The sequence below is a fragment of the Sphingomonas psychrolutea genome (genome assembly GCF_014636175.1).
In the GTDB taxonomy this organism is placed as follows: Bacteria; Pseudomonadota; Alphaproteobacteria; order Sphingomonadales; family Sphingomonadaceae; genus Sphingomonas; species Sphingomonas psychrolutea.
The window spans coordinates 1-57,671 of sequence record NZ_BMDW01000019.1; the positions used below are offsets into that span (position 1 = coordinate 1).

The following is a 57,671-nucleotide window of genomic DNA, read 5'->3' on the forward strand; positions in this document are numbered from 1 at the left end:
ACCTGGAAACGCATCGGCACCTTGCTCGACGCTTTCCCGCCTCAGGAATGCGCCAACTATCTCAGAAACTCCGGCTACGCTTCAACATAAATGGATCAGACTCTAACGCCCAACCACCACCCCGCCCTTCATCACCCAGCCAACCCGCCGCACCGCCGCGATATCGCGCGTCGGGTCGCCCGGCACCGCGATCAGGTCCGCCAGCAACCCCACCTTCACTCCCCCGCGATCGGCGAGGTGGAAGTAGCGCGCATTGCCCGAGGTCGCCGCGATCAGCACGTGCGCTACCGGCATCCCCGCCGCCGCCATCAATTCCATTTCGCGGGCATTTTCGCCATGCGCGAAGACGCCGACATCGCCGCCCATACAGATTGGCACGCCGAGCGACCGGGCGAGCACAAACGACGCGCGGTTTTCGGCGACGGCGGGCGGCACCGGATCGCCGCCGCTCCAGCCGCGATAGCGCGAGACAGCGTCGGACGCGGCCAGCGTCGGGCACAAGGCGATCCCCTTCGCCGCCATGCTGCGAAAGATCTCGGGCGTGCCGCCATAGCCATGCTCGATCGTATCGGCTCCGGCGGCGATCGCGCGGCGCATCCCTTCGGGCGTGGAAGTATGGACCGCGACGGTCCGTCCGGCATCGTGCGCGGCCTCGACCGCGGCCTTCATTTCGGCGGCGGAAAAGGTCGGGCGGCTCGGCTCGCCCGGGCCCCAGCGATAATCGCCATAGAGTTTGACGACATCCGCGCCCGCCGCGATCTGGCTGCGCACGACGCGGACGAGACCATCGACGCCGCTCGCCTCTTCGGCGCCTTGCGGGATGTCCACGCCGGGTTCGAAGCCCTTGGGGCCATACGCCCCCTTGGCCACGATCGCGCGCGTTGCGACGATCAGGCGCGGGCCGGGTACGATCCCTTGTGCGATCGCCTGGCGCAGCCCGACATCGGCATAGCCCGCGCCTTCGGTGCCGAGATCGCGCTCGGTGGTAAAACCAGCGAGTAGCGTGACGCGCGCATGCGCCACCGCGCGCGCGGTGCGCAGCGCAAGTGGTTCGTGCAGCACCTGATCGTCCCAGCTCGTCTCGTTATAGGGGTGGAGGAAGAGATGCCCGTGTCCCTCGATCATCCCCGGCATCAGCGTCTGGCCAGGGAGATCGATTGTCTCGGCATCGGCGGGTGCGGTGAGCGCCGGGCCGACGGCGACGATCTTGTCGCCCGTCACCAAGACTTGCCAGCCGGGATGCGGCGCGGGATCGACGCCGTCGAACACCGCCGCCGGGCGCAGCAGGATGGAATGCGGCGCGGGTGCGGCCCCGATGACCAACCAGGCAAATCCGAGCAACCATTTCATCGTTTCGTCTCCGCAAGCGATTGTGGCGCGCAGCATTGCCCGATAGCTTCGCTGCCATGGATAGACTCCCCCGCACCGCGCGCAACCTGCTTGCCGCCACCGCCCTGTTCGCGATCGCGGCAGCCCCCGCCCCGCCAGAGGCGACGCACGTCACGATCACGCGCGATACCTGGGGCATCGCGCATGTCGTCGGGAAGACCGATGCCGATGCGGTGTTCGGCGCGATCTATGCGCAGGCCGAGGACGACTTTAATCGGATCGAGGCGAATTACCTGACATCGCTTGGGCGGACTGCAGAGGCAGAGGGGGAAAGCGCGATCTGGGCCGATCTGCGCCAGCGGATTTATGTTGATCCGGTCGATCTTCAGGCGAAGTATCGCCAAAGCGCGCCGTGGCTGCAAAAGCTGATGACGGCGTGGGCGGACGGGCTGAACTATTATCTCGCGACGCACCCTGACGTGCGCCCCAAAGTGCTGACGCATTTCGAGCCGTGGATGGCGCTGTCCTTCACCGAAGGCAGCATCGGTGGCGATATTGAGCGGATTTCGCTGAACGACCTCGCCGCCTTCTACGGCAAGACCAGCGTTGCGGTCGCCGCGGAGGATGCTGGTCCGGTACCGCGCGAGCCGCGTGGCTCCAACGGCATCGCAATTGCGCCCAAGAACACGGTGAACGGCCACGCGTTGCTGCTGATCAACCCGCACACCAGTTTCTATTTCCGTTCCGAATTGCAGATGACCAGCGGCGAAGGGTTGAACGCTTATGGTGCCTCCACCTGGGGGCAATTCTTCATCTATCAGGGCTTCAACGAGAAAGCCGGGTGGATGCACACTTCCTCCGGTGTCGATAATGTCGATGAATTTGCCGAGGATGTCGTGCGCGGCGGGGCGGGCGTTTCGTACCGCTATGGCAAGGCGATCCGGCGGATGCGGTCGGCGACGGTCGCGCTCGCCTATCGCAAGCCTGATAGCACAATTGGCACGCGCAGCTTCACAACTTACGCCTCGCACCACGGCCCGATCATCGCCGAGCGCGGCGGCAAGTGGATCGCGCAAGGCCTGATGTGGAAGCCGATCCCCGCGCTCGAACAAAGCTGGCTGCGCACCAAGGCGACCGATCTGGCGAGCTACATGAAGGTCGCCGAGCGCAAGGCGAATTCCTCCAACGACACGCTGTTCGCCGATGCCAAGGGTGAGATCGCCTATCTCCACCCGCAATTCGTGCCGGTCCGCGACGTGCGCTTCGATTATGCGAAGCCGGTCGATGGCGCCGATCCGGCGACCGACTGGAAGGGGCTGCACAGCGTGGCGAGCCTGCCTAATGCGATCAACCCGCGCGTCGGCTATGCGTTCAACACCAACAATTGGCCGTGGACGGCGGCGGGGCCGGACAGCCCCAAGGCGACGGACTATCCGCGCTACATGGATACGTTCGGCGAAAATCCGCGCGGCGTGCATGCCAAGCTATTGCTGACCGGGCGACACGATTTCACGCCCGAGCGGCTGATCGCGGCGGCCTATGACAGCTATCTCCCTGCTTTTGCCGAGCTGATCCCGCCGCTGATCACCGCCTATGACGCGCTCCCCGCCGACGACCCGCGCCGTGCGAAGCTCGCCGGGCCAATCGCGACCCTACGCGGCTGGAACTATCGCTGGGGCGCGGATTCGGTCGCGACGACGCTCGCCGTGCTATGGGGCGGCAAGATGTGGCGCGAGGTCGGCAGCTTCATTCAGGCCGAGCAGATCAACGTGCCGCACTATATCGCGACGCGCGTGCCCGACAGCCGCAAGCTCGATGCGCTGGGCGAAGCGGCGGACCAATTGACGCGCGATTTGGGCGACTGGAAGATCGGCTGGGGGCAAATCAACCGCTTCCAGCGCTTGAACGATTCGATCGAGGCCAAGTTCGACGATGCCCGCCCGAGCATTCCGGTCCCATTCACCTCGGCGCAATGGGGCAGCCTCGCCTCGTTCGGTACGCGGCCCTATGCCAATACGAAGAAGCTCTACGGATCGAGCGGCAACAGCTTCGTCGCGGTGGTCGAGTTCGGCCCGAAACTGCATGCGTGGGCGGTGACTGCGGGCGGTGAGAGCGGGGATCCGGCCTCGCCGCATTTCGCCGATCAAGCGACGCGCTATGCGGCCGGCGCGCTGCGGCCGGTCTATTTCTATCCCGCCGATCTGGCAGCGCATGTCGAACGGCGCTATCGCCCCGGTGACACGATGACGGAGGCGAAACGATGAGTCTGGCGGGTTTGGTGCGGGAAGATTTTGCCGTGCACCTCGGCAGTGTTTTTACGTTGCTCGGCGAGGAGGGCACGACGATGCCGCTGACGCTGGTCGAAGCCGAGCCGGCGCGCGGCGGCGGTTTCGCGGGGCGGGCGCCGTTCGCCTTGCTGTTCCGCAGCGACGTCCAGCACGTCGTGCCGCAGGGGCTGTACCGGCTCGAGCATCCGGTGATGGGTCTGCTCGAAATCGGCTTCGGCCCGGTCGCACAAACGGAAGCCGGGATCGAGTATGAGGCAGTGTTCAACTGAACCGCCAACCGGCACCACCGCCCTCCGAAGGAGGCGGTGGTGCGCGGGTCCGCGCTTACGATGCCGACCTGCTCAGTTGCGGGCCGGGAAAATACCTTCGAGTGCGATGCAATACAGCATGGCAAGGCGCGGCTGCGCATTGGAATGCGGCTGGTTGCCGCCGGTCGCGGTGATCGCAACCGGTGAGAACGCGACCGGCGGGGTTGCGTCCGGCGCATAAGCGAGCTGCGGATTGCTGTTCGACAAGAGCGCGGTCGGCGATGGCGCGGCGACAGCCTGCGCACCGGGGGCAGCATTTGGCGTGCCACCCTGCAAGATATGCGTGTGCGTCGGCAATTGCGGCGAGGTCAGCGTAACCGTATCGGTCCCCTGAATCTGGCCGATCACGGTCGGGGTCAGGCCGGGGGTGGTTCCCCAATGCATTGCGGCATTGCCCTGAAGATTGGGCAAGCCGAAGGTGGTGGTGCCATTCCCGCCATAGGTCGTGCCCAGGATCGAGAAAAGCGCGGAATTTTGCTGGATCGCGATGAGACCGCCATCGCACACCGCCCAGCCACGCGGTGGGTAACTGAAACCGACGATGCGAATTTCGCCAAGGAATGGATCTGCCATGATGTTGCTTCCCGAATTAGTTGCGGCTGGGGAAAATGCCCCCCAGCGCGATGATGAAGGAGACGCAAAGCGACGGCATGTGATTGTCGTGCGGCTGGTTTCCCCCGGCGGTTCCGACCGATGACGGCGACAATGCCACCGTCGTGATCGGCACCGCACCCGGCACGAGGTAGAGCGCCGCTCCGGTGCCGCCCGGTGCCGCAACCAATGCGGTGCCCCCCGGCCCCGTTAGGTTTCCCGCCGCCGTGGTCGCGACCACCATATGATTGTGCGCCGGCATTTGCGCCTGGGTTAACGTGACCGTTTCCGTTCCGCCGACCTGACCGATCTGACGCGGGGTGAGGCCGGGGCCGGCCCCTTCCCCCACGGCAATGCGCGACTGCAGATTGGGCAAGGCGAAGGTCGTGGTGCCATTGCCGCCATAGGTCGTCCCGATCAGTGTGAAGAGCGCTTGATATTGCGCGATGCTCAACAACTGGCCGTTGCAAAACGCCCAGTCGCGCGGCGCAAAATTGCCGCCGAACATTCGGATTTCTCCAATGAAATTTTGTGACATTGTGGATTGCTCCTGAAAATGCGGTCCGCAGGCGGCTCAGTTGCGCGAGGGAAAGAGGCCGCTGTTAGCGATGCAATAGTTGAGCACCAAAAAGGGCTGCATATTGTCATGCGGCTGGTTGCCACCGCCGACGCCGATCGAATTTGGCGACAGCGTGGTAAGCGGGTTGCCGGTTGCGGCCGCGTAGAAATCAGCGGCGGGGGACGTATCGTTGGCGAGCGCATGCCCGGTCGGTGTCTTCACCGTAGCGACGGTCGATGTCCCGGTCAGCGCGTGGGTATGCGCGGGCATGGTGGCGATGGTCAGCGTGACCGTTTCGGTTCCATCGCGCGCGCCTTGTGGTTCCTGGCTGGAGCGATCGATTGGCACGCGACCACGCAGATCGGGCAGCGCGAACGTTGTCGTCCCGTTGCCGCCATACGTCGTGCCGAGCAACGCAAACAACGCACTATTTTGTTGGATCGACAAAAGCTGCCCTGCGCAGAGCAGCCACCCGCGCGGTGGCCATTCCCACGGGAACAGCCTGATTTCACCCAAGAATGGATCCACGTCCTATCCTCCCCGAAGTGCGCCAGTATGGCGCGTGATGCGGCGACTCAACTCAATCACCGTCAAGTACAAAATATCGAATTTCAGGTTTTACACAATGCAAGAATGTACCGCTTTCGCAATGAACCCCGGTTATCGCGACGAACCAATTTCGCATCACTGTGGCCGAGCGCGTGATTGTGGCGGCGGAAAAGTGTGCGGTGCTGACACTAAGATCTGGGAATGCGATGACGACCGAAGCTACCGCACGGTCAAAATACATTACGGACGCGTTGTGAAGCTGGTCGCGTCGCGGCGTGACGTATCCTCAGCGCAATTATGATTGCATTTGCCATTTCGAGAACAAAGCCGGGCTGAGAACAAACAATCGGGTAAAGCCGTTCGACGGTGGGGATGAAATCCCTGTAACGATGAAAAGCTGCTAATCGACTTTCGGAAGCGGCGCGAATTGACCTGGACGACGTAAAATGGGCGCTTGCTGCCCGACCGCTTTTCCTGCCGGTAGCAGCCGTTGCGCTTTTGGGCACGCGCGCGGTGTGGCAGGTACCCCAACGGCGATAGATGTTGGAAAGCGGTCTTGCGGCTTTTGGGTACAGCGGTAAAAGAAGCAGACGTTCAAGTTTGAGAGCGAAGCAGTCGAACGCTATACGCTAAGCGCATTGTTGCTGCATTACTTCGGGACGGGGGATTTGGGGGTGGCATGACCGAGACAGCGCCCCTGCCCGCGCAGAATAAAATGGCACCCGATGCGTCCGACCTCTGTACACAATGCGGCCTATGCTGTGACGGAACTATCTACCCCAAGGCCCGCGCCTTTCCCGACGACCTTACCGGGCTCGCGGAGCACGGTTTGACCGTCTTGGGCCAAGGTGAAGACGAGAAACTGGCCTTTGCGCTGCCGTGTCCGCGTCTCAAAGGCACATGCTGCACAATTTACCAGGAACGTTTCACCGTATGTCGCAGATTCCGATGCGCATTGCTGCAGAGACTCGATGGCGGCGAGATCGATGTCACGGCAGCTCTCGCGACGGTCGCCAAAGCGCGCGCACTGGTCGCGGCGGCCGAACCGGAAGCGCGCACCGTGGCTAGGCGGTTCGAGCAGCGCCGATCGACCAGCGACTGGCGCGATATTGCCGACCCGGAACTGCGAGAGGCCGCCGGGCGACGGAACCTGCTGATCACCGCGCTCGAACACCATCTCAACAAACACTTTCGTCACCAACGTCACGACACCCCAAAGAAATAGCGTCTCGCGGCGGTCCGCAGATGCCCGCGATTGCTGTGTGGCCGCAATTGTCGGTTGCGTGGTCGGTCCCGAACGGCGGGAAGAGAGCGGGAACGGTCAGGTCGCTTGCCCGCCTGGTACCTACCGGTCCGCTTTTAGGCGGACGGGTTCGGCTGTGACGATCCGACCGGCAAGAATTGATGGACTGCGGTCTGGCGGACTTTGGGTACGCCGGCAATAGAAGCAGACCTTCATGGTCGATCGTCGTGATCTCAGCGCTTGGTTGTGGCCGTGGGAAAATGTGTTATGGAACAACAGCAACAGTTGGGGGGTGTGATGGAGACCGAATCGAACGAACAGCAACTGGATGCGCAGCAGCACCGGGCAACCAAGCGCGCATGGTCGGCTCCGCGCGTGATCGAGGCCGAGCTGTTCGATACAAGCCGGCCAAATCCTACCTATACCTCACCAGTCGACAAAGTTACCTTTATTGGCTTCAATGCTAATGTGGGTCCGGGCAGTTAAGCCTAACTGCAAACGCTGTTTGACAAGCGCGCTAGCGATTTCGCGAATCGAGCCAGTCTGTGTAGCGCGCCGCGACAAGCGACAGGATAGAGAAACGACGCGCCTGCTCGCGTGCAGCTTTGGTTCCGGCATCGGGATCGATCGCCCGGTCAAGCAGAGATCGGATCCGGGCAAAATCGAAAAACTCCGCGATCCGGGTCGTTTCCAGTAGGGCGACGGCCTCACGGAGTGACCCGTCGTCCAAACTGAGCGGATCGGCGATCGGGCCATCATTGGCGCGCGGCCGATCCTGAAATTCGCCGGGCAGAACGTCCTGCAGCGCAGCGCACGCCAGATAACGGTTGCGCCCGTCGCGCACGTCGAGATGTCGCGGCACCGCCAGCGCAAATTCGACGACGCGCCGGTCGAAAAAGGGGCGTGTCAACGCAAGGCCGTACGATGCTGCCATTGCTTCGAGTGCAGTTGCGTAGGCCGACTGGCGAAAGAGCGAATCGGTGATCACACGGTGCCGAAGGCGCTCCGATGCTCCGGCGGGAAAACGGTCGGCCCCACGAATGGCACCTGCAGCGATCAGTCGCGCCGTGAAGGATGTCTTCAAAGCCACAAGCGGGCCATTGCCCCGGAACCCACGCCGTGCCGCAATCAAAAAGCCACGGAGCGACCGCGGCAACAGCGGAAACAGCGTTTGTCGCAGCACAATGCTGCGCCAGCGCTCCCCCGTGACGCGCCGGTGTGCGCGCATCTCGTGCAGTAAGTTCGGTATGCGTCCCTGGGCCGCAAGATTCGCAAGCGCCATTTGACCGCGATCGTTGAGGGTATAGTCCCCGCCTTCCCCGTCCATTATCAGGCGTGCGCCCACCGCCTTCAGCACACCGAACGCTTCGGCATCGGCATATGCCGAGGGCGTCACCGGCAAGCCGCCGCTCGCTGCGAAAAACTCCTCAAGCCCGTCGAGCGGGTCTTGATCGCGAAAGTCGATATAATGGACGTCAAGATGCGGCATGTCGCGCTTGCACAGTTCGACCCAGGGTCGCGGATCGTACGGCCATCCCTCCGCGCGCTCGGGCATGGCCGACGTCACAGAGACCAGCTTGCCGCCCTCGGGCAGCGCAGGCCCCGCAAGCGCCGCGATCGATCCGCTATCGAAGCCGCCGCTGAGCGACAGACCCGGTCGATCGACCAGCCGCCGGACGCGGCAGGCGACCGCTTCCTCCAGAATTTTCCGGTAATTCGCAACGTAATAAGCGTCGTCATGGCCGAGATGCGCCGGGTCCGCGTGCGGTTCCCAATAGCGCCTCCCGTCCACAGTGCCGCCCGTACCGATCGCCAGCGTCGTGCCGCCGCCCGCGCTGCGAATGCCGGCGGGCAGCATCCGCCCCTCCATTGCATTGCCCCAGAAATTGACGACTGCGCCGAGCGACACTTCGTCGAGCGCGCGCGGTACGCCGGGGGCTGCCCATAATGCCGTAATGTCGGTGGCAAAGGCAAAGAAACCCTCGCCCAGATGATAGTGCAGCGCGCGCTGCCCCATGTGATCGCGCGCGAGCAGCAGCCGCTTGCGCGCGACATCCCAGACCGCGAACGCGAAATCGCCGATCAGCTTTGCCGCGCAGGAATCGCCCCAGCGGCGATAGGCGTGGAGCACGATTGCACTGTCCGGCATCGTCGCAAGCGTCGCGGGGTCGAGATCGAGCGCCACCGCGATCTCCTCGCGATTGTCGATCCGGCAATCGGCCACCAAGACCAGTCCAGCATCGCGATCGTAAAGCGGTTGCTGATCGAACGCATCCTCGCGCGTTACGCGCATCAGCCCGTGGCCAAGCCCGACCGAACCGTCGAGAAAGGTCGCGGACCCGTCGCCGCAGCGCACCGCCATCGCCGCGCCCATCCGATCGATGTCACGGTCGGCCACGCCTGCACCGTCGAAGCGCAAAATCCCCCAGATTGCGCTCAACGCTTGGGCCTAATTGAGCGTGATGGCGCGAAACTCGGCCAATTTGGTAAGGAAGCTGTCGAGCTCGGCGCGGCACGCGTCGGGCGTGACGTCGAATTCTTCGAGCAACCGCGCCTCCAGCGCGTCGCGCGTCTTCGACTCGTCGAGCAATTCCCAGATGCGCGCGCCGACGTCATTCAGGCCGATATATTTGCCTTCCTCGGCGCTCATCATCACGATTTCGTCGCCCACCTTGGCGGAAATCCAGTCACCCTGCTTGCTGATCGACATGCTCGAAATCCTCCTTGATCGCGGGCGCATAGCCCAGCCGTTCCATCATTGCCGCATGATCCTGCTCGATTCGCTTCACTTGCGCGCGCGTCAATTCATCCCGCCAGCCGCCAGCGACACCGCGCCGGAAGAAGCGGGTCTTGCCGTGTTCCGTTTGAGGTGCTTCGCCGAAGCCGGTGTCGGCTTCCTGGCGCTGCAGTTCGTCGATCGCGGCAAAGGCAAAGGCGCGCTCGATCGTAGCATCGTCGATCGACCATCCGGCGAAACACAGCGCCGCGCGCAGCGTCGGCAGCGGCGCGGCGTGCATCTCTTCATAGCGCACCAGATGGACCGGCACGTCGCGTTGATCGAGCCAACTGGCGGCATAGCCACCCCATCCGAGCAGCCGCTGACGCAATTGGTTGGTGAGCACACGCGGATGCGCACAGAAACAAAAGCTCGGATCGGCCATCATCGCGATCGCCTCGTCGATCGTGAAGTTTTGATAGTTGGCGAGCGACGCCGCGACATCGCGCGGATCGCGCACGAACAGTAGCGCCCCCGCTGCTGCTGCTGCCCCGCCCATGATCGGCTCGCCGTGGCGCGTATGGGTATAGCCGTCATGCGTCTTGACGAAGCGCACGGGATACAGCGTTTCGGGGTCGAACGGACCCTCATAGCTGTCGGCTGCGAGATACCGGTAGAGCGCGGGTCGCAGATCATCGATCTCGTCGAAGGTCAGCAGCCCCGATTCGATCAGCATGTGATTGTCGAAGCGCCCGCGCGAACTCGCGATCGAATCGGTGCTGTCGAGCGCGTTGATCGCGGCGGGCTCGGCGCGCGCCGGATCGAGATTGGAAAGCAACGCGCGAAACCAAGTATTGCCCGATTTGGGGTAGGACGTCAGCCAGACGGTGGGCCTCACCCGCGCGATTCCGCCAGTTCGGCCGCGGGTGTGAGGCCGACTTCGGCCCAATGCGCCTCAAGCTGGGCAATGGTTTCGTCCATCGCACTGAAGCGCAGCGGGCGCGTCAACATGAAGATTCCGGCGACATGTGCGATCGCCGCGCCGACCTGAAAATAGGCTTGCCGCTGCCCCATGCGCCGCACCAGTGTGGGCCGATAGGCATTGGCGACCAGCAGCCGTGACCCATCGACCAGATTGGGGCGACTGATCCCCGCCACACGCGGAGCACGATCCTCGGTCAGCATATAAACCGCGCCGACCGGCATTGGCGCGGTGCTGGCCACGCCCGGCTCGACATAAAATTTCTCCAGACGGTCGCGCATCGCCTCACCCTTGCGGTCCCCAAGCGCTAACGCTTCGATCGACCGCGTCCAGAGTTTAAGGAAGCGGCCGTCGGGGTGGACGATCGGCATCCCGGTGGCATCGAGCGTGATCGCAGCCTGATCATCGGTCACCAGCGTATAGCCACGCGCGCCAAGGGCGGCCGCCATGGTCGATTTGCCCGCGCCCGACGCGCCACAAAACAACACCGCTTTGCCCTTCACCGCAATCGCGCTGGCGTGGAGCACGATATGATTGCGCTGATGCAGCAAGATGCCGAAAACATTGCCCGCCAGAAAAATCGCAATGTCCTGATCGCCAATATCGGCGCTGCGCGAATAGCCAATGCTGTGCCCGGCCTCGAGCAGGAAACGCCCGATCGACGGAATCTCCAGCAGGAACCGGTCGGCACTGCGCTGCCAGTTTGGGCCGGTTACGCTGACATCGTCGAGCGCTTCGGGAACCACGATCGCGCGGATCGTCACGTCGGGGATTGCCACAACGTCGAGCGGAATGAGCCCTGGCAAGCGCAGATCGCTGCGCACCGTGAGGCCGGACACTCTATAGCAATACACCCGGGTAGAGCCCCTTCTCGCCTTGATCGCGTCTCTGCAGATCGACGCGTCGCCTCAAGCGATCACGCGCGCAACGTCCTGTCAAGGCGTGCGATATCGAGCTTGCCCTCCCAGCGCGCGACGACGATCGCTGCGACCGCATTGCCGATGAAATTGGTCAGACTGCGGCACTCGCTCATGAAACGATCGACGCCGAGGATCAGCGCCATCCCGGCAACCGGTACCGAGGGCACGATCGACAGCGTCGCCGCCAGCGTGATGAACCCCGCCCCCGTTACCCCCGCAGCGCCCTTCGAACTCAGCATCGCGACGCTGACCAGCAACAATTGATCCCCGATCGAGAGATGCACGCCGCACGCCTGCGCGATGAACAAGGAGGCCAGCGTCATATAGATGTTGGTGCCGTCGAGATTGAACGAATAGCCCGTCGGCACGACCAGCCCGACGATTCCACGGTCGCACCCCGCCGCCTCCAGCTTGGTCATGAGGTTGGGCAGCGCCGCCTCGGACGAAGATGTGCCGAGCACCAACAACAGTTCGGCCTTGAGATAGACGAGCAGCCGCAGGATCGAGAAACCGTGCAGCCACGCCACCGCTCCGAGGATGACCACCACAAACGCGATCGAGGTGAGATAGAAGGTCAGCACCAGTCCGCCGAGGCTGACCAAGCTCCCCGCGCCATATTTGCCCACGGTGAAGGCAATCGCGCCGAACGCGCCGATCGGGGCCGCGCGCATCAGCAGGCCGACGATGCGGAAGACGATCAGCCCGAGCCGTTCGATCAGATCGCGCACCGGATCCGCCGGTTTGCCGACCAGAGCGAGCGCAATGCCGAACAGGATCGCGACGAACAAGGTTTGCAGGATGGACCCGTCGGTGAGCGCGGACACCATTGTCGTCGGAATGATCGCCATCAGGAAACCGACCACGGTCGTCTCGTGCGCCTGCTGCGCATAATCCGCCACCGCACCGGCATCGAGCGTGGCGGGATCGACATGCATCGCCGCACCGGGCTGCACGACATTGCCGACGATCAAGCCGAGAATCAAAGCGAGCGTCGAGAAGAACAGGAAATAGCCGAACGCCTTTGCCGCGACGCGCCCGACGGTGCGCAATTCGCGCATCCCTGCGATCCCGCTGACCAAGGTCAGGAAGATGACGGGCGCAATCACCATCTTGACCAGCTTGATGAAGCCGTCGCCGAGCGGCTTCAGCGCCGCCCCCGTCTCAGGCCAAAAATGCCCGACCAGCGCGCCGAGCACGATCGCCGTCAGCACCTGCACGTAAAGGTGCGCGTAGAAGGGCGTGGGCTTGCCCGGGATGGGGGTCGCGGCCGTCGGCGCGGGTGGGATCGTCATGGGCCCATCCTAAGCAAGGATCACGGTGACACCACCCCCCGACTTGATCGAGACGTTATGGCGGTTGCAGGAAGCAGATCGCCCGCATATCAAAGGTGTAACAGGATCACCAACGATCCGGGGGCAGGAGTTTCGATGCGCAACGATGTGACGGCGGTAATCGCCGGGCTGATGATGGCCACCCCACTTTCGGCGCAAACCGTCGCTGCCCCCACCAACACACCCGCCAAACCACCCAAATGGAACGTCAACGCGCCCCCCGGCCTGACGACGCGGCAAGTGCCGATCGCGGTGAGCGAAGGCAGCTGGATGAATGTCGATGTGTCGCGCGACGGCACGATGCTGACGTTCGATTTGCTCGGCGACATCTACACCATGCCGATTGCAGGCGGCACGCCGACGCGCATCGCTGAGGGCCTTGCTTACGAACAGCAACCGCGCTTCTCACCCGACGGCAAGCGCATCGCCTTCGTGTCGGATCGCGGCGGCGGCGACAATATCTGGCTGATGAACTTGGACGGCAGCGATAAGCGGCAATTGACCAAGGAGGATTTCCGCTTGCTCAATCAGCCGAGCTGGAGCCCCGACGGCCGCTTCATCGTCGCCAAGAAGCATTTCACCACCGCGCGCTCGCTCGGCACCGGCGAGGTGTGGATGTATCACGTCTCGGGCGGCGGTGGCGTGCAATTGGTCAAGCGCGCGAGCGAGGAATTGCAGAAGGAGTTGGGCGAACCGATCTATGCCGCCGACGGCAAATCCGTGTTCTTCACGCGCAATGTCACGCCCGGCCCGATCTTCGAATATGCGCAGAATTCGTACACCGACCTGTTCGACATCGAACGCTATGACATGGTGACCGGCGAGACGAGTACCGCGGTGTCAGGCGCGGGCGGATCGGTCCGTCCGACGCCCTCGCCCGATGGCAAGCGCATCGCCTTCGTCCGGCGCGAGGCGGGCAAGTCGAAGCTCTACGTCAAGGACCTCGACAGCGGGGTCGAACGCAAGATTTACGATACGCTCGATCAGGACGTGCAAGAGACCTGGGCGGTGACCGGCGTCTATCCCAATATGGCGTGGACGCCCGACGGCGCATCGGTCGTGTTCTGGGCGGGCGGGCATATTCAGCGCGCGAAAGCCGACGGATCGGGGGCGAGCGTCATCCCGTTCGCGATCAACGATACGCGCGTGGTGATCGACGCGATCCACCCGCAGATCGTGGTGGCGCCCGATCGCTTCACAACCAAGATGCCGCGTTGGGCGAGCATGTCGCCGGGTGGGCAAAGCGTGCTGTTCGAGACGCTGGGCAAATTGTGGATCAAGCCCGCTGCCGGCGGTGCGGCGCGGCGGCTGGTCAGCGGTGACGAGGCCGAGATGCAGCTGTGGCCGAGCTGGTCGCGCGACGGGCGTTCGGTGGTGTTCGTCGGCTGGACCGATGCCGGGCTGGCCAAGGTCCGCACCGTTGCGGCGAGCGGCGGCGCGGCTAAGGACGTGACCGCGAAGCCCGGCCATTACAGCAACCCGCGCTTTGCCCCCGATGGCCGCAGCATCGTCTTTGAAAGCGGCCGCGGCGGCGGCTTGACCGCGGCGCGGGGCAGCGAAAATCCCGGCATCTATCGGATCGCCACAACCGGCGGCGGCACCGCCACGCGGATCACCAAGGGCGGCAGCGAACCGCAATTCGGCGCGGATGGCGAGCGGGTGTTTTTCCTCGCTTCTGAAAAGGGCAAGCGGCAGCTCGTCAGCACCGATCTCAACGGGCAGGCGCGGCGCGTCCATGCCTCGGGTGAATTGGTCAATGATTATCAGATCTCTCCCGATGGCCGCTACGTGGCGCTGCGGCAGAATTACGAAGCGTTCGTGATGCCGCTGCTGCCGGGCACGCAGGATGTCGCGGTCGATATCAAAAAGGGCGCGCTGCCCGTCACCCGCGCGAGCGGCGACGGCGCGGCGTTCATCGGCTGGTCGCATGATGGTGCGCAATTGCATTGGTCACTCGGGCCAACGTTCTTCACGGTCCAGACCGAGGCCCTGTTCCGCGCTGCCCCTGCGGATGACGATGCGCCCAAGTTCGTCGCGCCGAAAACGGGCATCTCGCTGTCGATGGACGTCGCCGCCGACAAGCCGACCGGCACCATCGCGCTCACTGGCGCACGCATCGTCACCATGGCGAATGCCGAGGGCGGGATCATCGACGACGGCGTCATCGTCATCCGCGGCGACCGCATCGTCGCGATCGGGCCGAAGGCGTCCACCCCGATCCCCGCTGGCGCCAAAACGGTCGATGTTGCGGGCAAGACGATCATTCCGGGGCTGGTCGATGCGCATGCGCACGGACCGCAAGGCGATGACGATCTGATTCCACAACAGAATTGGTCGGCGATGCTCAACCTCGCCATGGGTACGACGACGATCCACGATCCATCGGCCAGCGCGTCCGAGATCTTCGTCGCGGCGGAAATGCAGCGCGCGGGCAAGATCATCGCGCCACGCACCTTCTCGACCGGGGAGATCATCTACGGTGCCAAATCGCCCGATGTCTATGCCGAGATCGATACGCTCGAGGATGCGTTGTCGGACGTGCGGCGGTTGAAGGCGGAGGGTGCGAACAGCGTCAAGAACTACAACCAGCCGCGCCGCGAACAGCGCCAGATGGTCGTCGCCGCCGCCCAGCGCGAGAATATGGAGGTCGTGCCCGAAGGCGGCTCGCTCTTCGCGATGGACATCAGCCTGATCCAGGATGGCAATGCTACGGTCGAGCATAACATTCCGCTCACCACCTTCTATAAGGATGTGGTCGATCTGTGGGCGCAGACCAAGACCAATTACACGCCGACGTTGGTGGTTACCTATGGCGGGCTGGCGGGTGATCCGTATTGGCGGCAGCATACCGATGTGTGGAAACATCCGATTGTCTCGCGCTATGAGCCCCCCGCGCAATTGCTCGCGCAGAATGGCCGCCGCACGATGGCACCCGAGGATGCGTTCGTCGATGACGAGAGCGCGCGCGAGGCGGGCAAGCTCGCTGCGCGCGGCGTGCAAGTGTCGATCGGTGCGCATGGCCAGCAACCCGGATTGGGCGCGCATTGGGAGATGTGGTCGTTCGTCCGCGGCGGCTGGAGCCCGCTCCAGGCTCTGCGCGCCGGCACGATCATGCCCGCAACGTCGCTTGGCTATGCCAAGGATATCGGGTCGCTCGAAGTGGGCAAGCTCGCCGATCTCGTGGTGCTCGATGCCGATCCCACGGTCGACATCCGCAACAGCGACAAGATCCACCGCGTGATGCTGGGCGGGCGACTGTACGATCCGCTGACGATGGACGAAATCGTAACCGGCACGCGCAAAAGTGCGCCGCTCTGGTGGAACGGCAGCGGCATCGGCGCTGGCGCGATGCCAAGCGTCGAAAGCGCGACCGGGGGAGATTAAGCGACACGACCGTGACATTGAAAGGGTCGTTTCGATCAGTCTCAGGAATTTAAGTGATTGGACAGATCAATCACTCCGCTCCATCGTGTGGTATAGAGAATTAAACCAACGATGGAGAGCAGCATGAACGTCGAAGCCAAATGCCCGGTGGGCGCAGGTCGCGTGGATGGTAACGCCGTCTTGTTCGAAATGACCAACCGTTTGTGGTGGCCGAACCAGCTCGATCTGTCTGTCTTGCATCAGAATTCGCCGCAAGCCGACCCGATGGACGCGGACTTCGATTATGCCGCTGAATTCCAGAGCCTCGATCTGGCCGCAGTTAAGGCCGACATTGTCGCGCTGATGACCGAATCGCAGGATTGGTGGCCAGCCGATTATGGCCATTACGGTCCGCTGTTCATCCGCATGGCGTGGCACAGTGCGGGAACGTATCGCATTGGTGACGGTCGCGGCGGTGCGGGCGCCGGTCAACAGCGGTTCGCGCCGCTCAACAGCTGGCCGGACAATGCCAATCTCGACAAGGCGCGGCTGCTGCTGTGGCCAATCAAGCAGAAGTACGGGCGCAAGCTGTCCTGGGCCGATATGATGGTGCTGGCGGGCAATTGCGCAATCGAATCGATGGGCGGCGAAACCGCCGGCTTCGCTGGCGGTCGCGTCGATGTGTGGGAACCTGCGACCGACGTGAATTGGGGTCCGGAGCGCGAATGGCTTGGCGGTGACAAGCGCTACACCGGAGAGCGCGATCTCGCCAACCCGCTCGCCGCGGTCCAGATGGGACTAATCTATGTCAATCCTGAAGGCCCGAACGGCAATCCCGACCCGCTGCTCTCGGCGCGCGATATTCGCGAGACCTTCGCCCGCATGGCGATGAATGACGAGGAGACCGTCGCGCTGATCGCAGGCGGCCATACCTTCGGCAAGACCCACGGCGCGGGTGTGCCCGACGATTATGTCGGCCCCGAACCCGAAGGCGCACCGATCGAGCAGCTCGGCCTCGGTTGGAAGAACAGCCTTGGCAGCGGTAACGGCGTCAATACGATCAGCAGCGGGCTTGAGGGTGCGTGGACGCAAGAGCCGACCAAGTGGACCAATTTGTACTTCAAGAATCTGTTCGAATTCGACTGGGAGCTGACGCACAGCCCGGGCGGGGCGCAGCAATGGACCCCGACCAATCCCGAAGCGCAAGGCACCGTGCCCGACGCGCATGATCCGTCCAAGCGCCACGCGCCGATGATGCTCACCACCGATCTCGCACTGCGGTTCGACCCGGCCTATGAGAAGATTTCGCGCCACTTCTACGAAAATCCGCAGGCGCTGGCCAAGGCCTTTGCCGAGGCGTGGTACAAATTGACGCACCGCGACATGGGGCCGCACACGCGGCTGCTGGGGCCAGAAGTCCCGGCAGAGCCACGCTTGTGGCAGGATCCGGTTCCGGCGGTCGATCATCCGTTGATCGACGCGGCCGACATTGCCGCGCTAAAGACAAAGATCCTCGACTCCGGTCTGTCGATCGGTCGGCTGGTGGCGACGGCCTGGGCCTCGGCCTCGACCTATCGCGGCACCGACATGCGCGGCGGTGCCAATGGCGCGCGGATCCGGCTCGCCCCGCAAAAGGATTGGGCAGTCAACGAACCCGCCGAACTGGCGACGACGCTCGCCAAGCTCGACGAGATCCGTGGCGGTTTCGGCAAGCCGGTGTCGGTCGCCGACATGATCGTGCTTGGCGGTTGTGCGGCGGTCGAGGCCGCAGCGAAGGCAGCCGGGCATGACGTCACCGTGCCGTTCACGCCGGGCCGCACCGATGCCACGCAAGAGCAGACCGACGCAAACTCGTTCGCGCCGCTCGAACCCAAGGTCGATGGCTTTCGCAACTTTGCGGGCGGCGATCAAGCATGGTCGGCGGAAGAACTGCTGGTCGATCGGGCGCATCTGATGACGCTCACCGCGCCGGAAATGACGGTCCTGGTCGGGGGCTTGCGCGTACTTGGTGCCAACGTCGGTGGATCAACCCACGGCGTCTTCACCGATCGTCCGGGCACGCTGACCAACGACTTCTTCGCAAACCTGCTCAAGAGCAGCATCACGATGAAGTGGGAGCCATCGGACGCAGAAGACCTCTTCACAGCACACGACCGCAAGACCGGTGCGCAGGCGTGGACGGCGACGCGCGTCGACCTGATTTTCGGTTCGAACTCGCAACTCCGCGCGCTGGCCGAAGCCTATGCAACCGACGATGCGCAGGGCGCGTTCGTCAGCGCCTTCATCGCGGCCTGGACCAAGGTGATGAACGCCGACCGGTTCGATCTCGTCTGATCGCGTAGTCGATCGACACAAAAAATGGGCGCTTGCCACTGGCAAGCGCCCATTTTCTTTTGTGCCCGGTCGATCAGAATTTCGCGGTGATCGTCCCGAAAATCTGCCGCGGATTGCCGTAAAAGGCAGTGGCAATGCCTTCCTTGCCCAGCGTCGCGACATAGGGACCGTTGGGCACCGGCACGTTGGTCAGGCTGATCGGGTTCCCCGCCACATCGGTGCGGATATATTGGTAGCCTGCGGTCTTGTAGATCTTGTTGGTGATGTTCTTGGCGTGGACGCCGATCGAATAGCGGCCGCCGCGCCCGAAGCTGTAGGTCAGATTCGCGTCCCACAGCGCATAGCCCGGCTGGTCGAGGAAGGGGCTAGCCGTCTCGAACTGGTGCGTCAGAGTGCGATACGAGAGGGTGGTGTTGGCGTTGACCTTACCCGCCCCGACCGGAATGGTGCCAGCGAGCGTCGAGGACAACGTCCAATCGGGCGTGTTCTGGAACACGCGGACGTTGGCCACGTCGACACCGGTCGGCCCGATGAAGGTCTTATATTTCGCGCTGATATAGCCGAGCGTTCCCGACAGCGAGACATTCGACCCCGGCCCGGCAAAACCGCGCGCGAGCACGCCGGTCGTCTCGAGTTCGACGCCCTTGATCGTCGCCTTGGCGGCGTTGGTTGTGATGCCGCAGAACGACTGTACCCCGCCGATGACGCAGCCGACCGAACCCGGCACCTGCACATCGCTATAATCGGAATAGAAGCCGTCGAGCGCGATGTTCAACCGCTTGTCGAACAACGAGCCCTTATAACCGATTTCATAGCTCTTCACGACTTCGGGCTTGAACAGCAGATAGTTGTAAATGTCCTGATAGGTCCGCCCCGCCGCCGGATTGGCGATCGGCGACGACGTTCCCGAACCGCGCGGATCGAAGCCACCGCCCTTAAAGCCTTCCGCATAGGACGCGTACAGCAAATGGTCGGGCGTCGGCTTGAAGCTCAACGAGGCGCGCGGCGTAAAGCGCTTGAAATTGGCGGTCCCGGTGAAATCGGTCGACGGCGCGCCGAACGGAACCGGCGTCCCGCCGAATTCAGACGTCAGCCCGAGATAGCTCGCCTTGAAGATCGTCGAGCGACGCTCATCCCACGTATAGCGCCCGCCGAGCGACAGGCTGAGCTGCGGAATGAAATCATAGGTGAAGTCGGCGAAGATCGAGCTCGTCTCGGTGCGGACGTCGCCCTTGGTATAGGCGTTGAAATTGGCGAACGTCGTCGACAACAGCACGTCGAAACCGGTCGAGGCCTTGGCCCCCAGATAATAGAAACCGACGAGCCCGTTCAGTTTGTCGCTCTTATAGGCGAACTGGAATTCCTGGCTGGTCTGTTCATTGCGATAGACCGCCGGCACATCGACATCGGTCGCCGGCAGCGCGTCGAAATCGATCGGGGTGAACGAACGATCCTTGCGGAACGCGCTGATGCTCTTGAAGGTGATCGCATCGGACAATTGTGCGGTGGCGACCAGCGACAGGCCACCGGCCTGAATGTTCTGCTTCGGGTTGTTGAGGCCGGCGCGCGTGTCGAACGCATTGGCCTGCACCGGCGCACCGCTCAACAAGCTGGTGATGAGCCGCGATCCGTTGCGCGCGTTCGATTTGTCCTCGGTATAATCGCCGGTCAGGCGCAGCGTCATGCGATCATCGGGCGAGGCGAATTCGATCGTGCCGCGCCCGGCCCAGACATCCTTGTTATAATTGTCGATGTTGAGGTTGGTGTTGCGCCCGAAGCCGCCGCGCGTCAGCCTCGCGCCCGAAACGCCGACCTTGAACAGGCTGCCAAGCGGCGTCGACAGGCTGACAATGCCATCGGCCTGGTTGAACGAACCATAGCTTCCCTTGAAGCTTGCCTCGGGCCCGTCGGCGAGCCGCTTGGTGACATATTTCACCGCGCCGCCGATGGTGTTGCGGCCATAGAGCGTACCTTGCGGCCCGCGCAGCACTTCGATTCGTTCGACTTCGTACACGTCGAGCACCGCCGCCTGTGGGCGGTTGAGATAGACGTCATCGAGATAGATGCCGATGCCGGCCTCGAACCCGGGAACGGGATCCTGCTGCCCGACGCCACGGATGAAGGCGGCGAGCGTTGAATTGGTGCCGCGCGCATTTTTCAGCGTGGTGTTGGGGGTTACATTCTGCAAATCGGTCAGATCGACGACGCCAGTCTGTTCAAGCCGCGCAGCGGAGAAAGCGGTCGCAGCGATCGGCACGTCGAGCAGGGTTTCTTCACGACGGCGCGCGGTGACGACGATATCGCCGTCCGCGACATCCTGCTGCTGCGCAGCGGGAGCCTCGCTCGGCGTGGTTTGGGCAAACACTGGAACAGCGGTAAAGGCAGCGAAAGCGGCGCTTGCATGGAGCAGCGCGCGCGCAGAAATCAGGCGTGTCATCGGTTTTCCCCTCCTGTGGCGCCTCCACAGCGGCCCCGGTATCATCCGGGTTGTGCGCCAGTCGCAGTCGCTATACTGAAACCTGAACCAGGTTTCAACTTGGGAAATAGGAGGGCGTCGTAAATGGCGGTAGAAAGTGTCCCGAATGCCACAGCGCCCGCGCTGGAGGAGGGCATATCGGCAGCCAGCGCGGGCAAGGCCCCGCGTACCGAGCGCGGGCGCCGCACGCTGCGCACGATCCTTGATGCTGCGGCGATCGAATTCGGCGAGCGCGGCTTTCACGAGGCGTCGGTCAGCGGCATCACGCGCCGCGCCGGCGTCGCGCTGGGCAGTTTCTATACCTATTTCGATTCGAAGGATGCGGTGTTCCGCGCCTTGGTGCGCGACATGTCGGATCAGGTACGCGACCGCGTCGCCCCCGCAATCCGCGCCGCGCCCGATCAGATCGCGGCGGAGCGCGCAGGACTAAGCGAGTTCATCGCCTTCGTGCGCGGGCATAAGGAGATCTACCGGATCATCGACGAAGCCGAATTCGTCGATCCCGAATCGTTCAAGCTCCATTACGCGACCACCGCCGACCGCATCGCCACCCGGCTGAAGGCGGCCGCGACGCGCGGCGAAGTGCGCACCGACGTGTCGGAAGTCCATGCCTGGGCGATCATGGGGATGAACGTGTTCCTTGGCTTGCGCTTCGGGGTCTGGGGCCAGGATATGGCACCGGATGCGGTCGCGGATGTTGTCGCTGACTTTCTCGCGCGGGGATTGTCGGCGGACGCAACCCCGAGATCAGGCTGACCTCGCACCAACCGGCCCCAGGCACAACTCGGCCACCGCATCGACGATCGCCTCAGCATCAAGCCGATAGCTGCGAAACAGATCGGGCACGTCGCCGGTCTGGCCGAAGCGATCAACCCCGAGCGGACTGACGCGCATCCCGCGCACGCCGCCGAGCCAGGACAGCGTCGACGGCGCGCCGTCGATGATCGTGACGAGCTTCGCACCGGCGGCAAGTTGCGCCAGCAAATCCTCGGCATGGCTCGGCGCGCTCGCGCCGGTCCAGCGCCCGGCATGCCGCGCCGACCAGCCGCGATGCAGCAGATCGGGCGAGGTCACCATCAGCAGCCCGAGCCCCGGCACGTCATCGGCCAGCAGCGTTGCCGCTTCCAGAACTTCGGGCGTGATCGCACCGGTGAAGACGATCGCGAGGTCGGCGGCACCGCTTGGTGGCTTCAGCCAATAGCCGCCGCGCAAGGCATCGTCCTGCCAGCCATCGTCGGCGCGCACGATTTGCGTCAGCGTCCGCGTCGTCAGCCGCAGATACACCGATCCGCCATCGTCCGCCTGCATATGACGAAACGCCCAGCCCATGATCAGCGCAAGTTCGTCGGCAAAGGCCGGTTCGAAATAGGTGAGGCCGGGCTGGCCGATCCCGATCAGCGGCGAGTTCATCGACTGGTGCGCCCCGCCCTCCGGCCCCAATGTCAGACCCGAGGGGGTCGCGACGAGCAAGAAGCGCGCATCCTGGTAGCAAGCGTAATTCAGCGCATCGAGCCCGCGCGCGATGAACGGATCATAGACCGTGCCGATCGGCATCAGCCGGGTGCCGAACAGCGGCGCGGCAAGGCCCAAAGCCGCGAGCATCAGGAACAAATTGTTCTCGGCAATGCCCAATTCGATATGCTGGCCGGCATGGTGCGCCGCCCATTTCTGCGCAGTCGGGATGCGCGCGGCGGAGAAGACGTCCTTCAATTCCTGCCGCCGGAACAGCCCGCGTTGATTGACGAACGCGCCGAGATTGGTCGACACCGTCACATCGGGCGAGGTCGTGACGATCCGGTCGGCGAGCGCCCGACCCTTCGCATCCCCCGATTTGGCGAGATCGAGCAGGATCCGCCCGAACGCGGCCTGCGTCGACAGCTCGACACCATCGGGCACGGGGATTTGATCGGGCACAGGAACTGCCGCGGCGGGTGCAAGCGCATGCGCCTGGGCGAGCGCGCTGGCCTCGACCACCGCGCGTGCAGAGGCCGCCGCATTGGCGCCAAGGCCGCCATAGGGTGCCCACTCGTCGCCCTCGGCGATGCCGAGATCGCCGCGCAATTGCTCGATCTGGCCGGGGTTCATCAGCCCCGAATGATTGTCCTTATGCCCGGCAAACGGCAGGCCATAGCCCTTGACGGTATAGGCGATGAACAGCGTCGGCTTATCGTCATCGCAGCGCGCGAACGCCTCCAGCACGGTCGCGATGCAATGCCCGCCGAGATTGGTCATCAGCGCGGCGAGCGCGGTGTCGTCATGCTCGGCGATCAGCGCGAGCGTCTCGGGAAAAGCGACCAGATCGGCGGTCAGCCGCGCGCGCCACGCCGCGCCACCCTGATAGGTGAGCGCGGCGAATTCGGCATTGGGGCATTCGTCGATCCAGTCGGCAATCGCTTGCCCGCCGGGCCGCGCGAATGTCTCGCGCTGCTTGCGCCCATGTTTCAGCGTCTCGACGCGCCAGCCGCACGTCTCGAAAATATCGTCGAAGCGGCGGAACATCCGGTCCGCCGTCGTGCTGTCGAGCGACTGCCGATTGTAATCGACGATCCACCAGCAATTGCGGATGTCATGCTTATACGCCTCGATCAGGCATTCGTAGATATTGCCCTCGTCCAATTCTGCATCGCCGATCAGCGCGATCATGCGGCCAGCATCGGCTTCGGCCATTTCGCCATGCGCGATCAGATAATCCTGGATCAGCGAAGCGAACGCCGTGATCGCCACGCCCAGACCGACCGATCCAGTCGAGAAATCGACGGGAATGCTGTCCTTGGTGCGGCTGGGATAGCTTTGCGCGCCGCCAAAGCCGCGATAACGCTGTAGCGCGTCGCGCGATTGCTGCCCGAGCATGTAATGGATCGCGTGCAGCACCGGCCCGGCATGCGGCTTCACCGCGACCTTGTCCTGCGGGCGCAGTGCGCCGAAATAGAGTGCGGTCATGATCGCGGTGATCGACGCGCAGCTCGCCTGATGCCCGCCGACCTTCAGCCCGTCGCGACTATCGCGCAAATGGTTGGCATTGTGGATCGTCCATGAGGACAGCCAGCGCAGGCGGGTCTCGATCGATTCGAGTACGGCGATGGTCGCCGGGTCGGTGTGGTGCGCGGGCGGCGTGACGGTCATATCCATGGGGATTATGGTAGCGGATCACTACGCGGATGCGATACCAATCTTGGCATGCACTCATGCCGCGTCGGCGGGACCCCCCTGCCGCGCGGCGAAATGTGCGATCAGCCAGCTGCGTACCAGGCTGATCGTCGGATCGGCGAGGTCGTCGGCGCGCAGCTTCAAATAATAGCCGAAGCCGTCGTTGATGACGGTGTCATACGGCACGACCAGCCCCCCGGCGGCGATTTCAGCGGCGAACATGTCGATATCGGCGAGCGCGACGCCGTCCGAATGCATCGCATAGCGGACCGCGAGCGCATTCGAGTCGAAGGCGAGCCCGCGATCGGCATCAAGCGCGATCCGGCACTGATTGGCATAGGTGCTCCACAACAACCCGCGTGGTTGATCCTCCAGCTTGACGTGGAGCAGATCATTATCGGCGAGGAAGGCTTCGAGCGATTTGCCCGCGTGCCGCGCGGCGGTCTGCGGCGAACTGACCGGCGCAACGCGGACCATCCACAACAAATCGGTCACGCGGTCATCGATATTGGGGCGGTCGAACACGATCGCCATGTCGGTCTCGTTGCTCGGCAAACCAACTGCGCCCGAGCTGGAAATGTCGATCCGGATCTCGGGATGTTCGGCGCGAAACGCCTGGATCATCGGCATCACGACCTGTTGCAGCAAGGTCGGCGGGATGTGGATACGGATCGGGCGGTTGGCATTGGGATTGGCGCAAATCGCGTTCATCGTCTGCTCAAGCCGGTCGAACGATTTGCTCACCTCGGGCAGCAACGCCTTGCCCGCCGCGGTCAGCACGAGCGTCTGGCCCGAGCGATCGAACAATTTGTGCCCCAGCAATTCCTCGAGGCTGATGACATGGCGGCTCACCGCGCTTTGGCTGACGTTGAGCGCTTGCGCCCCCGCCGTGAAGCTCAGCCGCTGCCCGACCGCATCGAACGCGCGCAGCGCGTTGAGCGGTAACCAGCGCCGATTGACCGGTGAGGTGCGTGCGATGGAAATCCCTTCCGGTGCGCGGACGTTATGCCCAAATTCGATACCAAGCGCGTTTTTTGGGCAGATGCAACGCCACGCGCCACGTTGGCCCGCGCCTTTCAGGTTTTTGCATGTCGCCATGCACAAATGCGATTTCAGCTGCGGCCCATGCCCATGCCACTGACTGTTGCTTGGCAGGCGGAGGCGACACGTTGGAACTGGGGGATATTTCGGCGTTGTTGCGCACGCGCCCAGCGGGCCATTCGCTGCCCCGCGCCTTTTACACCGGCAGCGCGGCGTTCGAATTCGATCTTGCCGCGATCTTCGGCACATCGTGGCTGTTTGCCGGGTTCGAAGCCGAGGTGCGCAACCCCGGCGACTACATCTCGTTCATGGTCGGGCGCTGGCCGGTCATCATCGTGCATGGCCGCGACGGCGAAGTGCGCGCGTTCCATAATAGCTGCCGTCACCGCGGATCGATCCTGTGCAAACCCGGCCAGGGAAGCGCCGCGCGGCTGGTCTGCCCCTATCACAGCTGGACCTACGGCCTCGACGGACGCTTACTCGCGGCGAGCCGGATGCCCGAGGACTTCCAGAAGAGCGAGCACGGCCTGAAGCCGGTCCATCTCGAACGCATCGCCGGCGCTATCTTCATTTGCCTCGCCGAAACGCCGCCCGACATCAGCGTGATGCGGCGCGACCTGACGCCGCTGCTGGCACCGCACAATCTCGGCCACGCCAAGCTCGCCTTTCAGTCCACGCTGGTCGAATATGCCAATTGGAAGCTGGTGATGGAAAACGGCCGCGAATGCTATCATTGCGCCGCGGGCCATCCCGAACTGGCGCGCACCTTTCCGGTCCATGCCTCGGCCTATTTCGGCTTCGCGGACGATACCTCGCGGAACTTCGAAGCGCGGATGGCAGCGCTCGGCATGCCGATGGGTCCGGTCGGCGAGGATTGGTGGCAAGCGGTGCGCTTCCCGCTCAACGACGGTACCGTCGCAATGACCACCGACGGCACGTTCAACGTCAAGAAGCTGATGAACGATGCCGGCGGCGGCGATACCGGGTCGCTGCGCTGGGCGGTCGAGCCCAATAATTTCTGCCATTCGACCAGCGAATACACCTTCGCCTTCACCGCCATCCCGGTCTCCCCGACCGAGACGCATGTCGTGTCCAAATGGCTGGTGCATGAGGATGCGGTCGAAGGCGTCGATTACGACATCGATACGCTGACGCATTTGTGGACGCAGACCAATTTGCAGGACAAGGAATTCGCCGAGAACAATCAGCTCGGCGTCAATTCCCCTGGCTACACCCCCGGCCCGTACAGCCCCGAAGCGGAATCGCTGACGCTGCGTTTCGTCGATTGGTATTGCGCCCGCGCCGCCGATTATCTCGATCGGGCAGCGGCATGAGCGCAGCGCACGACCCGCGCTGGCGCGCCGAAACGCTGGCGGTGCGCGCCGGCTATGATCCGGCGAGCGCATCGAACGCCGCCAAACCGCCGATCTATATGACATCGACCTTCGCCTATGCCTCGGCGCGGCAAGCGAAGGACATTCACGAAGCCTATTTTGAGGGCACCGGCCCCGAAGTCGGGCGGCCAGGGCATATCTATGCCCGGCTCGGCCATCCCGGGCTCGATATGGTCGAACTCCGCCTCGCCGCGCTCGATGGCGCGGAAGCGGCGGCGGTGTTCAACAGCGGCATGGCGACGCACAGCGCGATTGCCCTCGCGCATCTGCGGCCCGGCGACAGTGTGGTGTTCAGCCGCCCGATCTATGGCGGCACCAACGGGCTTTATACCGGGATGATGCCGGGCTTCGGCGTCGGCCACGCTGAATTTACCGACGGGTGCGACCGTTCCAGCGTGGAGGCGGCCGTCACGGAGGCGCTGGCGCACGGTCCGCTCAAGCTGATCGTGATCGAAACCCCCGCCAACCCGACCGCCGCGATCGTCGATATCGCGCTGGTGGTGGACATCGCCGATACGGTCGGTGCGCGCAGCGGCACGCGGCCGCTCGTCGTGGTCGACAACACCTTGCTCGGCCCGTCGATGCAGCGCCCGATCGAGCTTGGCGCCGATCTGTGCATGACGAGTCTCACCAAATATTGTGGCGGCCATAGCGATTTGATGGCCGGCGGCGTGTCGGGCCGCGAAGCGCTGGTCGCGCCGCTCCGATTGCTCCGCACCACGCTTGGCAGCCATCTCGATCCCTATACCAGCTGGCTGTTGCTACGCTCGATGGAGACGGTGCATCTGCGCGTCGAACGCGCGATGGATAACGCCCGCAAAGTGGCCGAATTCCTGCGCGAATCCCCAAAAATCGCCGGGATCACCTATCTCGGCTTCCTCGCCGAAGGAACGCCGCAGCGCGCGGTGTATGACCGGCAATGCAAGGCGGCGGGCTCGACCTTCTCCTTCGCGGTCACTGGCGGTGAGGCCGAGGCGTTCCGCTTCCTCGACCGGCTGCGGCTGCTGCGTTTCGCGGTCAGCCTGGGCGGATCGGAGACGCTGATCACGCATCCCGCGACGACCACGCATTATGCGATTTCGTCGGAAGAGCGCGCGGCCGGGGGCATTACGCCCGCGACGCTGCGCCTCTCGGTCGGGATCGAGCATGTCGACGATCTGATCGCCGATCTGGCGCAAGCGCTGGAGGCGCTATGAATGTGGTGCCGCTGGTGCGCGACGTCCACGCGCTCGACAGCAAAATTCCTCATGCCGAGACGCATTTCGATCTGGTCGTAATCGGCGCAGGTCATGCCGGAACGACCGCCGCGATCGCTGCTGCACAGACCGGCGCGAGCGTCCTTCTGATCGACGAACATCCCGTCCCCGGCGGCCAGATCGGCACCGATGTCCCCTATTTCTTCGGCGGCCGCGCCACGGCGGCGGTGCAGCAGAGCGGGCGAATGCTCGAACAAGTGTTCGGCACCAATCCCGATCTGGAGGAAGCGTTCGAACTCGGCGTCGATGTCCGGCTCGGTACGATCGCCTGGGGGCTCTACGTCAACGGGCCGGCGATGCGCGTACTTCCACAGCCGTTGCTCGGCATCGCCGATGGCGATGGCGCGATGATGGTGGGGTTCGATCGGCTGATGCTGGCGACCGGCGCGCGCGATGTCGTGCTGGGCTTTCCGGGGTGGAACCAGCCGGGCGTGATGGGCGCGCAAGGCTTCGCCGCATTGGCCACGCGCTACGAAGCGCTGGCGAGCCGCCGGATCGTGATCCTCGGGTCGGGCGCGCTGGGGCTGGAGACGGCGCAGCTCGCGCTGGCGCACGGGATCGAGGTCGCCGCGATCGTAGAGGTTGCGGACACGGTGCAAGGTCCGACCGCGCGCGCGGCGCAGGTCCGCGCTACGGGGATTCCGATCCATCTAGGCACCACCATCGCCGCGACCAAGAGCGGGATCGATGGAGTCGAAGGTGTGACGCTTGCTCCCCTTCACGCCTCCCCGGAGAAGGCCGGGGCCCAGGTGCGCAGCGTCGATGGCGGAGGACAGCACCCAACTTCAAATCCCATCGATACTGGGCCCCGGCCTTCGCCGGGGGGGAACTCAAGGATCGACCTCGTCTGCGACACGATCGTCCTGGCGATCGGAGCAACCCCCGCGACCGAATTGCTCGACGCCGCCGGAACCCGCCAGACCGAGACGATCACGCTGATCGGCGATGCCGCGATCGCGACGCGGCCCGACCCTGCCTATCTTCAGGCGTGGGCAACGGCCCTTGCCGAATATGCCGCGCCCGACACGATCGTCTGCCAGTGCGAGGACGTCACGCGCGCCGACCTAATCGGCGTCCAACCGCCGCACTATCTCGATCGCCCGCACGCGATGGCCGCGCGCTCGCTCTCCTCGCTGCTCAACGACGGCCCCGCGCATCCCGACCAGATCAAGCGCCTGACGCGCGCCGGCATGGGCCAGTGCCAGGGTCGCCGTTGCCGCGATCAGGTGGCGTGCCTGCTCGCCGAGCAGCAACACGTTTCGCTGAGCGCGGTGCCCGTGGCGAGCTATCGCGCGCCGGTCCGCCCCATCCCGCTCCGCGTGCTCGCCGACTGGCAGGAACGCGGCGATATGGCCGCGGGGTGGGACGTGTGGTTCGGCATCCCGACGCAATGGACGCCCTATGCCATGATCGGCACGCCGGAGGAGGCCGAGCACGTCGCGGGGCTCGGCGGCAACATGCATGTCTGACGCCGACACGCCATCCGGCGCATCGGTCGTGGTGATCGGCGCGGGCGTTACGGGCTTGAGCGCGGCGTGGTGGCTGGCGCGCTCAGGCCTTGATGTCGTGGTGATCGACAAGGGGCTAGTCGGCTGGGAAGCGTCGGGCCGCAACGGCGGCGGCGCGTCGCATTACCAAAGCCCGCTCTTTGCCGAAGAACAACGGATGTGGCCGCAGATGGACGATTTGCTCGGCTATCCGACCGAATATGTGCGCGAACGCATCATCATCCAGCGCGATCCCGATCTGCTCGATCATTACCGCGCGGTCGGGCGGATGTGCAGCGCGATGGGCTACCGCGTCGACGATCTCGATGCAGCCCAAGCGCAGGAAGCTGTGCCGTTGACCGACGAGACTTGCCTCGGCGGCATCCATCTGCGCTTCGGTGGCCATGCCAATCCGCAGCGTACGGTGCAGGCCTATGCCTGGGCGCTGCAGGATCTTGGTGGACGCATCCTGCAGCATTGTCCGGCGCTATCGATCGAAACGGCGGGCGGCAAGGTGGTTGCGGTCGAGACACCGCGCGGGCGAATCGCGTGCGATGCCTTGGTCGTCGCGGCGGGGCCGCAATCGGGGATGTTGCTCAGCCCCCTCGGCGTCGATTTTCCACTCGCCTCGGCCCGCGCGGAGATGATCGTGACCGAGCCTGCGCCGCTGATGAGGATCGGCGGCGTCGATGGCAACGGCCTGTACGGACGCCAGACCTTGCGCGGTAACCTTGCCTTTGGCGGCGGGCCGCACGAGTGGATCGCGATGGATGCGACCGGCCCGAAAGCGCGCCCGACCTCGCCTTTGGTGCGCAACCTCGCGCGCCGCGTCGCCGAGATGTTTCCGCGCGCCGCGCAATTGAACGTGATCCGCTCCTGGGCCGGGGTGATCGAGAACACCCCCGATGGCCGCCCGATCATCGACCGGCTCGACAATCCTGGCAACGTCACGGTAGCGACGATGTCGGGTGTGGGCTTCGGCCTTTCCCCGGCCAGCGGCCATGCGATCCGCGATCTCGTGATCGACGGAATCTGCTCCTTCACCGAAATCACCAAGCTCGGCCTCGCGCGTTTCGCGGACCTCGAACCCGATTGGCGTGAACGCCGTGGGTGGGCGGTATGAAGCGCTATTCGGCGCTGGCGCTGCTCAAGGCCGGGTTGACCGGACAGCGCGGCTGGGACCGGGCGTGGCGCGATCCCGAACCGAAAAAGAGCTACGACGTCATCATCATCGGCGGCGGCGGGCATGGCCTGTCCACGGCCTATTATCTCGCCAAGGTGCACGGCATTCGCAACATCGCGGTGCTGGAAAAAGGCTGGATCGGCGGCGGCAATACCGGGCGCAACACCACGATCGTGCGCTCCAATTACCGCCAGAAGCCGCTGCATGACCTGTTCGACTTCGCGCTGAACCTGTGGGAGGGGATGAGCGACGAGCTCAACTATAACGTGATGTTCTCCCCGCGCGGTGCGCTGTTCCTCGGCCATAGCGACAGCGACATGACGATGCTGGCGCAGCGCGGCGATGCTTTGCGCTGCGACGGGATCGATGCCGAACTGCTGAGCCGCGATCAGGTGCAGAAGCTGATCCCGTTGCTCGATATGTCGGCGAGCGCGCGCTTCCCGATTCATGGTGGCATGACCCAGCGGCGTGGCGGCACCGCGCGGCACGATGCGGTTGCCTGGGGCTATGCCCGCGCCGCCGATGCGCTGGGCGTCGACGTGATCCAGAAATGCGAAGTCACCGGCTTTACGATGGACGGCGGGCGCGTCACCGGGGTCGAGACCAATCGCGGCAGCATCGGCGCGGGCCGCGTCGGCATTTGCGTCGCGGGCAATAGCGGGCCGGTCGCGGCGATGGCCGGGCTGAAGCTGCCGATCGAGGCGCAAACGTTGCAAGCCTTCGTCACCGAACCGATCAAGCCGATGATCGACACCGTCATCATGTCGCAATCGCTGCATTGCTACATCAGCCAGTCGGACAAAGGCGGTATCGTGCTCGGCGGCGACCCCGATCAATTTCCGAGCTATGCGCAGCGCGGCCTGCCCGCGCGGATCGAGAAGGCTGCGGCCGAGGCGATCGCGTTGGTCCCTGCCCTCTCCCGCCTGCGGATGGTGCGGTGCTGGTCGGGCACCACCGACATGAGTTTTGACGGATCGCCGATCATCTCAGGGTTGCCGGTCGACAATCTCTATCTCAATGGCGGCTGGTGTTATGGCGGGTTCAAGGCGACCCCTGCATCCGGCTGGTGCTACGCGCATTTGCTGGCGACGGGCGCGAGCCATGCGCTTGCTGCACCGTTCGCCTTCGATCGCTTCGCGCGGGGGGCCACGATCGATGAAGCCGGCGTCGGTTTCATGCCGCAACTGCGATGATGCAGATCGACTGCCCTTATTGCGGCCCGCGCGCGCAAGTGGAGTTTGCCTACGAACGCACGCTCGATTCGATCGTCACGCTCGATATGCCGGCGGAGGAAGCGGTGTCGCGGCTCTATGCCCGCGCCAACCCGCGCGGGCTCGACGACGAGCTTTGGCGGCACAGTTTCGGCTGCCGTCAATGGCTGGTGCTGCGCCGCCACCGCGTCAGCCATGCGATCGTCTCGATAACGGAATATGCCCCATGAGCGGCCCGTCGCGCATTCCCGGTGGCGCGGAGTCGACGCTGCGCTTCCGCTTCGACGGCGTGGAGTATCGCGCCCGCCCCGGCGACACGCTGGCGGCGGCGTTGCTGGCGAACGGGGTTGGGCGCGTCGCGCGCAGTTTCAAATATCACCGCCCGCGCGGGGTGATGGCAGCCGGGGTCGAGGAGCCCAATGCGCTCGTCACCGTGGGGGTAGGCGGACGCACCGAACCAAACACGCGCGCGACCGATCTGTACGTCTATGACGGGCTGGTCGCCGTCAGCCAGAATCGCTGGCCAAGCCTCGCCTTCGATCTGGGCGCGATCAACGGCATTGCGGCACCGTTTCTGGCCGCCGGATTCTATTACAAGACGTTCTTCGGCCCGGCATCGCGCTGGATGCTCTACGAAAAGTTCATCCGCCGCGCCGCCGGGATGGGCAAGGCACCGACCGCGCCCGACCCCGACGCCTATGAACACCGCGCGGCGTTTTGCGACGTGCTGGTCGTCGGCGGCGGTGCCGCTGGCATCGCCGCCGCGCGCAAAGCGGTAGCGGCGGGGGAACGCGTGATACTGGTCGAACAGCAGCGCGCGCTGAGCGGCTCGATCGAAGGCGTACGCATGCTCACCCGCACCACCGCATCGGGCCTGTGGGACCACGGCTTCGCGACGCTGGCCGAGCGACTGGTCGAACCCGGCCAAACGCCCACGCCCGGCCAGCCGGCGCAGCGCCTGTGGCACGTCCGCGCAACGCGCATCGTGCTGGCGACCGGCGCGATCGAGCGGCCACTGACCTTTGCGGGGAATGACCGCCCCGGCGTCATGCTGTCGCAGGCGGTGCGGAGCTATATTGCTCGCTTCGATGTGCTTCCCGGCGAGCGCGTTGTCATCGCCACCAACAACGACGACGCCTATGCCACTGCCGATGCCATCGCGGCGGCGGGCGGCGAGGTCGTCGCGATCCTCGACTCGAGGGCGAGCGGACCTGCGACGCACTTCCCGGTTTTCACTGATGCCGTGCCGCTTTCGACCAGCGGCCAAACGCACCACCTCGCTTCGGTCAAGGCGCGGGTCGGTGCCGGCACGCGCCGCTTCGACGCCGATCTGCTCGCGGTGTCGGGCGGCTTCACCCCCGTCGTCCATCTCCACAGCCAGGCCGGCGGAAAGCTCGACTGGCGTGAGGATTTGCAAGCCTTTGTCCCCGGCGCGTCGCCGCAAGCGGTGAGCAGCGTCGGCGCGGCGGCGGGCGAGGTTCCGGCAATCGCGGCAACCGTCGCCGTCCTGCCCGATCCGAAGCACAGCTTCATCGATTTCCAGAACGACGTAACCGCCTCTGACCTGGATCTAGCCTGGGCCGAGGGGTATCGCTCGGTCGAGCATCTCAAACGCTACACCACGCTCGGTATGGCGACCGATCAGGGCAAGACGAGCAATATGGCCGCGCTCGCGCACCTCGCCAGCGTTGCGGGTGTGACGATCCCGCAAGCGGGCCTGACGACCTTCCGTCCGCCCTTCACGCCGTTGACCTTGGGGGCGCTGGCGGGCGCAGATGGCGGTGGCCATGCCGCACCCGCGCGTCGTATCGCTTTGTACGACCGCCACCAACGGCTGAACCCGCTGTGGCAGCCGCTCGGACTCTGGCATCGCCCTCGCGCTTATCCGATTGGCGACGAAACGCTGCACGCCGCAGCGCTGCGCGAGGCGCGGGCGGTGCGTACCACCGCCGGGATCGTCGATGTCTCGACGCTCGCCAAATTCGCAGTGACCGGGCCGGATGCCGCCGCCTTCCTCGAAATCGTCTGCGCGACCGGGGTCGCGAAGCTGGCCGTGGGGCGCGGGCGCTACACCTTCATGCTGCGCGAAGACGGCATGGTGATGGATGACGGCACCGTCTGGCGGATCGCCGAGACGCGCTATCTGCTCACCAGCTCGACCGGCGGCGCGGACCGGATGGAAGCGCATCTGAGCTACGCGCACCACGTCCTTGCGCCGCAGCTGAAAGTCTCGGTGGTCGCGCAGCAGGAGCATTTCGCCGGGATTGCGCTCGCCGGGCCGCTGTCACGCGAGATTCTTGCCGCGCTGACCGGCACCGAAATGCCCGCCCATATGGGTGTCGCGCAGGCGGCGATTGCAGGCGTGCCGGTGCTCATCCTTGCCGCCAGCTATAGCGGCGAGCGCGCGTTCGAAATCTATGCCGAGGGGCATTTGGCGGGTCCGGTATGGGATGCGCTGGAAGTCGCGACGCGTGCGGCCGGAGGGTATCCCTACGGCCTCGAAGCGCTGGAATTCCTTCGCATCGAAAAGGGCCATATCGTGATCGGTGCCGAGGGCGATGGCCGTACCACGCCGCACGATTTATCGCTCGAAAAGATGCTGCGCAAGGCAGGTGGATTCATCGGCGCGAGCGGCCTGACCCGGCCCGCGCTCGCCGCCGCAGACCGCGCGCAGCTCGTCGGCCTGACCAGCGACACGCCGATCCCCGAGGGCGCAATGCTGATCGCGCACGATGGCGCGCCGGTCGAAGGGCATGTCACCTCCGCCGCAGGCCGCGTGATCGGAACCGGCGCGGTCGCGCTGGGCTTGCTCGGCGGCGGGCGGGCGCGGCTGGGCGATGTGCTGCTTGCCTCCTCCCCGACGCGCGGCCAGTCGGCACGCGTGACCGTGACGGCACCGGTCTTTTACGATGTGGAAGGGACGCGCTACCGTGAGTGATCCATCGGTGGCCTTCAGCATGGCAGCCGCAGGCGACGTGATTGCGCTCGATCGCTGGGATGCAGCCCCGCCCGACGTCGCGGCGGGTACGCGCCTGCTGCAAGTCGAGCCGCGCCGCTGGTGGCTGATCGGCGCTTGCGCGCAGACCGACACGCTGACCGCGCAAATCGGCGACACCGGCGCCTTGAGCCCGATCGGCGGCGGCCTGACCCGCGCGACGCTCACCGGCGCGGGTTGGCGCGAAGTATTGACGATCAGCGGCTGTTTCGATGTCGAGGACCCGCGCTTCGGCGTGGGCAAGATCGCCGCGACGACGCTCCATCATGTGCCGGTGTGGATCGCACCGACGGGTGACGAGATGTGCGAGGTCTATCTCGCCAACAGTTACGCGCCTACGCTCCACGAATTATGGTCGCGCAGCGCGACCGGCCAAGGGGGGCCTTCATGACTTCATCGCCTGCACCGCGTCTCGATTCCGCGCGCTGGTATGTCGTGCTGGTGCTTGGCCTCGTCTATGCGGTCAACATCGCCGACCGCTATGTCGTGGCGACGGTGCTGGAGCCGATCCGCAAGGAATTCGGGCTGAGCGATTCGGGTGTTGCGTGGCTGACCGGCGTAACGCTCGCTTTCTTCTACATCTCGGTCGGGCTGCCGATCGCCAGACTGGCCGACCGATCGAACCGCCGCAACATCGTCGCTGCCGCGATGATCCTGTGGTCGGCAATGACCGCGCTGCTCGGCTTTACCCAGAATTATTGGCAATTCCTGCTCGCGCGCATCGGCGTGGGCGTCGGCGAAGCGGGGGGTACACCGCCGTCGACCTCGATCATCGCCGACAATTTCCCGCGTGGGCGGCGGGCCTATGCGCTCACCGTTTATGCGCTCGGCTTGCCGCTCGGCGCGTGGATGGGGTCAAGCCTCGCTGGCGCGATCGTCGAATATTTCCATAGCTGGCGCGCGGCCTTCATCGCGCTCGGCATTCCCGGCGTCGTGTTCGGCGTGCTGATCCTGCTGACCGTGCGCGAGCCGGTGCGCGGTCGCTTCGAACTGGTCACCGAGGACAGCGCGCCGTCGGCCACCTTTACCGAAACCTGCCGCTATCTGTGGTCGTCGCGCTCGGCATGGCACATCAATGCGGCGGGGACGATCATCTGCCTGTGGGGCTGGGGTTTGCTGTGGTGGACGCAGACCTATCTCGAGCGCGAATATGGCCTGTCGACCGCACAGGCTGGCGCACGGCTTGGCACGATCTATTTCTGGGCGGGCAGCGGCGCGACAATCGCCACCGGCATGATCCTCGCCATGCCGCAAATGCAGGATGCCAAGCGCGTGGCGTGGATGTTGAGCGGACTGGTGCTGCTGTCGACCATCCCATCCTTCATCGTCTATTACACGCATTCGCTGACGCTGGCGACGGCGATGCTGTGGCTCGTCGTGCCGACCGCGTATCTCTATGTCGGGCCGACCATGGCGCTGCTGCTCAATTTCCTGCCGCCGACGATGCGCGCGCAGGGCATGGCGATCAGCTTGCTCACCGCCAATGTCGCCAATCTGATCATCGCGCCAACCGCCGTCGGCTGGATCAGCGATACGCTGGCCGGGCCGCTCGGCAGCAATGCCGAGTCCTTGCGCTATGCGCTGATGGCGTTGTCGCTGACCGGCTTCTGGGCGGCCTATCATTACTGGACCGCAGTGCGGACCTTCGCGGCGGACGATGCACGCGTACAAATGGTCGGCGCGACCGCCTGACTCTTGGAGCACCAATGACCGCACAACCCTTCATCCTGACCCTGTCGTGTCAGGACCGCCCCGGCATCGTCGCGGCCGTCTCGGCACATATCTTCGTGTGCCACGGCAACATCACCGATTCGAGCCAGTATAACGACGCGGATTCGGGCCGCTTCTTCATGCGCACCGCGTTTGCGATTCCCGCAGAGGGCGACCCCGCCACCTTGCGCGCCGGGTTCGATAGCCTCGCCAGCCGCTATGGCATGACGCTGTCGCTGCGCCCCGCCGATGCGCGACAGAAGGTGCTGATCCTGGTATCGAAGTTCGACCATTGCCTGGTCGATCTGCTGTATCGCCGCCGCATCGGTGAGCTCGACATGGATGTGGTCGGGATCGTTTCGAACCACCCGGCCGCGCATTTCGCCAAGCTCGATCTCGCCGACATTCCGTTCCACCATTTGCCGATCACGCCCGCGACCAAGGCCACGCAGGAGGCCCGGATCTGGGCGATTCATCAGGACAGCGGCACCGATCTGGTCGTGCTCGCGCGCTATATGCAGATTTTGTCGGATGATCTGTCGGCCAAGTTCGCCCATCGCTGCATCAACATCCACCACAGCTTCCTGCCCGGTTTCAAAGGCGCTAAGCCCTATCATCAGGCGCACGCGCGCGGGGTGAAGGTGATCGGCGCGACCGCGCATTATGTGACCGGCGAGCTCGACGAAGGCCCGATCATCGAACAGGATGTCGAGCGGATCAGCCACGCCGACACCGCCGAGGATCTGGTGCGCAAGGGCCGCGATATCGAGCGGCGCGTGCTGTCGCGCGCGGTTGGGTTGCATTTGAGCGGGCGCGTGCTCGCCAACGGGGCGCGGACGATCGTATTCCGCGATTGAAGGATTGCGCATGCTGTTCCTGCTTGCCGCGGCGGTGACGCCAGTACCGACCGACTATCGCGTGCCCGCCAACTGGCTGTGCCGCCCCGGTCGGGCGGATGCCTGTGCTGGCGACATCGCCGCCACGATCGTCGCGCTTGATGGAACGCAAACGGTCGAACCCGCCGCCAAGCGCGCGGCCCCGAAGGCGGATTGCTTCTATGTCTATCCCACCACATCGATGGACCCGACGCCGCATAGCGATTTGATCGCGGGCGATGGCGAAACGGGGATGGCCGCGTCGCAAGCGGCACCGTTTCGTAGCGCGTGCCGGGTGTTTGCGCCGCTCTACCGGAGTGTTACGCTGCCTGCGCTGCGCGCCGCGATGCGCACCGGCACGCGGCTCTCCGGCGCCGATTTCGAGCTGCCTTATGCCGATGTCCGCGCGGCGTTTCGTGCGTATCTGACGCGGGACAATCACGGGCGGCCGTTCGCGCTGATCGGCCACAGCCAGGGGTCGGCGCTGTTGAAGCGGCTGGTGATCGAGGAAATCGACGACAAGCCGATCCAGCGGCAAATGCTCTCGGCGATCCTGCCGGGAACGGCCGTGCTGGTCCCGCGCGGGCGCGATGTTGGCGGCGACCTGAAGTCCGTTCCGCTGTGCCGCGCGGCGACGCAGACTGGCTGCGTCGTCACCTGGGCGAGCTACCGCGACACCAATCCGCCGCCCGCCAATGCCTTGTTCGGACGCGCAGGCGGGTCCGATCTGGTGGCAGGCTGCACCAATCCCGCGCACCTCACCGGCGGCGTGGCGCCACTCGATCCGCTGCTCGGCTTTCCGTGGTGGCGGGGCGGCGTCGCGCAGTTCAAGCAACCGGCGATCTGGGCCGCGCGGGGCAAGCCCGTCGGTACGCGTTTCGTGCGGATGCCGGGGCTGTTGTCGGGCGCATGCGTCGCGCGCGGCGATGTCCGCTATCTGGCGGTGCAGGTGACGCCGGGTGCCGCGACCGATCTGGTCGCCGCGACGGTCGGCCCAGACACGGTCGGCGACACTGCTTATCCCGATTGGGGCTTCCACGTGATCGACATCGCCATCGTCGAACGCGATTTGATCCGGCTGGTCGCGGCGCAGAGCGCGGCGTGGCACAAAAGAAAATAGGGGACGGTTGCCCGCCCCCCATCTTCATTCCTCACTTTACGAAACGGTCAGAACTTAACCTTCGCCCGCAGCCCGATCGTGCGTGGACGTGCCAGCGTGTTGCGGCTGCCGGCCTGATAGACCTGATAATAGGTCGCGCGCGCGATGTTGGTTACCGTCACGCCGTCGGCGAGGTTGTTGCCGTACACACCGAATTCGAACTGGCCGATATTGTACGTCGCCGATGCGCTGAGATTGTGAGATTCGGGGATCACGGCAAAGGTCTGGCTCGGTCCGGTCGCGGTCAATTTGCCCCCGGTCAGCGTCGTCGAGAAGTTGTTGAAGGTGGTGTTCTGCGACGATTGATATTGATAGCCGAGCTGTAAATGCAAATCGCCGTGGCCAACCGGGCGATCGTAGAACGCCTGGAAGTTCGCGGTATATTTCGGATAATAAGGCGTGCGATCCCCATCGAACGCACCCACCGTCGGAATATCCCCATTGGCCTTCGAATCGTTGATCGAACCGCTGAGCGACAATGTCAGTTCGGGCGTCGCCTTGATCATCGTTTCGAGCTCGAGGCCCTTGCTGGTGATCTTGCCCTTATTGTCGGTGAAGAAATACGAGCAGTTCAGCCGCAACCGCGTCTGCACATCGGACCAGTCGATATAATACGCACTGGCGTTGAGCGTGATGCGGCCGCCTGCCAGCTTCGCTTTCTCGCCGATCGTATAGTTCCACAATTTGTCGGGGCCGAAGGTCAGCGGCGCTGCGGTATAACCATAGGAGGCCAGATTGCTCGCGCACTGCCCGGCAATGCCCGCAGTCCCGATCGGCACCGGCTGATTGCCGCCGCCATAGCGGAAGCCCTTGGCGACTTCGCCATAGACCAGGAAATCGTCATTGACCTTGTACGAGATATTGCCGCGCGGGTTGAACCCATTCGACTTCAGCGTCGCATTGGTTGTCAGCGGCACGTGGTTGACGACGCCGTAAAAGCCACTTTCGAACAGGTAATATTTTTCCTTAAAGTTGAAATAGCGCACGCCCGCGGTCAGATCGAGCCGGTCGGTGACGTGCCACGTACCATCGGCATAAGCGGCGAACTGATGCTCGTTGACGTCCTGCAGGCCCGAGAAGATGTCGTTCGGCTGGAACGCGCCATCGACCGTCTGCGAATTATACTTGCCGCCGGGCACCGCGAACGGGCCGTAGAAATAATTGACATAGGACAGCGTATCGAAGCCTGCCGTGGGAATGTCCTGCCGCAAATGGCGGTCCTGCTGTTCGTAGAACACGCCGACCGTCCATTTCAGCGGGCCGCCGCTCTTCGAGACGAGCCGCGCCTCGCCCATATAGTCCTTCAGTTTCTGGTCGATCTGATACAATTCGGCCGGCAGCGAACGCGCGAGATTGTCGCTATACGCGGTCGGCGCTTCGAACAACGGATAGGTGTTGGTCTGCGGCGTCAGCGCCGAACCGTAATCCTGGAAGAAATAGCCGATCTGCGGCTCGACCGACGCATCGAAGCCGATCGCACGATCGGTATAGGCCCCCGTCACGATCAGATTGGCAAAGCCCGCATCGTAATCCGCACCGAGCTGATACAGCCGGAACCGGTCATCGGTGCCCTCGGGGCCATTGGTCAGGACCGTGTAGGGCGCGAGACCGCTGAACGCGGAATTGAGACCGCGCGCGATGCTGCGTTCATAGGTGATGCTGCCATCGACCGTCAGATCGGGGCTGGGGGTCCAGCGCACCGCGACGCGACCCTGATAGGTGTTGTTGCTATTAGCGTTCTGCTTATTGCGCAAACCGATATTGTCGATGAAGCCGCCATCGCGCCCGACATAGAAATTCGCGCGGACGGCGAGCGTGTCGGAGACGATCGGCAGGTTGATCATGCCGCGGATGTTGTAGCTGGCAGCCCCATGTTCGGTCGTGGCGACGCCCGCCTCGGCGGTGCCGAAGGTCTTGGTAAGACTTGGCTTGGCGGTGACGAAGCGGATCGTGCCCGCCATCGATCCGGCGCCGAACAGCGTGCCTTGCGGCCCGCGCAGGATTTCGACGCGTTCGAGATCATAGACCTTCAAATCGGGCGTCTGGCCCTGCACCGAGATCGGCGTATCGTCGAGATAGACCGCGACGAGGCTGCGATCCGACGTATCCGACGTGGCATAGCCGCCCGTCGAAAGACCGCGCATGTTGAATTTGTTGAACCCCGGCGCACCCTCGGTGATCGACAGCGACGGCGTGAATTTGGCGAGATCGGACAGATTGCCCTGACCCGATTTGGTGATCTGATCGATGTTCACCACCGAGACCGCGATTGGCACCTTCTGGAGCGATTCGGCACCCGAACGGCTGGCGGTGACGACGATGTCGGTCAATTCATCCTTGGCCGGCGCTGCCGGAGCGGCCTGGGCTGCAGCAGCGGCGGCAGGATCGGGTGCGGCGAAGGCGGCGCTGGGTGCGACCAGCGCGAGGCTGGCACCCGATGCCAGCAACAACGCCAGCAAGGACGTGCGCCGACCGAAATTCTCGGTCTGGTGATGCGAAGTCGTCATGATTCCCCCTTATCGAACAAACTCGTCAAAGCGTCGTACCGTCGCTCGGGGCTGCATGGCCCTCGCGCTGACGGACGATTGGAGGTGCCCCCCATTTACAGAGGCTCATCCCATTCGTGGCAAGCGCAAAGCAAAATTACTGGATAGGGGCATCCAATATTGCGATCATGGCCGATCTGCAGGCCCGTTGGCAAGCGCGCCGAGTGCGGACTTAAGCGGAACAAGCCACGGATCGAAGTGCCGCCACTGATCGAGCCCGTCGCGAAAGATCGGGCGGCGGACCTGTTCGGAACTGGGCGTGCGCACCGCGCGGTCGTTGTCGAAGAAGCTCAGGCAGGCGGGTTCGAACGCCAGTCCGACATGATCGAGCAAGCGCCGCACTTCGCGCTCGGGCGCATCGACCAGCGCTTCGTACGACAGGCGGTGAACACGCCCGGGCAGGACCGCATCGAAATGCGCCATCAGCGCGACGTAATCCGCAAAGTAGCGCCCGAGATCGCCGAGGTCGTAACTATAGCCCTGCCCCGCTGCAAAACCCTGTTTGAACAGCGACACGCAGCAGGCCAGCGGATGGCGCCGGACATCGATGATCCGCGCGTTGGGCAGGATCAGGTGGATCAGGCCGATATGCAGGACATTGCCGGGAAATTTGTCGACAAAATGCGCGCGGTCGGTGGCGCGACGCGCGCGGGTGCGGTCGAGATAAGCGGCCCCGAGATCGGCAAAAACCGCCAGCGGCAAGCGCGCCAGGGTGTGCGGATAGTCACCCTCTGCACCCGCCACTTGTAAGGCGAGCGCAGTGATGTCGGGCAATTCCGACAAGCCCTCGACCCCGCTGTGGCTGGCCAGAATTTGCTCGACCAGCGTCGATCCCGAGCGCGGCATGCCCAGCACGAAGATCGGATCGGGCGCGCCGCAGCCTGAACCCGCGCGGTTGGCGAAGAAGGTCGTGCTGTAGGTGGCAATGCTGCGCTGCACGAAGGCAGTGTGCGCGGCGGCATCGTGCGGATTGGCGGCGCGGCGGGCGGCGTTGGCCTGTTCGTAACTGGCAAAGGCGGGTTCGTACTCCGCCGCATCCTCCAGCGCCTTGCCAAGCGCGAAATGGAGATAGGCCCGATCATCGGTGCCGAGATCGCCGCCACCCAGCAACACCCGCATCGCGGCGACATCGTCGCCTTCGAAGCGCCAGGTCTTGAGATTGGCGAGGCTCCAATAGGCCTCGCCGAAGCGCGGATTGAGCGTGATCGCGCGGCGATAGGCCGCCACCGCATCGGCTTGCTGCCCCACGCTGCGCAACGCATGGCCGTAAGCGTGCCAGAGCCGGGGATCGTCGGGTCGCGCGGCGAGCGCGGCTGCGAATGCAGCCACCGCTTCGCGTTCGCGCCCCAAGTGCATCAGGATGCTGCCATGAAGCGCACCCACCATCGGCGACGCCGCACCAGCCAACAAGACCGGCCCCAGCTCGGCCAACGCCTCAGGAAAGCGTTCCAGCCGCAAGAGCAGGATCGCACGGTGAAGGCGCGCCGGCGGGTAATTGGGGGCAGCAGCGACCGCACGCGCCAGCAGGCTTTCCGCGACCGCATCGCGCCCTGCGCGCACCGCGACGTCGGCGATCAGCCGCAGCGCCGCCGGATCGTTAAAATCGATCCCGAAGCGCGCGCGCAACGCGTCGCCTGCGGCCCTAGCCGGTGCGTCGATCCACGCCAGCACCGCCGCGACCAGCGCCGCATCGCCGACACTGCCCGGCAGCAAGCGCGCCTGCGCATCTGCCGCCCGCGCCGGATCGACCAAGCCATAAAGGTCGCCCAGCGCATGCCAGGCGAGCGATGCCCGCGGATCGGCCGCGGTTGCGCGCTCGAGCGCCGCGACCGCCTCGACGGCGCACCCCAACATCGCGAGCGCCATGCCCTGCTCATAGTGCAGCCCCCATGCGCCGGGTCGCGCGGCGGCGAGCGGGGCGAGGATGTCGAGCGCGGCAGCCACCTCCCCGCTCCGCCGCAGCGCCGCCCCCAACAGGAAGCGCACCTCGAACGATGGCGGCAACGCACGCGCCAGCGTCGCGGCCGCGCGCGGATCGATTCCGAGCAGCGCCTTGGCTTGCCCGATCCTGCTCGCCACATCGCGCTGATCGTCGGGCCGGGCCATCGCCCAACCTCTATGCGCGCGCCTCGCGAAAATCTATCGTCGCGTCGTAACACGGCATTGGCGGCGTGCGGCGCGCCATTCGCGGTAAGGTGTCAGGGGGAACAGGATAGGATGTCGGGATCACGCCGCGACTTTCTCGCCGCCACGCTCGGCGGGATCGCGCTTGGGCGGAGCGCAGCGGGTGCCGCCGTCACTAAAACGCAATGGCCGCTGCCCCCTAAAACCGCCGTCAGGCATCTCGAGATCGTGCGCATCACCATGCGCGACGGGGTCGAATTGTGTGGTCAAATCTGGCTGCCGGCCGATGCCGACACCCACCCTGCCCCGGTCGTGCTCGAATATATCCCCTATCGCACACGCGACGCCTATTCCGCCCCCGATGCCTATTGGGGCAACACGTTGGCGAGCCACGGCATCGGCTTCGCGCGGATCGATCTACGCGGATCGGGCGATTCGGGCGGATTGCTGCGCGACGAATATCTCGCGCAAGAACAGGATGACGCGGTCGAGATCATCGCCTGGCTCGCTGCCCAGCCCTGGTCGAACGGATCGGTCGGGATGCGCGGCATATCATGGGGCGGATTCTCGACATTGCAGACCGCGATGCGCAATCCGCCTGCGCTGAAGGCGATCATGCCGATGGCCTGTTCGGACCGGCGCTTCACCGACGATGCGCATTTTGTCGGCGGGTGCCTTGGCCTGACCAATTTCAAATGGGGCGCGAATTTCAAGGGCGTGATGGCCGCCCCGCCCGATCCTGCGGTGGCCGGCCCCGGCTGGGAAACGATGTGGCGCGAACGTCTCGAAGCCTCGCCCCCGAGCATCGCGCGCTGGACCGGGCATCAGCGCGAGGACGCCTATTGGCGGCACGGATCGCTGCATTTCGACTATGCCGCGATCCGTTGCCCCACCTATGTCGTTGGCGGTTGGGTCGATGCCTATGTCCATTCGGTGCCGCGCTTGCTCGAACGGCTGACCTGCCCGCGCAAGGCGCTGGTCGGGCCGTGGGGCCACACCTATGCCTGGGTCGGCGGCCCCGGCCCGGCGCTCGACTGGGCCTATGAGGAAATCCGCTGGTGGTCACACTGGCTGCGGCGCGCGCCAACAGGAATCATGGACGAGCCGATGCTGCGTTTCTACCAACCCGAGGCGACGCCCGCGCAATCGGCACCGGGTGCGACGCCGGGGGCGTGGAGCGCGGAAAGCGTCTGGCCATCCCCAAACGTCCACCAGCAGCGGCTGCATTTGACCGATGCCGGTCTGTCGCCGCGACCGGGTGCGGGAAAGCGCCGAACGCACCGATCGAACAATGCCGTCGGGCTCGCGACACCTGAGTGGGTCCCGTTCGGTCAGGCCGAGATGCCGGGCGATCAGCGGCACGACGATGCGCTGTCGATCACCTACGACATGGCGCCGCTGCCCGCCGATGTGGAGCTGCTCGGCGTGCCTAGCGTGCGGCTGCGCGTCGCCGCCGACAAACCCGGCGCGCAAGTCGCGGTGCGGCTGTGCAAGGTGTTGCCCGATGGCACGTCGTGGCGGCTGGCGTACGGCATCCTTAACCTTACCCACCGTGACGGACATGCCGCCCCCAAGCCGCTGATTCCGGGCAAGCTGGTCGATGTCGCGATCGACTTGGGCTTCGTCGCGCAGCGGCTCAAAGCTGGGGAGCGCTTGCGTATCGCGCTATCGGAGGGACTGTGGCCGCTTGTCTGGCCCTCGCCCGACGGGCCGACGCTGACGCTCGATCCGACCGCCAGCACGCTTATTGTGCCAATCCGCACGCCGCCGCTGCTCGAACCCGTCATGCCGATCGCCAGCGTCGCGATTGCACCCGATAAAGGCGATGTCGTCGTGACCACCACCGACCATGGCCGCATCACCGTAACGGGAACCTGGCCCGACAAGAGCCGCACCTGCGCCAACGGCACGATCCTGTCGGGGTATGGCCCGAACACCGTCGCCACCATCACCGCGGGCGATCCCAATAGCGGTTCGTGGTCGGGCACCCGGATCAGCCGCTATCGCCGGGGCGCGTGGCATTGCGAGCTCCGCATCGGCTTTGCGCTGACTTCGACCGCGCGCGCCTTTACCGTGAGCGAGGAGCTTGCCGCGTTCAAGGATGGCATCGAAATCTTCCGGCGCAAGACGACCAACATCGTTCCGCGCGATCAGCTCTGAGCGACGGTTGCGCGGCGCTGGCCATCCGCATCGGCGTCGCTTAAGCGCTGACGCTACGATAGCCGAATGATGGTCGCGCGCATCGTGGCGATGGGTAAAGATCGATGAACGTCTTGATCGTTGAGGACGACTATCGCGCCGCCCGGCTGCTCGTCGCGGCACTGTCCGAGATCGGGTATGAAACGGTCGTTGCCGAAGACGGTCGCATCGCCCTGGCGCTGGCGAGCGCGCAAAGCTTCGATGCGGTGCTGCTCGATGTGATGCTGCCGCAGATCGACGGGGTTGCGGTGGCGCGCGCGCTGCGCGAACGTGGACTGAACGTACCGATCCTGATGCTGACCGCGCTCGGCGATCTCGACGAGCGGCTCGCGGGGCTCGACGCGGGGGCCGACGATTATCTGGTCAAACCCGCAGAGCCGCTGGAAATCGACGCCCGGATCAAGGCGATCAAGCGTCGCGCCGAACGCACCAACGAAACCGGAGTCCTTCGCGCCGGCGATATCGAGGTCAATGAGATCAAATTCCGCGCGGTCCGCGGGCGGCGCGTGCTGGCACTGCCCAAGCTGGAATTTCAAGTGCTGTGCGAACTGGTGCGCAACCGCAACAGCGTCGTTACGCGGACGATGTTCTATTCCAGCGTATGGGGATTTGATTTCGAGCCGACGACCAACATCGTCGAATCCTATATCCGCCGGGTGCGAGTGCAGCTGACCCTGGACGGCGAGGAAGACCCGATCGTAACGATCCGCGGCGTTGGCTATATGATGATCGGCGAAGGCTGACATGCCGCGCCGGTCGCTTCGCGGCATCGCGCTGATCTATGTGGGCTTGATCCTCGCGGCGTTACTCGCAGTGCGCGGTGCGAACTACGCCATCGCGCATCGCGCCCTCGGCATCGAAGTCGATCGGCGGCTGGTGCTTGAGGCCGACGACATCGCCCGCGCGGGCGCGCTGGACCGGATGATCGCGACGATCGACCGCGCGCAACGCGACCATGACAGTGCCGATCTGTTCTTCGCGTTGTTCGACCGCTCGGGCCGACAGGTCGGCGGCGCGTTGACGCTGCGACAGATCCCGCCGCTCGGCTATTCGGATTTCGACGAGCGCGCGGGCGTACCCGGGGTCGGCCACGGGCGTGCTTTAACCCGACGCGTGCCAAGCGGCGCAACACTGAGCGTGGTTTCGGACAATGACGGGATCGATCAGTTCGATGCGTTGATGTCGCGGGTCCAGCTGATCGGGCTTGCCCTGACCATGCTGATCGTGATCGGCGGTACCGCTGGGATGATGTGGGAAATCAGCCGGCGGCTGCGCTCGATGCAGCGCACGGTCGATGCCGTGATGGGCGGCGATTTCAGCAGCCGCGTGCCGCAAACCGGCACGGGCAGCGAATTCGACCGTCAGGCCGCCGCGTTCAATGCGATGCTCGATCGGATCGGCGCGTTGATGAACGACATCCGCCATGCCGCAAAGGATGTGGCGCACGAATTGAAAAGCCCGCTCGCCCGGCTGCGCAACCGTTTGGCGGCGATCGAACGCCGATCGAGCGGCAACCCGCTGGCCCCGGAAATCGCAGATGCGCTCTCCGAAACCGATCAGGTGCTCGATCTGTTTGGAAGCCTGATGCGGCTATGGGAGATTGAGGGTGGTCACCGCCGCCAGCGCTTCGAGCCGCTCGACCTCGCGGTGCTCGCCCATGAAGCATACGAATCGCTGACTCCGGTCGCTGAGGATTCCGGCCATGGCTTGACGCTGACCGGCGCGCGCGCAGCACCGCTGCGCGGCGAGCGCAATCTCTTGCGCCAACTGCTGGTCAATCTGATCGAAAATGCGATCCGCCACACACCGCCCGGAACCGCGATCGAGCTGGGAGTTTTGCCACTGCCACAGGGCGCGCGTCTCATCGTCTCCGATCATGGACCCGGGATTCCGGCGGACCAGCACGCGCAGGTCATTCGTCGCTTTGGTCGGCTGGACACATCGGTCGAGGCGCCCGGTCTCGGCATCGGACTCACGCTGGTCGACGCAATCGTGCGGCTGCATGGCGGAACGCTGGCGCTGGAAGACGCAGCACCGGGCCTGCGCGTCATCATCGATCTGCCGCGCGACCTATAGAAAACCCGGCCCGAGCCTACGCTCGAACCGGGTTTCTACCGCCCTTGCAGGGGGTGAAGGATCAGAACTTCGCGGCGACCTCTAGACCCCAAGTGCGCGGCGAATTGAAGTTGCCGTAATCGCCCAGCACACCGCCATAGTTGGTCGGGTTGGTCGTACCGTTGAAGTTGGTCACCGGTGCGGAGTTCGCAGCCGAGCGGCGATAGACATAGGTCGTGTCGAACAGATTGCGCGACCAGACCGAAAGCGTGACCTTGTTGTGGTCGTTCACCGCGATATCGGCCAGCGCAAGGCGACCGTTCACGACAAAGCTCGCATCGGTCTTGGTTGGCTCGAGCTGGAAGCTATACTGGCTGCTCGAATAATTCCCGTCGAGATGCAAGCGGACGCTGGCGTCGTCGATATGCACCGGCAACACATAATCGATCGCGCCCGATGCGGCATTGGTCGGGGTATAAACGATATATAGCTGCTGCGCCGGGCTGGCGACCGTCGTGCCACCAACCGTGATCGAATAGGACGCCTTGGGTGCCCGCCAATAGGTGTAGGCATAAGACGCCGTCAGCGTCAGATCGCGGATCGGCTTCACGGTCAGATCGGCTTCGATCCCGCGGATCTTGCTGTCCCCGGCATTCAACGTCTGTTCGATATGCGCACCCGAGGTCGGGCTGGCACTGTTGGTATCGAAGAAGTCGAAGTCGAACTGCGTATTCTTGCGGTTCATGATGTAGCCGGCCACGTTGAAGCGCGCCTTGTGATCCCAGAAGTCCGCCTTCATGCCGATTTCATACGACTTCACGTCTTCAGGACCGAAGGCGTTGAAGCTTTGCGAACGGTCGTTCGCGCCACCGGCGCGGAAGCCTGTCGCATATTTCGCGTAAAAGTGGATGTCGCGCGTCGCATCGAGCGAGATGTTGAACATCGGATCGAAGCGGCTGATGCTGTTTGCGAAGAGGAACGGCGTCGCGACGCTGTTGGCAACGGCGTTGATCGGGTTCAAGTCGGAACGGTTGTTGACGACGTAAAGCTGACCGCGACGCTTGTCCTTCGTGTAGCGGCCACCGGCCGTGATGTGGACGATGTCGAGACCCGAAGGCGTATACGTCAGATTGCCGAACACCGAATAGTTATGGTCATATGCGCTGCTGGCGCGCGTGATGAACTGGCAGCTGTTGGTGAATTGCGGCACCGTCGCGGCGAGCGCATTGTTGCAGGCCGGATCGACCTGCTGATAGCCCGAATTTGCGCCCGAATTGACGTTACCGAGGAAGATCGGGCTCCGTACCGAGAGCGCAGTGCCGTCGGCGTTGAACTGGTTGGTCAGCGGGGTCGCGGCATATTCGGTGGCATGTTCGGTGAAATAATAGGCACCGACCACGTAATCGAACTGCGGAATGCTGCCGACCGCCTGAAATTCCTGGCTGAACTGATGCTGGCGCAGGAACGACAGACTGTAACGGCTGATATTGGCGTTCGGCACGAAGGTGCTGCGCGCTGTGCCGCCCGAGTTATCCCACTGATCGGTCGACACGCCACGCCATGCAGTGATCGAGCGCAACTCAATCCACGGCGCGAGCTTATATTTCAGGTTCGAGGTGAAGCCGTGGGTGATGTCGACGCTCGGCTGCTGCGGTACGCCGACGTCGGAGACATATTGGCGATTGGGATGAACGCCCTGGATCGGAGCCTTCGGCGCGATACAGACCGTGGCGCTGGTGCCGCCGCAATTGACGCCACCGACGGGCAACGTCTGCAACACGTAAACGGGGGTAGCACCCGCCGCCGCCGTATTGACGTAGCTGCCAACGGCATAATTGTTCGGATTGTAGCTCAACAACTGGCTGAAGTTCGGGGTGTTGTCGTCCTTCGCATAATCATATGAGAAGTCGGCGGTCAGGCCGGTGACGGGCTGCCAGCGGGCCGCCGCGCGACCGCCCTTGCGATCGTAATAATTCCAGCCGGTCGAACCCGAGAGCGGATCCCGCACGGTCGGGTCTTGGTGCTGATACACACCGTCGAACTTCAACGAGATGTCGTAAAAAGACGGCAAATCGAGGTGGATTTCCGCATTGCGGCCGCCGAAATTGCCGACGCCGCCGACGACACGACCATCGAACACGCCGGTCGGGGCCTTGGTCACCAACGACAGTGCGCCGCCTTCAGTATTGCGACCGAACAGCGTGCCCTGCGGGCCCTTCAGCACTTCGATCCGCTGGATGTCGAACAACGCAGCGTTCAGGCCCTGTGTCTTACCGAGCGCCACGCCGTCGATATAGACGCTGACGCCGCCGTCGCGCGCGGTCTGGTTCTGATCGTAGGGGACGATGCCGCGGATACCGATCGTCAGCGCCGACTGGCGCGCCTCAAAGGTCGCGATTCGCAGCGACGGGATGGTGCCGTCGGCCAGATTGAACAGGCTGAGGACGTGACGATCGGTCAACGCCTGCGTGTCGAGGACGCTGATCGAGATCGGCGTCTTTTGGAGATTGGTCTCGCGCCGCGTCGCGGTCACGACGATGTCGCTGAGCCCCTGATCGTTGGGCGCCGCCGCTGTGGGTGCTGCGTCACCGGTGGGTGCGGCGGCGGTCTGCGCCGTTGCCGACGTCGCGCCGAGCGCGAACATCGCGCTGCCCACCATCAATTGCAGGCGCACGGCCTTTTTGAACGTCATATGGTTTCCCCTGAACACGAGTTTGTGTCTAAACTGATGGGAGGCCGCTAAAGAATAAATTGGACAATCATGTTACAACAGGTCGTTATAAATTGTCACAAATCTGGTAAGCTCGCGTAATAAAACTCGTATCGAGTGAATAATTCATGATGGCTTCGCGATTTTAATAATAATATTGCTTGATCCACAATATATGTTGTTTGCATTTTAATTGTTTACGATTTCCATTATCGTATATTCGGTAATAATGGCTGCTTTTATCTTTCGATTATGGGCGATTTCCTGAAATTACCGCAGATCACAATCCGCAGCGAGCACCACCCCATCGGTTGCCAGATATCCTGGCGTTGCCGAGGCATGTTGCGGCGGCGGCGGCGCGCTCCTTCGAACGCGACCGAGTGGGATGGGATTGCTTTTGCCGACAGAGCGACCAGCGGGGGCGTGTGACCAGCGGACAATGCCAAACGCGAGCGGAAGCGACATCGTCGACTTCTCACGCGCCGTACAAAATAGTTCCAAAAGCGTAAATTTCTGTCCGGATTTCGAACGGCGGCGGCGTCGTGATCATGAGAAGTCAGAGTTCGCCGATCCCGGCTGCGATCACTCTACGGGTTTAACCGCCCGTAGCGCGCGGCGTGACGAAGAGCGCATCCTGTCGCACGGCGGCAGCCGTCACGGCGAGCTCGATGCGGGCCTGCCCGACGGTTGGCGCGCGCTCCTCACAATGTTGATCGCCCTCCAAAGGCACCACGGGATACGCGGATGTTGCACGAAACGAACGATTTTCAGAATTGGGACTCGCCGTGGGATACGGTTGCGGAGCCGGCCTCCGCCCCACGCTGGACAGTACTGATCCCGTTCTTCAACGAGCGGGCGTTGCTAAACGGGACGCTTGCCAGTCTTGCCGCGCAGGACGTGCCATTCGAGCTGATTCTGATCGACAACGCCTCGACCGACGGGAGCGCGGATATCGCCGCCGCCACGTGCCGTCGGCTCGGGCTCGCCTTCACGCTCTTGACCGATCGCCGGCCCGGCAAGGTCAATGCGCTGCAGACCGGCGTGGCGCGCACGCGGACGCGCTACATTGCGACCTGCGACGCCGACACAATCTATCCGGCAGACTATCTCCGCCAAGCTGCGCTTTTGCTCGAAGCACAGGGAGCGGTCGCCGGAGGCGCGTATTTTGCCGCAGCGCACGCCACCGCCGAAGACCATCGCGAAGCCTCCGCTCGCATGGCGCGCGTCGCCAAATTGCTGCCCGGACAATGCCATACCGGCGGTGCGGGGCAGGTCTTCCGGACGGATGCGCTGCGCCAAGCCGGCGGGTTCGATGCCGCGCGCTGGGGCTATGTACTCGAGGATCACGAGATCATGCACCGCATGGCCAAGCTCGGGCCGCTCGCTTATGGCGGCAGACTGTGGTGCGCGCCGTCGCCGCGCGAACGCGATCGAGATTCGATCCGGTGGACGCTGGTCGAACGCATTCTGTATCATGTGACGCCCGGCCCCGCGCGCGATTGGTTCTTCTATGATTTCCTCGGTCGTCGGCTGGCCGCGCGGCGCTTAACCAGCGACCGTATTCGCGAGCGCCAATTTTATGCGCAACCCGATTTTTCGGGGGGAATTCCACGCACAGCGTGAGGTTGCGGACGACGCGCCGCGACGAAAGCGAAACCAAGGATTTGCGAGGGGTTGCCGGGACGAGCGTTCGGCGCTTTACCCGTAACCATGCAGCATAGTCTCGCAATTCGGTGAGTGACGCCGGGCTCAAGGCCGTCTTTCTGGCCGAGCAGCCGATGCTGTTGCGGCTACTCGTCGCGCGGCTTGGCAATCGCGCCGATGCGGAGGACGCGCTGCAGGACATGTGGCTAAAGCTCGACCAGACTGCGCCCGCGTCGGCTGCGCAACCCGTCGCGCAGCCCGCGGCCTATCTCTATCGCATGGCCGCCAACCTCGCCGCCGATCGCAGGATCGCAGCGACCCGCGCCGGGGTGCGCGATACCGCGTGGCTGGATGTGCAACCCAGCGCGGCAGAGCAGCCGACGACCGAGCGCGCCTTGCTCGGGCGCGAGCGGCTCGCCCGGATCGAGGCGGCGCTTGCCGCAATGCCGCCCCGCATGAGTGCCGCGCTGCGCCTGTACCGCGTCGAGGGTATGCCGCAAAAAGACATTGCGGAGCAGCTTGGCATGACCGTCAGCGGCGTCGAAAAGCTGTTGCGACGCGGCGCCAAAGAGATTCACTTGCATAAAATCGCCGACGAGGCGGAATCGGCCAATCAGCATCGTCTATCGGGCGAAGGGAAATCACATCGTGGCACATGACGCCGCCGATATCGTCGATCGCGCGATCGATTGGCATTTGCGCCAAGCGACTATGGACGAGGCCGAGTGGCATACGTTCGTCGCGTGGCTGGAGGCCGATCCCGCCCATGCGCAAGCGTTCGACGCGGTCGCACTCGACGTGTCCATGCTGGCCGAACACCCCGAACTTTACCCCGCTCCGGCCACGCCCGTCGCGCGCCAGCCAAGGTTTCCGCAAAAACCAGCGCCATCGTCGCGCCGCGTTTGGGCCTGGGTCGGCAGTGGGGCAGCAGTCGCGGCGGCCGCCAGCTTGACGCTGATGCTGATGCTCGTACCCACCGGGTTGACCGGCGGCAACGCATCCTATGCGGTGGAAACCAAACCCGGCCAGCGGCGGGACATCGCGCTCATCGACGGGACGCGGATCGAACTTAACGGCGCGACCCGGCTGCTGCTGGACCGCTCCAATCCGCGCGTCGCGACGCTGGAGTCGGGCGAAGCCACCTTTCACGTCCGGCACGATCCACGCGACCCGTTCACGGTGCATTCGGGACGCCTGACGGTGCAGGATCTCGGCACCGTCTTCAATGTCGCGCGCGACGGCGCACGGCTCGATGTGCAAGTCGCCGAAGGCTCGGTCTTGTTCCAGCCCAAGCGCGACGCGGTCACGCTCCACGCCGGTGCCGCGATCACCGCGCGCGAGGATCTGGGCCACATCGCAGTGACCAAAATCGATGTCGCCAAGGTCGGCCTCTGGCGTGAGCGCGCCGTGTCGTTTCTGGGCGAGCCGTTCGGGCGCGTTTCCACCGCCGTGCAGCGGATCGACGGGGCCACGCTTTTTATCGACCCCGGCTTGTCGCAACGGCCCTTTACCGGCATGGTTCGCTTGTCTGGCAAGGTAGCGCAGGACGTGCCGCACCTCGCGGCGTTGGTTGGGGCTGAGTGGCATCACGATGGCGAGCGGTGGGTCATCTCGCCACGATAGAAAATACGCGTTTCGCTCGGTCCTGACCCGCGGACTTTGTCCCTTTCTGATCCTCGCCGTATTTCCGGTCGCGGCCCGCGCCGATGATCCGCGCATCGCGATCCCACCCGAACCGCTGAACCGGGCGTTGACGGATCTGGCACGACAAACCGGCTTTGACATCATCAGCACCGAACCGGGGCTGGACCGAGTCCGCACCACGGGCGTGACCGGGCAGATGGCAGCGCGCGACGCCTTGCAGCGCCTGCTCAAGGGCACCGGCTTCCGCGCGATCGCGATCGATGCGCACAGCTACAGAATTGAACGCATGCCCCGCAGGCTGCTTACGCCACGCATCATCGCGCGGCGCACTCCCGCGCCGACGTCAGACGGCGACATCATCGTGACCGCCAGCAAACAAAACGCGACACTGCTTCGCTTCCCCGGCAGCGCGATCATGATCGGCGGGTTTGCGCCGGGAACGCCGACGGCACGCCCGCTCACGATCGATGACGTGGCACGCGCGACGCCGGTCCTGCAGAACACCGAACTGGGCATCGGTCGCAACAAAATCTTCATTCGCGGCATCGCCGACAGCAGTTTCAATGGCGCAACGCAATCAACCGCGAGTGTGTATTTCGACGAAGTGCCGCTCGGCTATTCCGGCCCCGAGCCTAGCTTGAATTTGTACGACATGAAGGGCGTCGAGATTCTCGAAGGGCCGCAAGGTACGCTGTACGGGGCAGGCGCGATCGGCGGGATCATTCGACTGACGCCCAACCCGGTCGATCTGACGCGCTTTGGTGCCTCGTTCAGCAGCGGCATCACCGCGACGCAAGGCGGTGCCGCCGGGTTTGATGTGGCCGGCATGGCGAATGTCCCGATCCTGCGCGACCGGATCGGTTTGCGCGTGGTCGGCTATCGCGACCGCGACGGCGGCTTTATCGGAGATCGCTTGCGCACCCTCTCGAACGTCAACCGCACCGACACGGTTGGTGGGCGGGCAACGCTCGCGGTCGCTCCGGGCAATGGCTGGAGTTTCGAGATCGGCGGAGTGCAGCAACACATTGCTGCCGTCGATGCGCAATATGCCGAGCGCATGGTCGCCGCGCTCGATCGCCGAGCGCGGCTTGCGCAGCCATATAGCAGCGACATTACGCTGCTGCGCGGGGTTGCGCGCAAGCGTTGGGACAGTGGCCTCGAACTCCTTTCCGCCAGCGGCTATGTCGATCTGCAGACGTCCGACGTGTTCGATGCGACCCGCGCGATCGGCAGCATTGGACCGACCATCTACACCAACGCGCAGTCGGCCGCGCTCCTTGTACAGGAGACCCGTCTGTCCCGCGCCGTGCCGGGCAAGATCAGCTGGTTGCTGGGGGTCGCGGTCCTCCATAACCGCGACATTCAAGCCCGCGCTCTTGGCCCGCCCGACCAGCCATTCGACATTATCGGCGTGACCAATCGGACCGACAGCATATCGGCCTTTGGGGAGGCGACGTGGCCAACGACCCATCGCTTGTCGATCACCCTCGGCGCGCGGGCGACCGCAGCACGCACCGATGGCGAGCCGTCATCGCGTCCGCGCAACGACAGTTTCATCAGGGGCCGCGCGACGCGCCGGATCGATCCGACGCTCGCCCTTTCATGGCTGATCGCAAAGCGCACCGCTGTTTTCGCCCGCTTCCAGACCGGGTATCGCACCGGCGGGCTCGCGGTCGCCTCCGGAGTTGGACGCGTGCTCGATTTTCGCTCGGATTCGATCATGGTCGGGGAAGTGGGTCTGCGCAAACAGCGCAGCGGCGAGATCGGTTTGGACCTGAGCACTGCAGTATCCTACGCGCGGTGGCGGGATATCCAAGCCGATCTCTATAATCGGCGGGGGCAGCCCTATACCGCGAACATCGGCAATGCCGAGATCGCCGGACTAGAGGCCATTGGCGATTGGGTGCCGGTGCGTGGGCTCCACGCCAGTTTCGCGTTCCTGTACAGCTACAACATTGTCGATGGACCGATTGCGCAATCCTCGGTCAGGGTAAATCGTCGCTTGCCCGAGACGCCGGCTTTTTCCGGAAACGCCGGTCTGACCTATCGCTGGACGCATGGCGACACGTCGCAGTTCAGCTTGGGCGTGTTCGGTCGGTATTTCGGTCGATCGGTGCTGGGCACGGGCGACTTTCTCGACGTCAGCCAAGGCAAATATGCCGTCCTCGACGCGCAATTGGGCTGGCATTGGCGCCGCTTCGATTTTAGCCTGAGCGGCGACAATCTCGCCAATGCCAGCGCCAATCGCTTCGCGTTGGGGAATCCGACCATCCTGGCGACGCGCCAGCAAACCACCCCGCTCCGCCCCCGTAACCTCCGGCTCGGGGTTACGGTTGGCTTTTAGAGGGGGTTGCGAACGCAACGGCGCACCACTCCAAACCTCGGAGCTGTGCGCCGTTTGCGATCAGAATTTATAACCGATTTCAAATCCATACGCGCGCGGCGCTCCTGGCGAATTGAACGACCCGCCAAACTCGATCGCTGGGATCACCTCGTTGACGTAGCGCCGGTCGAGCGCGTTGTTGGCGAACACCGCTGCTTTCCAGGAGTGCCCTTCCAACCCGAGCCGCAGATCGAGCACGCCAAAGGCTTCGCGCCGCGTGACGCTGTAATCGGCATTTCCGACAAAGGCCGGCAAGGCGAGCGCCGAAATCGGCAGCAAGGCGCTGAAGATCGTCGCCTTGGTCTGGTTTTGCACGGTGTGGAACCAGGTCGGACCGGTCACGCGATAATTGGCGCGGAACAGCAGGTTGATGTTGTTCGCGACCCGGAATTCCTGCTGCGAGCCGAGATTGATCGTATAATCCGGCGTGTAGGGGGACTTGTTACCAACGGTATCGGGGCGCGACCGGTTCTTCTTGATCTCGGAATCGGTGTAGTTGAACCCGCCGAACACAGTCCAGCCGGGCACCAATTTCAGGTCGCCATTGACCTCGACGCCCTTCAGGTCGACGCGATCGATGTTGGACACGACGCGCAACAGGCCGAAGCTGCCGACGAAGAATTCGAAGAACTGCATGTCGCGGACCTGCGTGTAATAACCGGCGACATTGTAGGTCAGCGGGCCTACCTTGCCCTTGAACCCGACTTCATACGCGCTCGAACGTTCCTTGCGGAAATCGTCGGTTATGAGCACGCCGGCGTTGATCGGTGCCACGTTGAAGTTCTGGTTGACGATCGCGGCCGAGCCTTGATTGTTGAACCCGCCCGATTTGAAGCCGACGCCCCAATTGCCGAACAGATTGAGCGCAGGCGAAATCGTCCAGCGTGCGCTGATCTTGGGCTCGAGCAATTCGAAGGTCTTGGTCTTGGACGGAATCGCGCCGCCGGTCTGCCCCGGATTGATCGGCCCGCCCGTGAACGGATCGATCGCGACCGGGACTTGATTGTCGACGCGGCGTTTTTCCACGTCATAGCGCAGTGCGGCGGTGATGCTGACCGAATCGACCGGCTTCCAATCGACCGAGCCGAATCCGGCGAACACGTCGGTTCGGAATTTATCGGCGAACAATTGCGACGTCGGGTTGGCGGAATTGGGTGCATTATAGAGTTGACGAGTGACCCCTGCCCCCGTGTCGCCGCCGAGGCTGACCCCGGTGAAGCGGTCGAGATGCAGGTAATAGCCGCCGAATTGCCACCCGATCGGGCCGGAGCCGGTCGAGGCAAGGCGGATTTCGGTGCTGAAATCCTGCTGGTTGCGGACCTGATATTGCGTGCCGTCGCACGTCGTCGGCGAATAGGCGCCGAAGGTCGACCCTGTCGCCGGCGCGAAGATGAACGGAACCGGGATTTGACCGACAAAGCCTGGCGGGTTGACCGGGAAGCCGGTGAGCCGCGCGGTCGAAGCGAAACAGGCATTGACCACCGACGCCGCGGCAGGGTTCGCCGCGGCGATGTAGCGTGCAAAATCGGCGGAAGTACCGTCGGCGGTCAGATCGTTCTTCACATCGCTGTACAGCGCCCAGGCCGTCAGCTTTGCACCGCCGAAATCATGGTCGATCTTGAGTGAGGCTTCGAACGTCGTCTGATCGTTGGTCGGCACGATATTCGAATAATAGCGGAACGGGTGCGCGTTGACGTTCTCATAGAATGAGCCGCCAAAGGCGGGCAAATGGAACACCGAATTGAAGTTGATCGATGCACCGTGATATTCGCCGTAACGCAGTTTGGCATCAACTTGCGTATCAGCACCGAGTGCCGCAACGATCCGGCCGTTGACCGCCCATTCCTCGCGATTGTCGACCGTGTTGCTCTTCAGGAAATCATTGCGGAAGAAACCGTCAGTGCGGTCGTAATTGCCCG

At 64.1% G+C, this 57,671-nt stretch carries 41 protein-coding genes (1 of these 41 running past the window's edge); 25 read left to right on the top strand and 16 right to left on the bottom strand.

Annotated features, from left to right (window positions below):
• Positions 1–102: 102 nt before the first annotated feature.
• Entirely contained in the window at positions 103–1,350 is a 1,248-nt protein-coding gene (locus IEV62_RS13925; protein ID WP_188448503.1) for a metal-dependent hydrolase family protein, read from the bottom strand.
• 56 nt (positions 1,351–1,406) lie between these two features.
• Here IEV62_RS13925 and IEV62_RS13930 point away from each other — a divergent pair, with 56 nt between their 5' ends.
• Both IEV62_RS13930 and IEV62_RS13935 read left to right on the top strand, forming a co-directional pair.
• Entirely contained in the window at positions 1,407–3,593 is a 2,187-nt protein-coding gene (locus IEV62_RS13930; RefSeq protein WP_188448505.1) for a penicillin acylase family protein, read from the top strand.
• Entirely contained in the window at positions 3,590–3,886 is a 297-nt protein-coding gene (locus IEV62_RS13935) for a DUF6916 family protein (protein ID WP_188448507.1), read from the top strand. The genes IEV62_RS13930 and IEV62_RS13935 overlap by 4 nt, the downstream gene beginning before the upstream one ends.
• Before the next feature lie 72 nt (positions 3,887–3,958).
• Here IEV62_RS13935 and IEV62_RS13940 read toward each other — a convergent pair whose 3' ends face one another.
• From IEV62_RS13940 to IEV62_RS13950, 3 genes are read right to left on the bottom strand one after another with little or no spacing between them, the layout of a single operon-like run.
• Positions 3,959–4,498 (bottom strand): phage tail protein, encoded by a 540-nt coding sequence (locus IEV62_RS13940; RefSeq protein WP_188448509.1) that lies wholly within the window; start codon positions 4,496–4,498, stop codon positions 3,959–3,961.
• A gap of 16 nt (positions 4,499–4,514) precedes the next feature.
• Positions 4,515–5,054, bottom strand: a complete 540-nt coding sequence (locus IEV62_RS13945; protein ID WP_188448519.1) for a phage tail protein — start codon at positions 5,052–5,054, stop codon at positions 4,515–4,517.
• A gap of 36 nt (positions 5,055–5,090) precedes the next feature.
• Entirely contained in the window at positions 5,091–5,603 is a 513-nt protein-coding gene (locus IEV62_RS13950; protein WP_188448521.1) for a phage tail protein, read from the bottom strand.
• Between the two features lie 700 nt (positions 5,604–6,303).
• Between IEV62_RS13950 and IEV62_RS13955 the strand changes: the two genes are divergently transcribed.
• A complete protein-coding gene (locus tag IEV62_RS13955; protein WP_188448523.1) occupies positions 6,304–6,849 on the top strand; it encodes a YkgJ family cysteine cluster protein in 546 nt (181 codons plus the stop codon).
• Positions 6,850–7,134: 285 nt separating this feature from the next.
• Complete coding sequence (locus IEV62_RS13960; RefSeq protein WP_188448524.1) at positions 7,135–7,353, top strand: hypothetical protein; 219 nt, start codon at positions 7,135–7,137, stop codon at positions 7,351–7,353.
• Between the two features lie 31 nt (positions 7,354–7,384).
• Here IEV62_RS13960 and IEV62_RS13965 read toward each other — a convergent pair whose 3' ends face one another.
• From IEV62_RS13965 to IEV62_RS13985, 5 genes are all read right to left on the bottom strand, one after another.
• On the bottom strand, positions 7,385–9,307 hold the full coding sequence (locus tag IEV62_RS13965; RefSeq protein ID WP_188448526.1) for an asparagine synthase-related protein: 1,923 nt from the start codon (positions 9,305–9,307) through the stop codon (positions 7,385–7,387).
• A 9-nt stretch (positions 9,308–9,316) separates the two neighbouring features.
• Complete coding sequence (locus IEV62_RS13970; protein ID WP_188448528.1) at positions 9,317–9,577, bottom strand: PqqD family protein; 261 nt, start codon at positions 9,575–9,577, stop codon at positions 9,317–9,319.
• Complete coding sequence (locus IEV62_RS13975) at positions 9,555–10,481, bottom strand: sulfotransferase domain-containing protein (protein ID WP_188448530.1); 927 nt, start codon at positions 10,479–10,481, stop codon at positions 9,555–9,557. Before IEV62_RS13975 ends, IEV62_RS13970 begins: the two co-directional genes overlap by 23 nt.
• Positions 10,478–11,404, bottom strand: coding sequence for an HPr kinase/phosphorylase (locus IEV62_RS13980; RefSeq protein WP_188448532.1), 927 nt, complete (start codon positions 11,402–11,404; stop codon positions 10,478–10,480). Before IEV62_RS13980 ends, IEV62_RS13975 begins: the two co-directional genes overlap by 4 nt.
• A gap of 77 nt (positions 11,405–11,481) precedes the next feature.
• The gene (locus IEV62_RS13985; RefSeq protein ID WP_188448533.1) at positions 11,482–12,777 is read right to left on the bottom strand and encodes a dicarboxylate/amino acid:cation symporter; all 1,296 of its coding nucleotides are present in this window, start codon (positions 12,775–12,777) and stop codon (positions 11,482–11,484) included.
• A gap of 135 nt (positions 12,778–12,912) precedes the next feature.
• Here IEV62_RS13985 and IEV62_RS13990 point away from each other — a divergent pair, with 135 nt between their 5' ends.
• On the top strand, positions 12,913–16,200 hold the full coding sequence (locus IEV62_RS13990) for an amidohydrolase family protein (RefSeq protein ID WP_188448535.1): 3,288 nt from the start codon (positions 12,913–12,915) through the stop codon (positions 16,198–16,200).
• A gap of 123 nt (positions 16,201–16,323) precedes the next feature.
• Positions 16,324–18,513 carry a catalase/peroxidase HPI gene (katG, locus tag IEV62_RS13995; protein WP_188448537.1) on the top strand — a complete coding sequence of 730 codons (2,190 nt, stop codon included), beginning with the start codon at positions 16,324–16,326 and terminating at the stop codon, positions 18,511–18,513.
• 73 nt (positions 18,514–18,586) lie between these two features.
• Here the strand turns inward: katG and IEV62_RS14000 are convergent, their stop codons facing one another.
• On the bottom strand, positions 18,587–20,950 hold the full coding sequence (locus IEV62_RS14000; protein ID WP_188448539.1) for a TonB-dependent receptor: 2,364 nt from the start codon (positions 20,948–20,950) through the stop codon (positions 18,587–18,589).
• 123 nt (positions 20,951–21,073) lie between these two features.
• On the opposite strand from IEV62_RS14000, the gene IEV62_RS14005 reads away from it, so the two are divergent.
• On the top strand, positions 21,074–21,745 hold the full coding sequence (locus IEV62_RS14005; protein WP_188448541.1) for a TetR/AcrR family transcriptional regulator: 672 nt from the start codon (positions 21,074–21,076) through the stop codon (positions 21,743–21,745).
• On the opposite strand, the gene IEV62_RS14010 is transcribed toward IEV62_RS14005, so the two are convergent.
• Together IEV62_RS14010 and IEV62_RS14015 are read right to left on the bottom strand one after the other, a co-directional pair.
• Positions 21,737–24,118 carry a thiamine pyrophosphate-binding protein gene (locus IEV62_RS14010; RefSeq protein WP_188448544.1) on the bottom strand — a complete coding sequence of 794 codons (2,382 nt, stop codon included), beginning with the start codon at positions 24,116–24,118 and terminating at the stop codon, positions 21,737–21,739. The two genes, IEV62_RS14005 and IEV62_RS14010, sit on opposite strands and share 9 nt — an antisense overlap.
• Positions 24,119–24,172: 54 nt before the next feature.
• Positions 24,173–25,234, bottom strand: coding sequence for a LysR family transcriptional regulator (locus IEV62_RS14015; RefSeq protein WP_188448546.1), 1,062 nt, complete (start codon positions 25,232–25,234; stop codon positions 24,173–24,175).
• A 71-nt stretch (positions 25,235–25,305) separates the two neighbouring features.
• Between IEV62_RS14015 and IEV62_RS14020 the strand changes: the two genes are divergently transcribed.
• The 11 genes from IEV62_RS14020 to IEV62_RS14070 are packed head-to-tail and all read left to right on the top strand — an operon-like array spanning position 25,306 to position 38,408.
• Positions 25,306–26,511, top strand: coding sequence for an aromatic ring-hydroxylating oxygenase subunit alpha (locus tag IEV62_RS14020; RefSeq protein ID WP_229733172.1), 1,206 nt, complete (start codon positions 25,306–25,308; stop codon positions 26,509–26,511).
• Positions 26,508–27,767: an aminotransferase class I/II-fold pyridoxal phosphate-dependent enzyme gene (locus IEV62_RS14025; protein WP_188448548.1), complete on the top strand. Its 1,260-nt coding sequence runs from the start codon at positions 26,508–26,510 to the stop codon at positions 27,765–27,767. The genes IEV62_RS14020 and IEV62_RS14025 overlap by 4 nt, the downstream gene beginning before the upstream one ends.
• A complete protein-coding gene (locus IEV62_RS14030) occupies positions 27,764–29,296 on the top strand; it encodes an FAD/NAD(P)-dependent oxidoreductase (RefSeq protein ID WP_188448551.1) in 1,533 nt (510 codons plus the stop codon). Before IEV62_RS14025 ends, IEV62_RS14030 begins: the two co-directional genes overlap by 4 nt.
• On the top strand, positions 29,289–30,437 hold the full coding sequence (locus IEV62_RS14035) for an NAD(P)/FAD-dependent oxidoreductase (protein WP_188448561.1): 1,149 nt from the start codon (positions 29,289–29,291) through the stop codon (positions 30,435–30,437). Before IEV62_RS14030 ends, IEV62_RS14035 begins: the two co-directional genes overlap by 8 nt.
• Entirely contained in the window at positions 30,434–31,690 is a 1,257-nt protein-coding gene (locus tag IEV62_RS14040) for a sarcosine oxidase subunit beta family protein (protein WP_188448563.1), read from the top strand. Before IEV62_RS14035 ends, IEV62_RS14040 begins: the two co-directional genes overlap by 4 nt.
• The gene (locus IEV62_RS14045) at positions 31,687–31,938 is read left to right on the top strand and encodes a sarcosine oxidase subunit delta (protein ID WP_188448565.1); all 252 of its coding nucleotides are present in this window, start codon (positions 31,687–31,689) and stop codon (positions 31,936–31,938) included. The genes IEV62_RS14040 and IEV62_RS14045 overlap by 4 nt, the downstream gene beginning before the upstream one ends.
• Positions 31,935–34,646: a 2Fe-2S iron-sulfur cluster-binding protein gene (locus IEV62_RS14050; RefSeq protein ID WP_188448567.1), complete on the top strand. Its 2,712-nt coding sequence runs from the start codon at positions 31,935–31,937 to the stop codon at positions 34,644–34,646. The genes IEV62_RS14045 and IEV62_RS14050 overlap by 4 nt, the downstream gene beginning before the upstream one ends.
• The gene (locus IEV62_RS14055) at positions 34,639–35,094 is read left to right on the top strand and encodes a sarcosine oxidase subunit gamma family protein (protein WP_229733174.1); all 456 of its coding nucleotides are present in this window, start codon (positions 34,639–34,641) and stop codon (positions 35,092–35,094) included. Before IEV62_RS14050 ends, IEV62_RS14055 begins: the two co-directional genes overlap by 8 nt.
• Positions 35,091–36,395 carry a spinster family MFS transporter gene (locus IEV62_RS14060; protein ID WP_188448569.1) on the top strand — a complete coding sequence of 435 codons (1,305 nt, stop codon included), beginning with the start codon at positions 35,091–35,093 and terminating at the stop codon, positions 36,393–36,395. The genes IEV62_RS14055 and IEV62_RS14060 overlap by 4 nt, the downstream gene beginning before the upstream one ends.
• Positions 36,396–36,409: 14 nt before the next feature.
• On the top strand, positions 36,410–37,270 hold the full coding sequence (gene purU / locus IEV62_RS14065; protein WP_188448571.1) for a formyltetrahydrofolate deformylase: 861 nt from the start codon (positions 36,410–36,412) through the stop codon (positions 37,268–37,270).
• Positions 37,271–37,280: 10 nt separating this feature from the next.
• Positions 37,281–38,408: a DUF3089 domain-containing protein gene (locus tag IEV62_RS14070; RefSeq protein ID WP_188448573.1), complete on the top strand. Its 1,128-nt coding sequence runs from the start codon at positions 37,281–37,283 to the stop codon at positions 38,406–38,408.
• A 47-nt stretch (positions 38,409–38,455) separates the two neighbouring features.
• On the opposite strand, the gene IEV62_RS14075 is transcribed toward IEV62_RS14070, so the two are convergent.
• A complete protein-coding gene (locus IEV62_RS14075) occupies positions 38,456–40,954 on the bottom strand; it encodes a TonB-dependent receptor (protein WP_188448575.1) in 2,499 nt (832 codons plus the stop codon).
• Positions 40,955–41,119: 165 nt separating this feature from the next.
• Positions 41,120–43,099 (bottom strand): tetratricopeptide repeat-containing sulfotransferase family protein, encoded by a 1,980-nt coding sequence (locus IEV62_RS14080; RefSeq protein WP_188448577.1) that lies wholly within the window; start codon positions 43,097–43,099, stop codon positions 41,120–41,122.
• 111 nt (positions 43,100–43,210) lie between these two features.
• On the opposite strand from IEV62_RS14080, the gene IEV62_RS14085 reads away from it, so the two are divergent.
• The 3 genes from IEV62_RS14085 (at position 43,211) to IEV62_RS14095 (ending at position 47,392) form a co-directional block, all read left to right on the top strand.
• A complete protein-coding gene (locus tag IEV62_RS14085; protein WP_188448579.1) occupies positions 43,211–45,277 on the top strand; it encodes a CocE/NonD family hydrolase in 2,067 nt (688 codons plus the stop codon).
• Positions 45,278–45,381: 104 nt separating this feature from the next.
• Positions 45,382–46,059, top strand: coding sequence for a response regulator transcription factor (locus IEV62_RS14090; protein ID WP_188448581.1), 678 nt, complete (start codon positions 45,382–45,384; stop codon positions 46,057–46,059).
• A 1-nt stretch (position 46,060) separates the two neighbouring features.
• Positions 46,061–47,392 carry a sensor histidine kinase gene (locus tag IEV62_RS14095; protein WP_188448583.1) on the top strand — a complete coding sequence of 444 codons (1,332 nt, stop codon included), beginning with the start codon at positions 46,061–46,063 and terminating at the stop codon, positions 47,390–47,392.
• Between the two features lie 61 nt (positions 47,393–47,453).
• Here the strand turns inward: IEV62_RS14095 and IEV62_RS14100 are convergent, their stop codons facing one another.
• Complete coding sequence (locus IEV62_RS14100; protein WP_188448585.1) at positions 47,454–50,063, bottom strand: TonB-dependent receptor; 2,610 nt, start codon at positions 50,061–50,063, stop codon at positions 47,454–47,456.
• Positions 50,064–50,825: 762 nt separating this feature from the next.
• Here IEV62_RS14100 and IEV62_RS14105 point away from each other — a divergent pair.
• The 4 genes from IEV62_RS14105 to IEV62_RS14120 all read left to right on the top strand — a co-directional run bounded on the left by IEV62_RS14105 (position 50,826) and on the right by IEV62_RS14120 (position 55,713).
• A complete protein-coding gene (locus IEV62_RS14105) occupies positions 50,826–51,704 on the top strand; it encodes a glycosyltransferase family 2 protein (RefSeq protein ID WP_188448587.1) in 879 nt (292 codons plus the stop codon).
• 110 nt (positions 51,705–51,814) lie between these two features.
• Positions 51,815–52,384 carry an RNA polymerase sigma factor gene (locus IEV62_RS14110; RefSeq protein ID WP_229733177.1) on the top strand — a complete coding sequence of 190 codons (570 nt, stop codon included), beginning with the start codon at positions 51,815–51,817 and terminating at the stop codon, positions 52,382–52,384.
• The gene (locus IEV62_RS14115; RefSeq protein ID WP_188448588.1) at positions 52,374–53,348 is read left to right on the top strand and encodes a FecR family protein; all 975 of its coding nucleotides are present in this window, start codon (positions 52,374–52,376) and stop codon (positions 53,346–53,348) included. The genes IEV62_RS14110 and IEV62_RS14115 overlap by 11 nt, the downstream gene beginning before the upstream one ends.
• 127 nt (positions 53,349–53,475) lie before the next feature.
• Positions 53,476–55,713 carry a TonB-dependent receptor gene (locus tag IEV62_RS14120; RefSeq protein ID WP_229733179.1) on the top strand — a complete coding sequence of 746 codons (2,238 nt, stop codon included), beginning with the start codon at positions 53,476–53,478 and terminating at the stop codon, positions 55,711–55,713.
• A gap of 60 nt (positions 55,714–55,773) precedes the next feature.
• On the opposite strand, the gene IEV62_RS14125 is transcribed toward IEV62_RS14120, so the two are convergent.
• Positions 55,774–57,671 carry the 3' portion of a TonB-dependent receptor gene (locus tag IEV62_RS14125; protein ID WP_188448592.1) on the bottom strand. The gene runs 616 nt beyond the window's last position, so the window shows 1,898 of its 2,514 coding nt (coding positions 617–2,514); the start codon falls outside the window, past its right edge; it ends in the stop codon at positions 55,774–55,776.

Coding starts and splice junctions, on each gene's coding strand:
- IEV62_RS14090 (WP_188448581.1), top strand. CDS start 45,382: ATGAACGTCTTGATCGTTGAGGACGACTATCGCGCCGCCCGGCTGCTC.
- IEV62_RS14070 (WP_188448573.1), top strand. CDS start 37,281: ATGCTGTTCCTGCTTGCCGCGGCGGTGACGCCAGTACCGACCGACTAT.
- purU (WP_188448571.1), top strand. CDS start 36,410: ATGACCGCACAACCCTTCATCCTGACCCTGTCGTGTCAGGACCGCCCC.
- IEV62_RS14105 (WP_188448587.1), top strand. CDS start 50,826: ATGTTGCACGAAACGAACGATTTTCAGAATTGGGACTCGCCGTGGGAT.
- IEV62_RS13955 (WP_188448523.1), top strand. CDS start 6,304: ATGACCGAGACAGCGCCCCTGCCCGCGCAGAATAAAATGGCACCCGAT.
- IEV62_RS14085 (WP_188448579.1), top strand. CDS start 43,211: ATGTCGGGATCACGCCGCGACTTTCTCGCCGCCACGCTCGGCGGGATC.
- IEV62_RS14040 (WP_188448563.1), top strand. CDS start 30,434: ATGAAGCGCTATTCGGCGCTGGCGCTGCTCAAGGCCGGGTTGACCGGA.
- IEV62_RS13960 (WP_188448524.1), top strand. CDS start 7,135: ATGGAACAACAGCAACAGTTGGGGGGTGTGATGGAGACCGAATCGAAC.
- IEV62_RS14015 (WP_188448546.1), bottom strand. CDS start 25,234: ATGGCGACATGCAAAAACCTGAAAGGCGCGGGCCAACGTGGCGCGTGG.
- IEV62_RS13970 (WP_188448528.1), bottom strand. CDS start 9,577: ATGTCGATCAGCAAGCAGGGTGACTGGATTTCCGCCAAGGTGGGCGAC.
- IEV62_RS14050 (WP_188448567.1), top strand. CDS start 31,935: ATGAGCGGCCCGTCGCGCATTCCCGGTGGCGCGGAGTCGACGCTGCGC.
- IEV62_RS14100 (WP_188448585.1), bottom strand. CDS start 50,063: ATGACGTTCAAAAAGGCCGTGCGCCTGCAATTGATGGTGGGCAGCGCG.
- IEV62_RS13990 (WP_188448535.1), top strand. CDS start 12,913: ATGCGCAACGATGTGACGGCGGTAATCGCCGGGCTGATGATGGCCACC.
- IEV62_RS14095 (WP_188448583.1), top strand. CDS start 46,061: ATGCCGCGCCGGTCGCTTCGCGGCATCGCGCTGATCTATGTGGGCTTG.
- IEV62_RS13930 (WP_188448505.1), top strand. CDS start 1,407: ATGGATAGACTCCCCCGCACCGCGCGCAACCTGCTTGCCGCCACCGCC.
- IEV62_RS13945 (WP_188448519.1), bottom strand. CDS start 5,054: ATGTCACAAAATTTCATTGGAGAAATCCGAATGTTCGGCGGCAATTTT.
- IEV62_RS13935 (WP_188448507.1), top strand. CDS start 3,590: ATGAGTCTGGCGGGTTTGGTGCGGGAAGATTTTGCCGTGCACCTCGGC.
- IEV62_RS14005 (WP_188448541.1), top strand. CDS start 21,074: ATGGCGGTAGAAAGTGTCCCGAATGCCACAGCGCCCGCGCTGGAGGAG.
- IEV62_RS14030 (WP_188448551.1), top strand. CDS start 27,764: ATGAATGTGGTGCCGCTGGTGCGCGACGTCCACGCGCTCGACAGCAAA.
- IEV62_RS14045 (WP_188448565.1), top strand. CDS start 31,687: ATGATGCAGATCGACTGCCCTTATTGCGGCCCGCGCGCGCAAGTGGAG.
- IEV62_RS13985 (WP_188448533.1), bottom strand. CDS start 12,777: ATGACGATCCCACCCGCGCCGACGGCCGCGACCCCCATCCCGGGCAAG.
- IEV62_RS14000 (WP_188448539.1), bottom strand. CDS start 20,950: ATGACACGCCTGATTTCTGCGCGCGCGCTGCTCCATGCAAGCGCCGCT.
- IEV62_RS14010 (WP_188448544.1), bottom strand. CDS start 24,118: ATGGATATGACCGTCACGCCGCCCGCGCACCACACCGACCCGGCGACC.
- IEV62_RS14025 (WP_188448548.1), top strand. CDS start 26,508: ATGAGCGCAGCGCACGACCCGCGCTGGCGCGCCGAAACGCTGGCGGTG.
- IEV62_RS14080 (WP_188448577.1), bottom strand. CDS start 43,099: ATGGCCCGGCCCGACGATCAGCGCGATGTGGCGAGCAGGATCGGGCAA.
- katG (WP_188448537.1), top strand. CDS start 16,324: ATGAACGTCGAAGCCAAATGCCCGGTGGGCGCAGGTCGCGTGGATGGT.
- IEV62_RS13925 (WP_188448503.1), bottom strand. CDS start 1,350: ATGAAATGGTTGCTCGGATTTGCCTGGTTGGTCATCGGGGCCGCACCC.
- IEV62_RS14060 (WP_188448569.1), top strand. CDS start 35,091: ATGACTTCATCGCCTGCACCGCGTCTCGATTCCGCGCGCTGGTATGTC.
- IEV62_RS14075 (WP_188448575.1), bottom strand. CDS start 40,954: ATGACGACTTCGCATCACCAGACCGAGAATTTCGGTCGGCGCACGTCC.
- IEV62_RS13940 (WP_188448509.1), bottom strand. CDS start 4,498: ATGGCAGATCCATTCCTTGGCGAAATTCGCATCGTCGGTTTCAGTTAC.
- IEV62_RS14035 (WP_188448561.1), top strand. CDS start 29,289: ATGTCTGACGCCGACACGCCATCCGGCGCATCGGTCGTGGTGATCGGC.